The following is a 57,671-nucleotide window of genomic DNA, read 5'->3' on the forward strand; positions in this document are numbered from 1 at the left end:
GAATAAAAGAAGGGGAATTTATATAAAAATTAAATTTTCTAGTTCATCGAATCAATTTTATTAATATTTAATTTTAACATTTTAATATTTTTATTAATTTTTATAAATAATCTTAAATTGGTGTTTGAAAAAATGAATTTTTAGTGTATGATAAGATTAAATATAAGAAAGGAGAATAGTATGTCGTATCCTTTACTCACTAATTGTCCTGTATGCAGCAAGTCACTTAAAATTACTAAGCTTCATTGTAAGCATTGTCAGACAACGATTGAAAATGAATTTGAGGTATCAAAATTAGCGGCTTTAGGGCAAGAACAACTCCATTTTATTGAGATCTTTCTTAAATGCCGCGGAAATATCAAAGAGGTTGAAAAGGAACTAGGAATTTCTTATCCGACCGTCAGGGGAAAATTAGATGAAATAATCTCTACCCTAGGATATTCCACTCAGAAGAAACCAGAAATAGATAAATCGAAAATTGTTACTTTATTGGAAAAAGGCGAAATTACAGCCGAAAAAGCCATTCAATTATTAAAAGAGGGGGACTTTTAATGAAAGACGAGATTTCAAGAATCTTAACGCTTATGGAAGAAGGAAAGATTGATAAGGATAAAGCAAGTGAATTAATTAATATTTTACAAGATAAAAATCAGCCAGAACGCATAACACTAAAAAAAGAACCATATGGAAATAAAATATTAAAGATTCGTGTCAACTCTGAAGTAGGAGATAATGTTAATGTTAATTTGCCAATTAATCTCGTGAAGGCAGTTTTAAAAGTAGGTACAAATATTGCTGAAAAAATACCAGAAGCTGAAAAATATATAAAAGATATTAACGTTGATCTGTTAATTGAGGCAATCGAAAACGAAATGGTCGGACAAATCGTTGACATCACTTCATCAAACGGCGATAAAGTTTTTGTTGTGATTGAGTAGATTATGTTAAAGGTCAAAGTGAAAATAGAAGGAAAACGATTTTCCATTCCTGTACCTTATGCCGTTTTAAATTTAGCTAGTTTGATCATCTCATCTAAATGGCTTAATCGTTTAATTAATAAAGCCATTAACAAAAATGGCAACAAATTCAATTTCCCTGAAATAAATCGAAAAGATTTGAAGCCTTTACTTCACGGTCTTTCTAATAACAAGGGACTAATTCTTGTTGATACGAAATTAAAAGATGGAACAGAGGTAGTAGTAAAGCTATAAAATTCATTCTATTAAACATTTAATTATATTTCACAAATTGTTTAAATAAGTAGTTTATAATAATATTATGTAAACTACTTGTAAAAAACCCCATTTAAAAAAGTGGGGTTTTTTCCGATTAATAATCTTCATCATCCCAAACATTACTTGCATTTTGCGTTCGATTCATCATTTTTGCTAAATAAAGTTCAGTCGTTTGAATACTTTCATGCCCTAAACTTCTACTAACTTGATAAATGCTTGCACCTTTTTCAATTGAACGACAAGCATAATGATGTCGGAAGAAGTGAGGACTAATATTGTTCGTTCGATTATGATCTATTACAAAAGGTAACTCAGAATCTTTTATCATTTTAATGACAAAATTTGATAAATATTTAAACGAATAATGTTTATTCAGTTTATTTGGAAAAAATGGAGTTGAATCGGTTTTAGAAATTTGATTTGATAAACCACGTCGACTCCTTAGTTTACATAAATCTACAAATACATGATTTAATAATTTAACTTCTCGTTTTTTATTTCCTTTTCCAACAATTTCAAGCCAATAACCGTTTGAATCCTTAGTAACTTTACCCCAATTTGCCTCAGCAAGTTCTCGAATACGCATACCAGTTGTAGCTAATAACTTAATTAATGTTGTCTTTAAAATATTTCCACTATAAAAATTCAATAATGCTTTAACTTCATTTTCTTCTAAATCGCGATTTGGTAAATCATCTTTTGTAATTTTCGCATTTAATATTCGAGTATATAAAGGTATTTGTACATAATGACTATCAAATAAAAACTTAAAAAAGCTTTTTAGTATGACAAGTTTTCTTGAAAGAGTTGTAACACGATATTGTTGCTTGTTTGACCCGTACTCATAAGTAGTCAGCCATTGTTGATATGAATCGATATGTCTTTGTTTTAAATTTTTGAAAAAAGAAGTTTCTATATAAGATTCTACATCCTGACGCAAAAATTCCTCACTCTTCATCAAGTATCGAAAAAACTGCATTAATTCCCTTATGTATTCCATCTTTGTACTATCTTTTCGTTGTTTCGATTTTTGAATATCTTTTCTTTGATGGACAAAATAATAAATCATATCTAAATCAGAAAACCCTTCATAGATCATCCGGTGATTTTTTTCATTTTCAAACTTTGTTTGTAGAAGGATCGGAAAATATGTTTCATCTATTAAATACTCAATAATATTGGATTCATGAAGATTTTTAGTTGGTAAATGGATTGAATTTGCAATAATTAGATTTGGTTTTACTAACATATTACTCACCTCATAAACTATTATACATAAATCAAAGTATTTATAGTATAAATGCGTATACTTTTTTCAGTTAAATAATATCTATCTGTTTTTTATAAATTCTAATTTATAAAAATTGAATTAGGTAGAAAAATACATCATTATTCTATCTTAAACAAATGTCGTAAAATTGATTATTTATAAATAAATGAATTTATTTTTATGTAGTTAATTACTTTCTAATAATTTGTTGGAAATATTTATGATATAATAAGTCTACAAAACAATGAAAAAGGAAGAATTTAAATGTTAGAACAAGATCAAAAAACGAAAGAGATTGTGACAACAAATGAGGCTGTAGAACTGTTAGGTGTATCAAAACAAACGATTTACAATTATGTTAAGACTGGGAAACTTAATCTTGTTTATGAGGATTGGCAAATCGATGGAACAATGAGGTTTTACCTAGATGATCTTAATCAGTTAAAATCTCAAACTGTAAAACCAGTCGGACTAACTGTACTTGAAACAGCTAAATTATTAGGAGTATCAAAAGCAACAATCCATCAATATATAAAAAAAGGAAAAATCCGCGCAAGTAAAGTAAATTTTAAAGGTAGACTAACTGTATTTATTCCAGAAGAAGAAATTGAAAATCTAAAATTCTCAAATTCATCAAGAAAAAAATCTTTTTTTACAAAAGACTTAGAATTTTACTTATTTGGACTTTATGAAATAGTAAACTCGAATGAAAAAGCTCGAATTATCGAGCTTAATGAAACCAATGAAATCGTAGCAAAAACAAATATGGGTGAACTTTTAAATAAAGAAGAACTTACAAGCCGTGGTTTTAGAAAAGCTTATGAAATGAAAAAAGCCAGTCATAGTACGAAAAGAGGTATGATTTCTTTTCAATTTCCAATACCTCAGTCAATTAATGCTCCGATTTTTGGTATTATCGATTCATTTTATAAACACATTGGACATCAAAATATGAATCTTTATATAAAGGGCAACTCAATTAAGGTAGAAATAAAACCAATTAAACTACCATATCCTGATGCCCAAATTGAACAAGATTTTGAAATTTTACAAAACTGTTTAACTGATGGTAAGCTTTCTACTAGACCAGGTTTTATAGTGTTTACGAGTAATCAAGAACAACTAACTATTTTTGTGAAAGATTCAATAAAAGAAAAGATTAAACAAATTGCACTAAATCATCATACCGGAATTGAGGATATTACTGAGAAGCTTTTGCTTATTGGATTAAAAGAATTTGAAAAAAACAACTCTTTTAATGACTAAAATTATCCTACAATTTCCGACAATGAGATGGGTACTTGTCTTAGAATTCAAATCTCGATGCGTCTATTAAACTAGTTTTGATAATTCTGAAAATAGTAAAAAGGGGAATGAAAATGAAGTTTATCGATTTAAGAAGTGACACTGTAACAAATCCAACAGATGAAATGAGACAAGCCATGTTTTTAGCCGAAGTCGGTGATGATGTTTATGGGGATGATCCAACTGTACAAAAATTAGAATTTCTAGCTGCTTCCATGATTGGGAAAGAAGCTGCTTTATTTGTACCAAGTGGAACATTTGGTAACCAACTTGCATTGTTTACACATTGTAATCGTGGTAGTGAAGTTATTCTTGGGGAGGATTGTCATATATTCGAACATGAAGTTGGAGCTGCTTCAGTGATTGCCGGAGTTCACTTAAGAACATTACAGACAACTCACGGCAAGATGGATCTTAATCGAATTAGACATTCGATCCGACCTGATGATATCCATTATCCTGAAACTTCATTGATTTGTTTAGAAAATGCCTATTCAAATGGATCTGTCGTTCATATCGATTATATGAAACAAGTATATAGTATAGCAAAGGATGCAAATATACCTGTACATTTAGATGGTGCAAGAATATTTAACGCGGCTACTTATTTAAAAACGGATGTTAAAGAATTATCTCAATATAGTGACAGCGTGATGTTTTGTTTATCAAAAGGACTTTGTGCACCAGTAGGTTCAATACTTGCGGGTAGTAAAGAATTTATTGAAAAAGCGAAAAAGAAACGTAAATTATTAGGTGGAGGGTGGAGACAATCTGGATTTTTAGCAGCCGCTGGTATAATTGCATTAGAAAAAATGACAAAACGATTACATGAAGATCATGAAAATGCTCAATATTTAGCTAATAGATTAAGGGAAATCCCAGGAATTCATGTTAATACGTCTCAACTTCATATCAATTTAGTATTCTTCCATATAACAGATATGAGAAGAAGTCCTGAAGAAATTGAACAAATTTTTAAAGAGAACGGAATTATCATTTTTGCGCCTGATGAAGATGGCATGATGCGATTTGCTACACATTACTGGATTACGAAAAATGATATTGATAAAGTAATTGATGTGATGAAAACAATATAAATTTTGGGTAAGATTAAAAAAAAGAGGAATTTTCCTCTTTTTTTTGGGGTCTATTTGCGTTAATGGTCAAATTTGTCCTCCATATAAACTGAGGTTCACAAAAATGGTTTGAAAAAGAAGCAACCTTGGGATTGTTCCTAAAGAATTACATAAATAATATTACATCTCTTTAAAATACTTTAAACGGTAATAACTGTTATATCCAAGGAAAAACATATATGCAATTACTAATAGTAACAACATTATTATATCTACACCCATCAAGGAAAATGCAAAAATTAAGGCTCCAAATAAAATAACCATCATGTCATATGCTTTTGCCTTTGCTTGATTAGCGATTGCCAAATTACGCTCATCTTTTTTGTCAATCTCTAGTTGCTTTGCTGCGACAGGATTTTTCTTCATGACTAAACGGTTCAATATTTCTCCCATACTATGACCAAAAATACTACAGCCAAGCCCAACACAAATATAAGGCAACACTCGTAACAAACCTTGTGGATTTCCAATTGTTTTGATGAAGTATATACCGCTTATTAGTAGTACTAAGGCTACTACGGCCAGATAATAAATCGAATTATTTTTTTTCATATACTTTCATCCTCCTCATAAATAAAAATTTCTTCGATACTCATACCAAAAAAACGAGCAATCTTGAATGCTAAGAGAATAGATGGGTTATAACGCCCGTTTTCTAGTGAACCGATCGTTTGTCTTGACACTTCAAGAGCTGATGCTAATTCCTCTTGCTTGATTCCACGAAATTTACTGTTCAACTAAAACTATTCATAAATTTTATATGTAGTAGAAAATAATTTTAGGAGTCTGCTATGGAAATTTCTTTAATAAAACATTATTTTCACTAAATGCTAAATAGATTTTTTCTAAAGTAAGTAAAGTGCATTCGTTTTATAGAATAATCGCATTTATTAGTTTTAAATTTTAGAGGAGTTTTTACATATTTCAGAGAAAAAGTTAGTAATGGGAATACATACTAAAATTTATTATGGAGGATGAAAAAATGGAAGAAGTAATTGAAAAAGCAATACAAGATATCTATCCCGATGATTTCGCTTGGTGTTATGGGTGTGGTCGATTAAATAAAGACGGTCATCATCTTCGAACTGGTTGGCAAGGTGATAAAACTGTTACGATCTTTACACCGGAATCAAAGTACATGGGAATTCCGGGTTTTATTTATGGTGGACTAATCGCTTCGTTAATTGATTGTCATGGGACAGGTTCTGCATCACTTGCTTTACACCGTAAAAATGGAAACGAAATAGGAGATGGCTCAGTACCCCCTAGATTTGTAACCGCTGCCCTAAATGTGGAATATCTTAAACCTACTCCACAAGATGTTCCACTAAAAGCGGTTGGTACTGTTGAAGAAATCCATCCTAAAAAATGGAAGGTTCATACAGAATTATACGCAAATGATCTTCTTTGTGCACGTGGAGAGGTAGTTCTTGTTGTCATGCCTAGTACATTTTTAAAATAAAACACTTAAACAAGTTCTTAGTAATAATCACATGCTTTATTAATGATAGTATCAAAACCAATCGGGTTACTGTTATTGGTACTACAGTATATGAAGTATACCGAACTATATCAAGTATAGGAACGAAAAGAACCTTAATCATTAAGGTTCTTTTATTAGTTTAGTGATAATTTCTCTATTAACATAGGAATCTGTTTACTTTTCCCCAAAACACTTTATTTGAAATTCATATAGCATATTCATTTGCCACTATTCTTTCAAACAACAAGAAGTTTGTTTTCACTTCCATAACAAATCCTGTATCGTGTTTTGTATCATCAAGTATGACATAAGATAAGAGGTGGAAATATCGGTGTATATCTACCCAGTTCATTCCGTGACTTTCTTTAATTGCTTCATATAGATTGGATGGACCATATAGATGGCCTTCTTTTGTTTCAAATTGATCATAATGGTTTTTTCTACGTTCAAAATCATAGACAATTTCATACGTTTCAACAGATAATTCCTCATCTTTGAATAGAACGTAATTGTTTAAACCTTCAGTTAAATAATTACTGAAAAAGGTACTTAGTTGAAGCAAATACCTTTCAAGAGATTTATATTCTTTATGTAAGGTGAACTCAACATCAATCATGTCCCCTTGGTCTTCGAATGTAAATGACAACGAACAAAACTCCTCATTAATAGAAATCATGTTCTCTTCATTTAAACGACGAGCAATTGTTGATGCAAATGAATTTTCTACGCTACAGAAACGGATATAATGTGTTAATTGTCGATTGATAAATTCGAATATTGGTCCTAACTCTTTATATTGAGGAGAAAGGTGAAAAACGGTATCAAAAGCGACTTCAGGAGATACAAGTGCTTTCGTAGCCCTTATATCAAAAGTTACAACTTTTTCTTTTGAACCCTCATTTTTTTCTATTAGAGAATCAAAAAATATGGAAGTATCTTGTATTAATTTATTCATCACATCATGACTCCTTAAATTCTAGAATTTGTTTTAATAAGATTTGCATTTGCTCTAAATCATCAATTTCAGGATACCGTTTAATACGGTGTATTGTTTTAATGATATTAAGCATTTGAAACTGTTCTAATTTTGTTAGTTTTTTCCCATCTATTGAAATTAGTGGTGCGGTAAATAAATCGTCGATGGATATATTTCCTTCAAAAAGTTGAATGCTAGACTCACTTGGAAGTTCGATAACATCTGATAATTGAAATTCAAGGATATCTGTTAATTTCTTTAGAAGTTCGGAAGAAGGTTTTGAAGAACCGTTTTCTATTTTCGATAAATATCCTGGAGTTATGTCTAGATAACCTGAAAGTGTTCTCAACTTAATGTCCTTCTTCAATCTATTTTCTTTAATGAATGCTCCGATATTGTTCACTTTATATTTCATTGCATCACCTCATTTTTGTATAACCAATGTATCACATTCGTTTCCTTTAGTAAACATTTGTTGTTTACCATAGGAAACGAATTCTATAAATTACTGATATGGACGTAAAATTGTAAGGTTAAATGTTGAAAAAGAAGAGTTTCCATATGCGGCATTAACGAAGCTTTCTCCTTTGATCCTTAAATTGAAGATGTTTAGTATTCATTTATGAACAAAGAAAAATCCGTATGTGAAGTTGGTGAAATGAAGGAATTCACTGATGCAGACCATTTGAAAAAAAGTAATCAAATGGATTGATTGATCATCTAAATCTTTTTAAGTAAGGTTACTCTGATGTGTTAACCATTTGTAGTACACACTTTTCTTTTAGTAGAAATTTGTATATTCATTTTTTATAGGCTATAATACGTTAAACCATTTCTTTACCCGAGCTCCACGTTTGCACTTCCCCCTATTCTTAAATGAATAGGGGTTTTTATTTTGTAAAATAAAAAAAGTCAGCTTCTAGAAATAGAATCCGACTTTTTTTATATTATGCTTTTTGAACGTTAGTTGCTTGTGGTCCGCGTTGTCCTTGTTCTACATCAAAAGTAACTGCTTGACCTTCGTCTAATGATTTAAATCCTTCAGACTGAATTGCTGAAAAGTGAACAAATACATCATCACCATTTTCACGCTCGATGAATCCAAAACCTTTTTCTGCATTGAACCATTTTACTTTACCATGTTCCATATTTTATTGCCTCCTTATGTGTTTAAACACATTTAATGTTATTACTATAACAATTTAAAGGAAGATAATCAAATTGTCATACGAAAAAAATAGGACTTTCCACTTATTTAATTGGAAATTAAAGGATTTTCTTCAAATTTTATCGTTTTCCTTAGAAAATAGATGCGATCAACAATGAGTAATAAATGATTAGATAGACACCAGCCCTATATTTTCTTCATATGATACTGAGTAAAATTAAAAAGTATGAAGAGAGTGATCAATATGTCAACTTGTCAAAAACTTGCCGATATGATTGGAGGAGTAGTTGTTCAAGCTACACCTGTATGTGTAATTATGCGTCTTCGTGATATTAATGCAACTATTTTAGGTCGTAGGACTCGTTCTCCATTAGCACTTCCATTTATGCTATCTTTTGAGGATAATGGTTTAAACCTTGGTGAATCAGTTGTCCGCCAGAAAGAAATTAACCCACTAATGACTGCTTTACGTAAAAGGGGAATTACAGTGACTGCAGTTCATAACCATTGGCTGTTTGATAAACCAAGATTGATGTATATGCATTGGGAAAATGTTAATTTAGATCCAGCTGAATTTACAAAAGTTAGTTTTGAAGCGGCAAAGGAAGCAGGTTTATTTTAAAGATACTTACTTGAAACAAAAGTGATTAAAATTATATAAAGTAAAAAAACAAATTATTGCAATCGAAAGAGCAATTGGACAAACCACTGTTCCGATTGCTTTTTTTAATTAGTTTTCTTTTTTCAAAAACTACTTTATGAAGTATGTTTAGGTAGTACTGCAAGCATTGGATGATATTCCGTAGTCATGATTCCAGCGATCTTTGCTGGATCTTCTTCGATCAGTTTTGGGAATTTTTCCTCATTTTCAACTTCAATTATTGAATCCAATGAGGTAAAGAAGGATTTCGAACTGGCCCAAATACTAGATTATTATCCGCCATTCTAAATTTACCTCCAGTTATTCTAACGATTTAAACACCTAAATATTTCACAAATTAGGTTCGAATACACTTCAAAATTTAAGAAATGCAGTAGGATATACTCTTTTGTCTTTTTTATTAATAATTTTTAATTGTACAATTCAACAAAAAAGTTTTATTATTAGTTTACAATGTAAACAGTTTATAAAATAAACTAATGTAAGGAGTGAGATGATGCCAGATTTTCAAAATGCAATCGATTTAACAAATTCGTTTGTTTCTATTGCGCGTCAGCTTAAAAGAATAAACTTACAAACCGCAACAAAACTTGGGATAACCTTCCAGCAGTTAATAATTCTAAATTCAATTCGAAATAATGAAGGTCTATCACAAAAAGAATTAACTGAACGAATTAGTACTGCTAAAAGCAGAGTAAGTCTTAGTATTGATGAGTTGGAGAAGAAAAATTATGTAAAAAGAGAAACATCAACTATTGATCGCCGAGAAACACAATTATTTTTAACACCTGATGGGGAAGCTTTATGTCAACGGTATCGTGAAGAATCAGAAGCATATAAAAGTTTAGCAAATTCACTGGAACAATTTTCACAGGATGAGCTTACTATACTTATAGACATGCAAAAAAAAATTTTAACTGATTTATTAAATGAACAAACGAATTGTTCGAAATAAGGAGGACGTATCATTATGTCAGGATGGGGTGGTGGACCTCCAATGGGTCCCCATGGTTTTGGGCGGATGAAATTTGATGAAAACGCACAAAAACCAAATATTACAAAGGCAATATTACTTAGAATTGGAAAATATTTTATTCCGTATTGGAAACAAACTTTACTTGTCGTGCTTATATTATTAATTACTTCAGTACTAGGCATTTTACCGCCGATCATCATTCAACATATTGTTGATACTGCATTACCAAACAAAGATTTAAGTCTTTTAATCTATCTCGTACTTGCCTCACTTAGTACGACGATTATTTCAGGGTTATTAGGTGTGTATCAAAATTATTTAAATGCATATGTTTCTCAAAAAATTATTTACGATATGAGAAACCAAATGTATCTTCATTTACAACAAATGCCACTCCAATTTTTTTCTAATGTAAAGCAAGGTGAAGTAATTACTCGAATGACGAGTGATATTTCAGGTGTTAAAGCTGTATTTGATAATACAATAGTGAATTTCGCTAATAATCTATTCATCTTAATTTCAACTGCTACCACACTGTTAATAGTGAATTGGAGGCTTGGGATATTAGGGTTAATCATTGTACCATTATTTATTCTACCGACGCGTAAAATGGGTAATGTTCGTTGGAGTATTTCAAAACAAACACAGGAAAAGACAAGTGAGCAAAATCATATTATACAAGAAACATTAAATATTAGTGGTTATTTATTAATGAAGCTTTTTACAAAGGAACAAAGGGAATTTAAAAATTTTGATGACATTAATGTACAGGCTACTAATCTTAAAATAAAGGAATCGATGGCAGGGCGCTGGTTTATGATGATTCTATCAACCTTTACTAGCATCGGCCCAATGCTCATTTATTTATATGGTGGATATTTATATATTCACGATCAGATTACAATTGGAGCGATTATTAGCTTTGTTGCATTACTTGGTCGTTTATACGGACCAGTTGGACAATTAACCAATCTTTATGTAAATATTACAAGTTCAATCGCTTTATTTGAACGTATTTTTGAATATTTCGATATGAAATTAACGATTAAAGATCGTGATGATGCTACCGAAATGAATGTTACTCATTTAGATATTGAATTTAGCGATGTATCATTTTCATACCAGAAGGATAAAACAGCATTGCGAAATATTTCTTTTATTGCTCCATCTGGTACGATGACTGCATTAGTTGGTCCGAGTGGTGCTGGTAAAACAACAATCACTAATTTAATTCCTCGTTTGTATGATTTGACATCAGGCTCAATCAAAATTGGCGGTCGTGATATTAGAGAATTCACGCTAGAATCATTACGGTCTCATATTGGACTTGTTACACAGGATAGCTATTTATTTAATGGAACGATTAAAGAAAACTTATTATATGCAAGCCCGGATGCATCAGATGAAGAAATTATGAATGCTTGTAAGGCAGCATATATTCACGATTTCATAATGGGCTTACCAAAAGGTTATGAAACAATTGTTGGAAATCGAGGAATCAAGCTTTCAGGAGGCGAAAAACAAAGAATTTCAATCGCTCGTGTATTATTGAAAAACCCTGAAATTATTATTCTTGATGAAGCAACTTCCTCGTTAGATACCTTATCTGAATTTTATATTCAAAGTGCAATACAAGGATTATTAAAAAATAAAACGTCCATAGTGATCGCACACCGACTTTCAACGATTATGGCTGCCGATCATATCATTGTGTTAAAGGATGGGCAAATCGTTGAAGAAGGCAAAAATGAAGAGTTGTTAATGAAAAATGGATTATATAAAGAATTATACAATAAACAATTTGGTAGAAAAGCAATCGCATCAATTGAATAAAGAAAAAGCACAGAATTTAATCTGTGCTTTTTTTCATTATGTATGTGTAAATTCATTAACCAATTTTTGACGTACTCTTCCTACTTTAATTATACCATAAAAAAATGGTCATTGTAGACTTTATCTTCTTATTTTGTACTGATAAAATCAATAGACAATAAAGGTAAGGAGAGATGTGGAATGAATTCTTTAGTTCTCGATTTCCAGGAGATTGATAAAACACAACTTTTACTTGTTGGAGGAAAAGGATTAAATTTAGGTGAATTATCAAAAATTCCAACGATAAAAGTACCAGAAGGATTTTGTATTACAACAGTGGGGTTCCAAAAAGCTATTGAACAAAACGAATCTTACCAAACTTTGTTGGGTCAATTAGCAAAGCTAAATGTAAAAGACCGAAATCAAATTAGTGAGATTAGTAGGAAGATTCGAGACATTATTTTGGAAGTACCAATCCCTACCGATGTTGTGAATGTCGTTTCAAATTATCTCTCCAAATTCGGCGAAGAATATGCATACGCTGTGCGTTCTAGTGCAACCGCTGAAGATTTGCCACATGCCTCTTTTGCTGGCCAACAAGACACTTATTTAAATATTATTGGGAAGGAAAATATCCTACAACATATTAGTAAATGTTGGGCTTCGTTATTTACAGATCGTGCAGTTATTTATCGAATGCAAAATAATTTTGACCATAGTCAAGTTTATTTATCCGTTATCATTCAAAAAATGGTTTTTCCGCAGGCTTCAGGGATATTATTTACTGCTGATCCTATTACTTCCAATCGAAAAGTGCTATCAATCGATGCAAGTTTTGGACTTGGAGAAGCGTTAGTTTCTGGTTTAGTATCGGCCGATTGTTATAAGGTACAAGATAATGAAATCATTGATAAGAGAATCGCTACAAAAAAAATGGCAATTTATGGTCGGAAAGAAGGCGGAACAGCGTCACAACAGATTGATCCTCAAAAACAAAACACTCAAACACTTACAGAACAACAAATTTTACAACTAGCACAAATTGGTAGACAAATAGAAAATTATTTCCATTGTCCACAAGATATTGAGTGGTGTTTAATAGACGATACATTTTATATTGTCCAAAGTCGTCCAATCACAACTTTATATCCAATTCCTAAAGTGGATGACCAAGAAAAACACGTCTATCTATCTGTAGGACATCAACAAATGATGACTGATCCTATTAAACCATTGGGATTATCGTTTTGGATGCTAACGACTAGGGCACCGATGCGTGAAGCAGGTGGTAGATTATTTGTCGATATCTCACAAAATCTTGCTTCACCTGATCGAAGAAAAATGTTTATAGAAGCTATAGGAAAATCTGATCCGCTCTTAAAAGACGCTTTATTAAAGGTTGTAGCACGAGAAGATTTTATCGAATCATCCGTTGAGAATAAGGAAACAACTCCTAATCGAAATGTTCAAGAACAATCTTCGTCGAGTTTTAAAGCACTCATCGAAAACGATCCAAAAATTGTTACTGATTTAATTAAGAAAAACGAAACATCAATCGAAGTGTTAAAACAAAACATACAAACAAAATCAGGAACGGATTTAATGGATTTTATTTTAGAAGATTTACAGAAATTACGAGAGTTACTATTTGACCCACGAAGTTCGGCAGTTTTTATGTCTGCTATGAACGCGACAGAATGGATCAATGAAAAAATAAACGACTGGTTAGATGAAAAGAATGTAGGAGATACTCTTACACAATCTGTCCCAAATAATATTACTTCAGAAATGGGTTTGGCACTAATGGATGTAGCGGATGTAATTCGTCCTTATCCAGAAGTAATCGATTATTTACAGCATGTACAAGATGATGACTTTATAGATGAATTGCTTACATTTGAAGGCGGACAGGAAACGAAAGACGCAATCGATGATTATTTAAGAAAATATGGCATGCGATGTACTGGAGAAATTGATCTTACTAGAACAAGATGGAGCGAAAAACCGTCTATACTCGTCCCTATGATTCTTAGTAATATTAAAAACTTTGAGCCGCATGCAAGTAAACAGAAATTTGAGCAAGGGCTACAAAAAGCGATGCAAAAAGAACAAGAACTTGTAGAACGCTTGTTGCAATTACCGGATGGCAAACAAAAAGCAGAAGAAATAAAGGAAGTAATTAGTCTAATCAGAAATTTCATTGGATATCGTGAATATCCGAAATATGGAATGGTTAGTCGCTATTTTGTGTATAAGCTAGCTTTAATGAAAGAAGCTGAACAACTAGTTAAATCGAATGTCATTTCTGAAGTTGAAGATATTTTTTATCTTACTTTTGAGGAATTACACGAAGTCATTCGTACAAAAAAACTAGATGACCAAATCATTAAGAAAAGAAAAGAAGAGTACGAATTATTTACGAAACTAACACCTCCACGAGTGATCACATCCGATGGTGAAATCATTGTAGGTGAATACAAACGGGAAAATCTTCCTCATGAAGCTATTGTAGGTTTAGCTGTTTCTTCGGGTGTAATCGAAGGAAGAGCGCGTGTTATTATAAATATGGAAGATGCAAACTTAGAAGAGGGTGACATTTTAGTCACCTCATTTACCGACCCAAGTTGGACACCATTATTTGTAGCAATAAAAGGACTGGTCACTGAAGTTGGTGGACTGATGACACACGGCGCGGTCATCGCAAGAGAATATGGTTTACCAGCAGTTGTTGGAGTAGAGAATGCGACTAAACTGATAAAAGACGGGCAAAAAATACGTGTTCATGGAACAGAAGGGTATATTGAAATACTATAATTGTTGAAATGCAAATGCCGTTTTCCTAATTTGGAAAGCGGCTTATTTTTATTGAAATAAATGACAATTTTAGCCAATTAATGTTGTATAATATTCTAAAAAATAACAGATAGAGAGGAGACCATCATCATGCTTTCATTTATATTAGTCGTATTAACATTATTTTTAATACCAGGACCCGCAGTACTTTTAACTTTATCCCAAACAATGAAAGGTGGGAAATGGAATGGCATCTTAACAGGCGTTGGGATTGCTGTCGGTGATTTAATTCATACATGCGCATCTGTATTTGGATTATCGGCAATTTTAATGACTTCTTCTTTAGCATTTGAAATCGTTAAATATTTAGGAGCAGCTTATTTATTTTATTTAGGAATCACTGCCATCATAAAAAAATCGAAAAACAGTAAAAAATCAACTGAACAAAAAGAAGTAAATAGTAAACTCTCCTTTCGTCAAGCAGTTCTGATCGAGGTATTAAACCCTAAAACTGCATTATTTTTCTTAGCACTTTTACCACAATTTGTACAACATAATGGGAACTCAGTAATCGTCCAACTTTTAATGCTTGGTCTGACATTTGTATTACTTAGTATTTTGTATACAACTTTACTAGTGCTTTTATCAAGTGTAATCAAGAAAAAAATCTTTAGCAAAAAAACAAAAGGACCAAAATGGATGGGAAAAGCGATTGGCATCGTGTATATTGGGTTAGGTTTAAGAGTTGCTTTTCAAACACAATCATAATCGTTTAATACGATTTAATAATAAAAAACAGGATGTCCCGAAATTATAAACAGGGGATCCTGTTTTTTATTTACGATCGTTAAAGAGGAAACGACTATAAAAACTATTTACTCAAAATACAAATGATAATGATTTTTGCATCCTGGATTAAAATCAGATTCACATTTAGGACATTTGTAGTTACAAGTCTGATATTCTTGAATTGTTAATTCCTCATGACAGTTGCCACAAAGAATTGCATTTGTTTGCCATTCATCCTTGCTCCAGACTTTTGGTTCATGATTCGTACTTTCCTCATGGCAATAATAACATCCATAATACGTATCACAGCATTTAAATTTAATGGCAATGATATCTCTTTCTGTATGGTAATGTTTACAACGTGTATGTAGATCAATTGAACCAATTACTTTCATATGTACACCTCTCGTTATACTACTTACTACTTTCTGACTTTTTAACCTTATTTTACGACTTCGAATAAGACAGCTAATCCGATTCCACCACCACTTCCAATAGCAGCGACTACATAATTTGATTGTAAGTTTTTTCTTCTTTGTACTTCATAAAAAAGTCTCGTCACCATGATGCTCCCAGAAGCCCCATATGGATGACCAATCGTTAGTGCACCACCACAACTGTTTAACTTAGAGGTAGGGATAGAAAGTTCCTTCGAACAGGCTAGTACTTTAGAAGAAAAAGCTTCGTTTATTTCATATAGTTCAATATCTGCTACTGTTAATTTGTTTCTACTTAATAAATCTTGAATTGCAGGGATCGGAGCCGCACCTGGATAATTAGGATGAACACCCGAAACCTGACTGTCTACAAAGCGTAAAACCGGTTTTAAACCGTTTTTTATCGCTTCATTTTCCTCCATGATTAAAACAGCGGAGGCCCCGTCATGAATTCCACAACTATTTGCAGCAGTGACTGTACCGTTCTTTTTAAATACAGGTTTTGCTCTTTTTAAAAGTTCTTCCATTTTCCTTTTTTTGAAAAACACTTCATCTTGATCGACATCACCGACTGGAATAATTTCTTCATTGAAATATCCATTTTGATGAGATTCAAAGCTTCGTGTATAACTTAATAATGCATACTGATCTTGCGCTTCTTTTGTGATATCGTATTTTTTTGCTACATTTTCTGCAGCAATTCCCATATCTGGATCACCAATTTTGTCCGGTGCAAATCTCGCTCTAGCAGGAAATGGGGAGGTACTAGTACTTTCAACTCCTCCAGCAAGATAGCAATTTCCAGCACCGCCTTGAATGAAGTAACAAGCCATTCGGATCGCTTCTAATCCTGCACTACATTGACGATCAATTGTAATCCCTGGAACTGAAAGGGGAAGATCCGCTTCTAATGCAGAAACTCGAGCGATATTTCCACCTGGTCCTACAACATTGCCTAAAATGATGTCTTGAATTTTGTCTTCTAACCCACTTGCCAAAGCTTTTAGCAATGGGGCAGCAAGCTCATGTGGTTGAAAATCTCGTAATATTCCACCTTTTTTTCCAATAGGTGTTCGTTTCGCATTAACAATGACAGCTCTTTTAATTGTTCGTCACCTGCATTTCGATTTGTTTAATTAACTCTGCGCGTGCTATTTTTCCACTAGTCGTATACGGCATTTCATTTTGAAAAAACCATTTACGAGGTATTTTATAAGCTGATAAATGTGTTTTACAAAATCTTTTTAACTCAAACGAATTCGATTTTCCTTTGATCACTGCCGCAACAATTTGACCCCAATACGGATTTGAAAGACCTACGACTGCAACTTCTTCTACATCAGGATGAAGAGCGATCACCTTTTCGATTTCTTCGGGAAAAATACTAATACCTCCGTATAGAATCATGTTTTTTTCTCGTCCGTTAATTGTTAAAAAACCGGCTTCATCAATAAAGCCCATATCATGAACAGTAGCCCAACCATCATCATCATGAATTGGGTGAATGGTTCTTTCATTTTCTTCAAAATACCCATTTATTAAATAGTTGCTTTTTACATATATTTTTCCAGTTTCATTCGGCTTAGCTAACTCTTGATCTGGTCGACGAATTTGTAACTCCACACCATAACATGGTTTTCCGACCGTTTTTGCCTTATGTACACCATCTTGATCAGACAAAACAGTAATGAAACTAAGTTCACTAGCTCCAAAAAATTCGTAGATCGTCATTGCAGGAAACAAATGACGAAATTCAATTTTGGATTTTTCAGTCCACTTTGCACCGGACGAAAGTATTTTTATCGCATGATGAACTTGAATACCTTCTTTTAATAATGCTTCAATCATTGTCGGAACAACATAAACTGTCGTAATAGGCAAAGTATTGATTCGTGATAGTAAGTTTAAAGGAGAAAACTTTTCTAAAAGGATAACGGTTCCTCCTAAATATAATGTACTAATCGCACCATATAGAAAATGAGAATGGATTAAAGCTCCAGGTATAAGGATTTGATCCGTTTCATCTAAACCAAAGTCATAGCGATTGCAATCAAAGCTAGCAACCCATGAATTTTGAGAACGAATAAATGCTTTCGGGCTCCCGGTTGTACCAGAAGTAAATCCGACATAGAAAGGTAGGTTCTCAGTAATTTCTAATGAAGATAAAGAATCGAATTTATCAATTTCTAGTAAAATATCATCTAATACCTTTACATATGGATGAATCTTATGAATCTTTTTATACATTTCTTTTGTTGTAACAATGATAGAAGGATTCGAGAGTTTAATCCTTTTTTCCAAATCCGCTAGATTCCATTTCATATCATAAGGTACAGCGATCCATCCTGCTTTTGAAGCTCCTGCAAACATCTGCAAAAACGATATACCATTCGGTAAAAGAATACCAATTGTTTTCGAATTTGATTGATAAGATTGTAGCCAATTAGCCGTTTGATTAATTAACTCATTCCATTTTTTGTAACTGATTTGTTGATTACTCGTATGGATCGCAATTTTATCAGGTGTCAATCTAGCGTTTTTCTGATAAGTTTCTGTAATATTTGCCATTTACAATCACCTCTATAAAAAAGAGACACAACAAGAGTGTCTCATCAGATTTTACATATTTTCTGTTGATTGATTTGAATAATTTTTTGCCAAAGTACTTGAAAACACAGTTTGCTGTCTTAGTTTGAAAACTAAAATTGAAGCAAGAATCGCTTTTAATACATCTCCTGGAATATACACTAAACTTAATTTAACCGCTGTTAGAACTGGAATTTGCATCATAAAAGCTTGAATTGGGATACCGATTAAATAGATTAATAGAATTCCAACAGTCAAGTTAATCCATAAGACATGTTTTAATTTTAATGTTTTAAAGCGTGATAATAAATACCCAATTACAAAAGCCGTAATAGGCCATGAAATTAAATAACCAACACTCGGTCCAGCAAATACACTAAAACCACCACGTCCACCAGATAAAAGTGGCATGCCAACTGCAACTAATAATAAAAAGATCGTTTGGCTTAATGCACCTAATCTAGCACCTAAAACACCACCAGTAAGAAGAACGCCAAGAGTTTGTAATGTAATAGGAACCGGTGTAAAGGATAACATAATCGGAGGGACTTGTCCAAGAACAGCCATAACTGCTGCAAACATTGCTACAAATGTAATTTCTTTGATTTTCATTCTAATTCTCCTAATAACAATTTTCTGATAACTATACTCATATTAATGAAACTTGAATTATATGTCAACTAATTATTTTTTTTAGTTAACATATACTATATTAAAATAGAAAACTAAAAGAAATGATCGAAATTAGGAGTAATTCGTAATAATCGTCGACAAGTTTTAATTTAATAAACGTCTTGAGGAGAGGAAAATAGACTGATTTCAAATTTAAAAGAATTATTATGCCTTGGAAGAAAAGCGAAGAGAGATTTTATCTAAAATTTTTCAAATTGAAAAGACAAAAAGACAGTAAGCTAGAAATAGCAAACTGTCTTATATTTTTTTTAATTTTGAGTTTTTCGATTGTTTAATATCCTGGCTTATTACCTTTCTGACCAATTCGCTCAATGACATCATCCAACTCATCTGGTTTCAAAAACTCTATTGGAGAAAATCCTTTCTCAAATTGCAATGTATCTGCTTCTAAAATAACGACATATCGACCGTTTACTTTCGCAATATGGAGATTATCGCCAAAATCTGCTAGTAATCCTTTTACAGAAAAGTGGTCCGCTTTAAATGATAATTCAATTTCTGGTGTATGTTCCACGATTTGTGCGGCTGCTTCGATTACTTCAGTAGGGGTAAAATGTTCTTGAATCTCACGCTTAGGACTAGCTGCCCAAACTTCCATTGCTGCATCGAATTGTTGTCTTTCAACACTTTCTTCTTCAAAAACATCTTCAATCTTGTCATAAACCATTTCCATGACTTGAGATTTTACAATTTCCGGCATTGATTCAGAATAGGAAACAAATTTTAAGAAATCTTCAAAATATCTTGCATGAGAAGCTTGATGGATTTTTAATTCACTCTCTGAGATCATCCCTAATTCTTCCATATAAGGGTATTGAATCGATTTCATATTTTTCGTTGTAATCGCCATTTCAACCGTTTTTATGAGAGTAGATTCATCTGAAATGGAAGCAACTTTTGGTTCAAAATCACACTTTAGGACAAATAAGAATGGATCATCAAAATATTTTCTTAGTTTCGCTTGAATAACTAGAAATGCTCCTCCGCGAACTGCACTTGTATCAATGTAATTAATGACTAACGTTTCATTTTCCGCTTTAAAATCTTCAATTGATTTAGCATTTCTTATTCGCTGGAATAAGTTATAATTTGGATTTGAGTCTAACGAGTGGCCTTCTTCGACGATAAAGTGACCTAATTTCGTAGGTACAGAATCAGATTTTGGATGTTTTTCAACTTTTCGATTTACAATTCTTTCAAGTTCACCTTCTAAAAACCCTTTTAATGCGCTTTCTTCAAACATTGATTCATCTAATGTTTGAAAATGTTTATACCGTTTATCTGATTGTTCACCTTTACCTTCCACAGTAACAACATAAAACGATAAATATGTAATTTCAAAATCCATCCAATCACCTTTCTCTATGTTACTGTATTTAAGTATATGGATGAGGAATCGCTAAAGTCAATCATGAACTCAATAGATTTTGGACAAAATTTCCATAAAAACTATCATAAGATAGAGAAATTTTACAGTTATAAGACAAATTCATTACACACTATGATAAAATGAAGATATAATTAATTGTGGAACCAATAAAATTAAAGTGCTTGGATGTGGTAAATTCACATCTTTTTTTACGTTAATTGGGAGTAAGTTGGCAATAATGAAGTGATTACAACATAGTCGCCAATTAAACTTGTCAATCAACGAGTTTTCTTACATGCGTTTTATAGGGGCCAATTATGTGGAGGGGGATGAAAGACCTGAGAATAGATAGAATAGCTACCATCTCATTAATTATCGTAACATTACTTTGGGGCACAACATTTGTAGTAGTCCAAAATGCGATTGCATACGTTGAACCGTTTGCTTTTAACGCATTTCGATTTATCCTCGCAACTTTAGTCCTTTTGCCATTTTTAGTGAAAAGAAAACAAAAAACTAAATTAACGGTAAAACAAATCGTTATTACTAGTGGTATTGGATTCATGTTGTTTTTAGGGTATTTACTTCAAACATTTGGATTAAAGTATACAGCTACATCAAAATCAGGTTTTATAACTGGTCTTTGTGTTGTATTAGTACCTGTTCTTTTATATTTAGTCTATAAAGAACGGTCAAGCTGGTCTACAGTAATCGCCTGTTTAATTGCATTACTTGGACTAAGTTTCTTAACGTTAGGGGACTCATTTTCTGTCAATATTGGAGATGTCCTTACACTTTTTGGAGCGTTTGCATTTGCATTCCATATTATTTTATCCGGAAAGTTTACGAAACAAATGGATCCACTCACCTTTACAACGATTCAACTAGCAACAGTTGGCATTAGTAGTTCGGTTTTCTCTTTCATTTTTGAAGATACATCCGTTTCATTTTCAAAAGAACTCTGGGTCAACCCGACATTCATTTTTGCGGTGATCGTAACTGCGGTATTCTGTACGAGTATTGCGTTTTGGGTTCAAATGTTTGCGCAACAACATATTTCTTCAACGAAAGCAGCATTAATTTTTATTTTTGAACCTGTTTTTGCTGCATTTACCGCAGTCATTTTTGCAAATGAAACATTATCGATCCAAACAATAATCGGTGGGACTTTTATTGTTGGTGGTATGCTGTTATCTGAAATACCTTTACCAAAGAAACGAACAAAAGAATTAAAAAATGAGGCTATATAGTAAGAAATGTAAGAAATTTTTAAAAAATGGGTATACTACTTATTGACAGTTAGAATTTGTTCACGTATTATAACTTTAAATTAATAGATGACTTAGAAAAGGAATAGTAAGTTTATTAGCTTTTAAGAGAGGGAATGGGTGGTGCAAATTCCTAAAGTGAATAAACTGAACCAGCCTTGGAGTCTCTGTACCGAAATAATAGTAGGCTACAGCGGTTTTCCCGTTAAAGATGTTAAGAGATTATGTAGAGTTTTTACATAATAAGTAGGGTGGTAACGCCATGAATGGTCCCTTTTGATTATTCATGGCGTTTTTTGTTTATCATTTTTGCTTATTTCGTATTTTCTATATAGTAATTAGGGTGGTAACGCCGAGAATGGTCCCTTTGTTGATTATTCTCGTGCGTTTTTTATTTTCTAAAAAATGAATAGGAGTAGAGAAAATGACGACAAAAAAATTTGTTGAAGCAATTACAGATATGGATGTTGATTTTGCACAATGGTACACAGATATCGTAAAAAAAGCAGAATTAGTCGATTACTCAAGTGTTAAAGGTTGTATGATTTTAAGACCTTATGGTTATGCATTATGGGAAAATATCCAGAAAGAATTAGATTTTCAATTTAAGCAAACAGATCATGAAAATGTATATATGCCATTATTTATCCCTAAATCTTTATTACAAAAAGAAGCGGATCATGTTGAAGGATTTGCACCAGAAGTTGCTTGGGTAACACATGGTGGTCATGATGAATTAGCTGAACCATTAGCAGTTCGTCCTACATCCGAAACACTATTTTGTGAACATTTTTCAAAAACAGTTGAAAGCTATAATGACCTACCAAAATTATATAATCAATGGTGCTCAGTTGTTCGTTGGGAAAAAACAACTAGACCGTTTTTAAGAACGACTGAATTCTTATGGCAAGAAGGACACACAGCACATGCAACCGCTGAAGAAGCACAAAAAGAAACAATTCAAATGCTAAATGTTTATGCTAATTTCTTAGAAGATTTCTTAGCAATACCTGTTATTAAAGGTCAAAAAACAGAAAAAGAAAAATTCGCAGGTGCGAAAGCTACTTATACAATTGAAAGCTTAATGCACGATGGGAAAGCATTACAAAGTGGTACTTCTCATAACTTTGGAGATGGATTTGCGAAAGCATTTGATATTCAATACACAGATAGAAACTCGAAAAGACAATATGTACACCAAACTTCTTGGGGTATGACAACAAGGGTAATCGGTGCATTAATTATGGTTCACGGTGATAATAGCGGATTAGTCTTACCTCCAAAAGTTGCACCAACCCAAGTAATGGTTATTCCAATTGCTCAACATAAAGAAGGCGTGATTGAAAAGGCAACTGAATTAAAAACTCGTATTTCAAAAATTGCTCGAGTAAAAATTGATACGTCTGATAAAATGCCAGGCTGGAAGTTTAACGAATATGAAATGAAAGGAATTCCAGTTCGTGTGGAAATTGGGCCAAAAGATATCGAAAAGAATCAAGCGGTTTTAGTAAGACGTGACACAAGAGAAAAAACAATCGTTTCTTTAGATGCTTTAGAAGAAAATATTACAAAATTACTTGAAGAAATCCAACAATCACTTTACGAAAAAGCATTAAACAATCGAACAGAAAAAACATTTAAAGCGACATCGATGGACGAGTTAAAACAAATCAGTGAAGAAAAACAAGGTTTTATTAAGGCAATGTGGTGTCAAGATCTAGCTTGTGAAGAACAAATTAAAGAAGAAGCCGGTTTAACATCAAGATGCATTCCATTTGAACAAGAACAAATTGCTGATACATGTGTATGCTGTGGAAAGAAAACGGATGTAATGGTTTATTGGGGTAAAGCTTACTAATTTAAAATCAGTCTAAATAAAACGAAGAAGGTGAACGAATGATGGCAGGTTCAAATTTTTTAGCATCTTTATATGTTAGAAGAAAAATTACGTAAACCAGAAATTCGCACCTCACAAACTGAACAAAAAAAAATTACTAGCAGATGAATTTTTTGAATTAGGGAGTTCAGTCAAGGTTTTATATAAGGATGATCAATTAGAAAATGGCATCGGAATTGTGAAAGTGACATTAAGTGATTTTGAAATACATCCATTATCAGACGAAATTAAATTAGTGACCTATCGAATCGTTCATGAAGTAAAAAACAACAATCCTTGCGTAGTTCAATATGGCAGTTTAAAGATGGTCAATGGAAAATATATTTTCACCAGGGCACACCAACATCTTAGGTAATAAGCAAAATGATCAAAAGGGCACGAATCCCTCGATTTGTGTTCTTTTGTTTTATAAATCATGTAATTTTCAATATCAAATCATTCACAAACTTATGGTAAGATAATGTAAGAATAGTTACTAAGGAGAACAGAATGTATTTAACAATTAAAGAAACAGCGGAATACTTAGATCTTGAAGAATCCTATATTAACCAATTGATTCAAGAACGAAAAATAAGAGCGGTCCATGATGGGGAACAATATTTAATTTATAAAGAACAATTTAATAATCATTTAGAACAAATGGAAAAAGTAAAAAAAATGATTGCTGATTATTATAACGAACCAATTCCTGAAGACCCAGATGTAAAAGATGAAGATTAACATAAAATCAGATTGTAAGAGGTTGCTAAAGAAAGTTACTTCTTACAATCTGATTTTTTTAATTAGTTTACTAACACGAATAACTTAAGACAATAATGTGAGAAATTTATTCTGATACCATTACCGTTTATTCAAATTCTCCTGCGCCATTCTAACTAATTCTTTCACCATATTTCCACCAATACGGCCACCAACTTTACCATTTTCATGAGACGTTAAATTGCCATTATATCCTTTTTTCAAAGGAACGCCAACTTCCTCGGCAGCTTCGAACTTAGCATCTTCAGGATTAGATGTATGCATTACTTTCGCTTTTAAAGCATCAAGAGCTTTTCTAGATTCAGGAACTAAGATTTTATTTTTTCTACTCAATCGAACCCACTCCTTTTAGTTTTACGTTTCCCTTTTACTGATTTTTTTAATGATGGAAATAATTGCTATAAAATAGGGAATGTTACATAATGTAGACATGCGTTGATTAATCGATCTAAAAGGAGAATTGATGATGAAATCTTTTAATGTAACTTTTCACAAAGAAGATAATGTAGATAATATGTTAGTCCAAAAATTGAATGATGAGGAATACCATAAGTCTACTGAAGGTGGTACTAGACATTTATTTGAAATCGATACGAATATAGGCTTTTTTGTATTTTTAGATTCAGAGGATAATGACGGAAATGTATCTCATTTAGTTCTTCAGTATAATGAAGAAGATGAAGAACCAGTTGCTTGCTATTCATTTGCGATGAAGGATTTTTATGAATTCATGGCTTTATATTTAAATGATCTAGAATTCGTTGATGAAACTTCTGAAGAAGAGGAAGTTGAGCTGGATGCTTCTAGTTCAATTCATCATTTAGTTCATTTATTATTCCATGTAATTGAAGAAGGCGAAGATTTAGAAGTATAAATTACCAATTAAATGTATATTCTTCCAATAAATACCGAGTTTATATATTTATAATTGGATATTTATGCAAAAAAATGGGAATCTCACTAATTTCTTTCGTTCTTAATTTAAGACAAATCATTTCAAAAAAACTCTTGATATTTTTATCGAGAGTTTTTTTATTTTGAGATTCTACTCGATCAATCATAATTAACTTTTGATAGAGTAGAATTAATACAAGGATATTATCAGATGAGCTTGTTTTTAAAAAAAAGTAGAATAGGAGTCGATCATATTGAACTTGCCACAGTCAGTATTCATAAAAGAAATTGGACCTCGTATTATTTTTCAATATGGATCACGATTATCTATTGACCAAAAATTACAATGGATTAACTACTTAATAGAAAGTGGATTAACTCACATCGAAGTATCTACTTTAATGAATTATCCAAATAGACAACAGTTTAATGAAGCGACCGAGTTAGTATTGAAGCTAAAAAGAGATCATCACTTAACATATGGCGTATTAGTTGCGAATAAGAGAAGTTTAATGAGAGCATTTGTCGTTGATGCCGATGAAATTAACTTTTTTATCTCAACAAGTGAGTCATATAATGCGAAAGTTAAAAATTGCTCCATTACTCAATCATTGAAAGATATAAAGGAAATGATAAGCGTAACGAAGGATTATGAAAAGAGAACCCGTGCATATATTACAACAGTATTTGGTTGTCACGATGAAAATGTAAATCATCAAAAAGCAATCGACTTGGCATCGCAATTATTAGATGATGGAGTGGATGAGATCTCATTTGTTGATACATTAGGCAATGTAATGCCACTTCAAGTTAAGTTGTTTTTAGAAGATTTATTAATCAAAATACCTAAAGAGAATTGTTCGATGCAATTTTATAATACTTTTGGAAATGGCATTTCTAACATTTATACATCACTTTCATATGGGATTTGTCGGTTTGAATCAGCAAACGGAGGGTTCGGAGGTTGTTTCCCATCTAATGAAAAACATAGCATGATTGAAACGGAAGATTTAATATCATTTTTACATCGACTTGATATTCCAACTAATATTGATGAAGAAAAACTAGTAGAAGCTACAAACTATATTTCAAACGAATTAAATGAAGAACCTACTAGTAAGTTATTTACAATATTATCATCCAAAAAGCATCTATTATGATGCTTTTTTATTTTGATTTAATAATTAGGACAAGAATTGAATTTTTGTTGCATATAATTTACTAATTTGAATGAAAGGAGAATTGATTATGTCTAACATTGAAGCAATTATATTAGGCATCATTCAAGGGTTAACTGAATTTCTCCCAATCAGTAGTACCGGTCACTTATATATTGGTAGACATTTATTCGGGTTAGATGAGGCAGGTCTATTACTAGATACGTTAATGCATATCGGTACTTTATTAGCGGTGTTTGTTTTTTACAGTAAAGAATGGAAAAGTTTAATAAAAAAACCTTTTTCAAAATTAACTTTATTATTATTTGTAGGAACATTACCCGCTGTAGTTGTAGGTTTATTATTTAAAGATTTTTTTGATGAAATATCTGTTTCAGGTAAAACGATCGGGTGGGAGTTTATTTTTACTGGTATTATTTTATTTATTGCAGATAAAAGGAGAAAAGGCAAAAAGACGATGGAGGACTTGACATGGGTTGATGCATTATTTATCGGCTCATTTCAAGCACTTGCTATATTTCCAGCGGTCTCTCGTTCAGGATTAACGATCGCTGCAGCCTTATTTAAAGGAATGGAACGAAAAAGCGCTGCTTATTTTTCATTCTTATTATCTACTCCGGCAATTTTAGGTGGAATCGTATTCCAAGGAAAAGATCTTCTTGGTGGAAACGCGGAGCAAATTGCTTTTTTCCCGCTATTTCTTGGAACATTAGCCGCAAGTCTATTCGGTTATTTAGCCATTAGTTGGATGATCAATTTATTAAAAAAACAATCGCTGAATATTTTTGGTTATTATGTCATTTTTTTAGGGGTTAGTATTGTACTTCTTCAGTATTTGAAGATATTTTAATGTGAATCGAGAATATTAACACACAAAAAAGCACAGGTAGTAATAAACCTGCGCTTTTTGACTTTCTTTAAAGTTTTTTAACTTTTTCTTCATCACCAGTCATTGCATTAATATAGACATCATATGTATCGTGATTATATGTGCCTAAAAATTCATAAGTGAGAACTTCTTTATTAAAATCATTTAAGATGACAGCTAATCGTTCTTCTTCAACTTTAACATTTTTATTAAGCTTTCCTCTTGCTTGCTCAAGTGTCAGCTTAGGAGTAGGGACTTTACGTACATGGTTAGCTGTAATATAGTTTTTAGCATTAAATCCGATGATTTCCCCGTTATCTAATGCAACCTTTAATTGAATGGCTTCAGGATAGATACGCACGTTATCAATTGATTTAACCATTTGAAGTACGCCAATTGTATCGTATTGTGAACTATCATAGACTTCCATGTTCTTATAGTTTTTTGAATTTAAATATTTTAAACCTTTTTTCACTGCATCGTCTAAACTGATTTGCTGTTTTGCGATTGGTCTATTTGTCATAAAGAAGATAGGTAAGCCTGCAGTCTCAGTGATTTCCATATACGTATCAGCTGTTGGGTTTTTATGAGCCATTGAAACTGAGTAAAAAGGTTCAAATCGATCATTACCGCTTTTACTTCTAGTAACTTGAATTTTCGTAACGTTTTTAAGCGGTACAATGTCTTGAGCAATTTTTTTAGCTTCATTTTGATTAATTTTTTTACCAGTTAGTTTCTTTAAGCCTTTAGATTCTTCTTGACCATTCGTAAACGTAGGACCAAAATCATTGTCTGTCGTTGCTTTTACTTGCTCAATATGTTTAAAACCATTCACGATACTATTGTCTCGAGGTGCTTTTCGTTCTTCGGCCATTTGACCAACATCCATCCAAGTTAAATTTTTATTCATGATGTTTGTTTGCACATTCCGTAGGCCATTTTGAATTTTTTCTGCTGTTGAATACATATTTCGTAATGAACTAAATTCCTTTGAAGTTAAAGGCTGTTTATCTAAATCTCGAACTGCTGTTTTGTAGCTAAAGTTTCCTACTCCAGTTAAAAAGGCCTGTGTTTTATCAAAAGGCACAAATTTTAGTGGAAGTTGTGCAATGTCAGATTTAGCTTGAATCGAAAGTCGCCATACATCTGCTAAAGCAGGGGAGAGAGACGTTCTAGAATTCATTGCTAAAGTCGTACCAATTTTATCGTGTAACAAATCAATATCATATGTTAATTCATTAAAAGCTCTCTGATAACTATTTTCCGCTTTTAAGTTCATTTCTTTCAGCTCACGTTGTTGCGAATATCCCCAATAACCAGTTCCGATTAGAGCGGCTGCTAAAGCACCTGCAACAATCCAACTACCTTTCATAATTACACCTCACTACAATTATTTGCAAAAAATATGTTCACCAATTGTAAGAATAATAGGGCGGCCACGAATCCATTTATTTGTTGCTGTTTTAGGATTGTAATAATAAATACATCCTGTAGTTGGATCCCAGCCATTTATCGCATCAATTACTGCTTTTTTAGCCTGTTCATTAGGTGTTAAATTAATTTGACCGTCAGCCACAGCCGTAAAAGCACCTGGTTGATAAATAACACCAGCTATCGAATTCGGAAAAGATGCATTTGTTAAACGGTTTAAAATAACTGCAGCAACTGCAACTTGCCCAATATATGGTTCACCACGTGATTCTCCATAGACAGCATTAGCCATTAATTTAATATCGTTATCTGTATAACCGTTAGGTGCGTTTACAATCGGTTTATTATTTGGTTTTGCATTCGAATTATTAGGTTTATTTGTATCCGGTTTAGCCGGCTTGTTGTTGGAACCGTTATTATTTGAATTATTATTTGCTGTATTATTAGATGATTTACCTTTATAATTCTTAGTTGCTTTTGTTAACATTTCTTTTAATTTTGTTCCTGCGATCCCATCAACCTTCATACCAAATTCCTTTTGAAAATTACGAAGAGCCCAGTATGTATTCCAACCAAAAACCCCATCAGCTTTATCATCGAGAAATCCTATAAAGATAAGGCGTTCTTGAAGCTCTCTAACATCTTCGCCTGTGGACCCTCGACTAAGTACTTGACTACTAAAAGCATTAACTTCTTTTTTAGGTAAGTAACTATTTAAAGTAATCAGTGAAATACATAGTATGCATAAGATAATAAATGCAGTTTTAATGTGGAAATTTTTTTGCAAAATAAATCCTCCTTAATCAAATACATATAGGATTACTATTTGTAAAAAATTTCTTTTTATTAGTAAAAAGCGTAAAAATTGATATTAATTGCAAAAACAAGAAACGGATAGTTCGAGTTGAGCGGTCGAATAGTAAGGATAGAAGCAAAAAGGAGGTATTATGAAAAAAACATACAGAGCCATTTTCATTTTCTCATTCTTATTTTGTATTTTTAGCAATTTAAACCAAGCGACTGCAGAACCAGTTTATGAGCCTCCATATGCTAAATGGGGGAAAATCGCAGTTGAAAAAACAATCCAAAGATACCCGCAGTCGGATGTAATCGATTATTTACACATAGGAAGAGAACAAAAATCACCAACCGTCTCAATCGAAAAATTCAAGTTATGGTTAAGAAGGAAAGATGGAAGTAGGGAATTTGGGGTATTTGTAAATGTAGAATTTGAAACAAGAACAGAGAGATACTTAGGAATTAGCTACACAGAGACGGATCGTTAATAGACAAACGATAAAAAACATCGCTTAAATGGTGATGTTTTTTTATCGGATAACATTGTGAGAAGGATCACATGGGTTATTAAAGGAGTGTATTAGTTGAATAAAAGATGTATGAATTTATAGAAAAATTAAGAGGTTAAACCAATTGAATGAAATTGATATGCAATAAATAAAACAGGATCAGTGAGTGCATATAAACAAAAATGATTGAATCCTTATTAGAACTATAAACACAATTTTTAATAAAGAATAATTATAATATATAAATTTAATGCTTAAATTACTAAATAAAACAATTTATAGTAAAGAAATTTTAGTTTTATTAAATATGATTTTAAAGCGAATTAATTTTTTGATTAAATTGATGTTTTTTTTTATTTCATCTCAAAATATCAAGAATACTTATTAATTGAGATGAGATTCGTTGATTTTACTTCAACTTCCTATAATATATATTATGTAAACTAGAAAAAATCAATAATAGTAGGATGGCAATTTTTTACCCCCCCTCTATATACCGTTCCTTTACCAAATTCCTCGGATATGTATTTGATATTGCTATCGTTTTCCTTAAAGAAAAACTGATTGTATTTTTCAAGCAAACTACTTGGCGTTAGCTGTTCATCAATCGATGCAATTTATTGATTCGAAGTTAAAATGTTGTTCCTCGATAAACGAATGCTAAATCCGATCCAGGATATTTTCCAGTATAGATTAATTGTGATCGATCTAAAACGCGTACCCCAGCATCTGTAATTGCAATAGCACCAATTTCTCCTATATTACATTCTAGTGCTTTAATACGATTTATTTCATTTCTAATTTCTTGAATCATCAACTTGGCAAATCGTTTTCGATACTTGTGGCTTTGGTTTACGATAATATTTGCCAAATAGATGTATACAGTTTCCCCTTTTTTATATGGGATAATATAGTCACATAATTTGTTTTCATCTAACTCATGAACTAACAGCGCTTCGAATGTTGATTTTTCTAACGGAAAAAAAGCAATAAATCCTTGAATTTCTTCATTACTTTCAAGCACGCGGTATATCTCCTGATTTCGTTCCCATGCGGCAGTCGCAAACTCGTTAGTTACTAACCAATCAGTTGTATACTCACTAGCATCAAGTTCGATCAGTCTGTCGAAATCATGTTTAGTTGCAAATCGTATTTGCTCCATCTACTTCATCCTTTGTTTATAGAAAAAATTTTGGTCTATTCTTATTATACGATAAACCCCATTCACAAATCTTTCCCAAATCAAAAACAGCCTAGCTTAAATTAGGCTGTTTTTATAGTTTGTCCTAGAAAGATGCTTAAAAGTTAATATATTTTGCAGGATTAACGGCGTTTGATTTTGACTCATTCCATTGTCCTTTATGCAATTCAAAGTGAAGATGCTTACCAAAAGAATGTCCCGTATTTCCCATCGTTCCAATTTTTTGTCCTTTTGAAACAGTTTGTCCCGCTGAAACTTGATAATTTTGCATATGAGCATAAACAGATGTAAATACTTTTCCACTAATATTATGTGTAATAAAAACAACATTACCATAACTAGATGAATGGTAAGCTCGAATGACAACCCCATTTGCTACTGAGACAATCGGTGTACTTCCACTTTTAGCAATATCTATTCCAAAATGCGTTTCATGATCAAATGATCGATAACCAAATCCTGAAGATACATACCCTTGTGCTGGTCGAGTAAAATTACCACTTGAAATTGAAGCGAGTTTTATTGCTTTTTCTTGTTCTTTTAATAGATCTTCCTGTTCTTCTAAACTCAAAATATCCTGTTCCTTTTCATCTAAATCATCTTTCAGCTTACTTAAAATAGCATTCATTTGAGTTTCTTGACTAATAAGTGAGCGTTCTACGTTTTGAAGTTCTTTTTTATCTTTTTCCAATTTAGTTTGAGTTAACAGAAGTTCATTCTTTTTTACTTCAACTTTTTCAATATCGTTTTGTTGTTCTTTAACGATGTCTTGATCAGCATTCATAAATTTACTAATAGCGTTTAATCGTTGAATTAGATCACCAATACCTTTTGCATCAAAAATAACGTCTAAATATGAGTTATTTCCACCCGATTTTTGTATTGTAACCAAGCGATTATTGATGATTACTTGACGTTGATTTAAACGTTTTTGATATTCTTCTATTTCAGCTTGTAATTCTTCTATTTCTTTTTGACCATTTATTAATTCTGCAACTTTTTGGCTTTTCTTGATTTTTGTATTCTCGATTGATGTGTTAATTATATCTAAAGAATTTAATAATAATTCTTTCTGATCATTTAATTGATCCATCTCATTTTTTGCTTTTTGTGCTTCTTCTCGAACTTTTACTCGTTTATCTTGAATACTCTTAATCTTAGAATTTGCTGTATTCTCTGCATGTACACCATTTGGAAGTATTGTAATTGATAAACCTGCAGCAACTAATATTAATTTATTTATAATTTGTTTCATTATTATCTCCTTAAGCTTGACATATACCTATCTATGTTAACTTAGCAATGTAACAGTTATATGCAAATTAGACTACACTCTTTTTACAAGTTTTTTACAGGCTCTTTGCAACACAATAAAAAATCTACACCATATTTTAAAAGAAAGTACAAAAAAGGATAGAAATAGCAGATATCTTATCTGTTTTTCTATCCTTCATTTTTTGTCATTTATTGTTTTAATTATTGAAAGTTCCAATAACCATCAAACATTTCAAAAAAGAGATTTTGATTTGTATCAGTAAGGTTCACTAAAAAAGGTGTCTCCCCTTTTTCTTTTAAAACCTTAGCAGCTGGACCATCTCCAATTGGTGTACAAAATAATAAATTAGTTCCATTCAAATTTAATAGTCTACAACGAGCATTGATTTCATGATCTGTGTATTCATCACCTTTTTGAAGGCCAAATAATTCCTCCCAAATTTCTACTGTCTTATCCAAATTATTGACGACAAAACCAATACTATCCAGTTTTGGTAGACCTAATAAGCGAGAACCGATAATTCCTTGGTCTTTTAACTCCGAATACCTTTCTTCATCTGATTTTTCCCATTCTATAAAAAATGGTAACTTTACATTTTTCTCAGGGTATTCAGGGAATAATAATGACCATCTGATTATCTGTCCATCAGCACGAACTCTCTCGCCGTTCAGCGGTCCAAATACTGTGAGTCCTTCTTTTTTAAGTTTAGTTGCTAGTTCTTCAATATGATTTGTTCGGATTGCTACTGTCGCTGGACCTTCCCGACTTTCATTTGCAAGCTGTTCTACGATTTGCGTAACTAATCGATTTTCCTCATGATTTTTTGCTATTGATAAATTTTCAATTCCTAAAAATTCAATATAACTTAAACCAAAATAAGTTAGCGTATTATATGTACCCCAAGATTCATGACGTCCACCCTTCACAACATGAATCCCTCTTTGTTTTAAAGGTAAAATTGTTTTCTCTGGTTTCTTAAAAAACCAAACAAGGTGATCGAAGAATAAATCCATTATCGTACTCCTTTCCCTTTATTTTCTAGTTTCATTAGTAGATTTCTGCCTGCATGATCCTCGTTTTCGTCAAATTTTTAATATGTTAATAATACTTCCGCTTATCTATTAATGTTATTAGATAAATAAATAAGAGTAAACATTTAAGTAAGTACTCCTATTCATCGTTGACTCAATCATTCTCATCTGTCTTCATTTTTAAAATTTTAGGGAAATTTATATACAAAAATGACCAACATAAAAAACTCCTCAACAAGGCAAGGAGTTTTTTCTTCATTTATTTCGTTCTAGGAAATCTTTAACCCCTTCGAAATGATTTTTCATTTTTCCATCGATTTTCTCAAGGAGATAATGTCGGTCTTTTGGAAGTGGACTATCGATTGTATGCTGTGGATCAATCGTGGCCAAAAAATGTCCGGAACTGATCTTGATTGATGATAAGTTATGAATGTGTTGCCCATATTCATAATGCACCCAATCGATTGCATGGTAGAAGGCATTCCCAATGATCATGCCTGCTTGGTATAAGAAAAGTTTACTTGTTGGAACTAGTAGTCCTACTAAGCCTACACCTAGCCCTATAAGTATCACATTCTTTCCTATTTCTTTAACCGATTTATCGAACAGCAATCTTGAATTAGTAAACGATTGTACAGTTTTCATTTCGCTTTGAAAGTGTTTGTGATGATTCTCAATCACCAATTTTTGATCATATGGATAATACGTTGCAAATCGCTTCATCATCTGACATCCTCTCTTCCATATAACACTCTTCTTTCATCACATGTCCGTCTATTAAACGATATGAGACAACTGATAAAAGATGTACATTTTAGTATAAAAAGAACAATAAAAATTCTTCGCATACTAGATACTAACCTTTTAACCAGTTTGATGTAGTCTTCTTGTTCCATTGAAAATCTAATTTTGAAGAAATTTTCACCGTAACTGATAAAAGGAGCTGAGTAGTTTCAGCTCCGAAATATGTAACAATGAGTAAAGCATAAATTTTAAAAAATTATTGAATCCGAAATTCATTTAATAAAATTTCTTCTGTTTGTGGAACGGTTATGCCTAAGTGCCAGCATCCTAATCCAGCTATATTATATTCTTTTACTAAATGAAATTTTGCAAGTAAACTTCGAGGGTCTTCAAACCATACTTCATGCTGTATTCCTTTTTTATCTAGATAACGAAACGCTGGTGCTGATGCCTCTTGATCATAGTAGACTTGACTTTCATATTTCTTATAAGTATTTATTGCGTTTTGTGTAGAATAGGCTTTCCCTGTTTGGATTGCACCATTTATTGGCCAATCATATGCATATTGAGGTATTCCAAGTAATATTTTTGACCTTGGAACAACACTTACTGCATATTCTAAAGATTTTCTCACATTTCGGATTGGGGCTATAGGTCCAGATGTACTCCCTGCCCAATGCCAGTTATACGCCATGATAAACATCTTATCGACATATTTTCCAATTGTTTTATAATCATAAGCATTATAGTAACTTGGAATATTATCCCCATCTTTTGGAGGCATAGCGATTATTAGTTCCATTTTAGAACGATGCAACTTTACAGATAATTCTTTAATAAATTGATTAAGATCTACTCTATCCCCAGGTTTAACCATTTCTAAATCCAAATTGATTCCTTTAAGGTGATTTTGATCTAATAATGAATAAATATTTGAGATTAGTTTTTTACGTAAGGTTTTATGATGAATCAAATTATGAATAAGATTTGGATCAAAACCTTTATCGCTAATATTAGTAAAGGTGGCATAAGGTGTTATCCCTTTATTCCAAGCATGTTTAATCGCACCATTATCTTTTACTTTTATCAAATGCCCTTGTTTAGTTGGATGATATTCAAAAATAAAAATACTTGTTAACGTTTTTTTATAATGATCTAGCATCCAATTATTCGTTTTTTTATTTTGAGGAATAAAATAAGTGCCCGTCCAAATTTTCTTTGATGAAATTGTCGGAATGAACAATTTTTGCCCAGGAATGATATTGTCATTTGATAGCTTATTTTTGGATTTCAATAACTTAACACTAATTGAATGTCTGTAAGCAATATCCCATAAAGCTTCATTATTTCTCACATAATATGTTGACCCTGGAATGATCATTGCTTGACCGATTACTAATTTGTCATTTTTTTCAAGTCCATTTAATTGAGCAAAGGTTTTAACATTTAATTTGTACTGATTGGAAATTTTATTTAAACTATCTCCGGGTTTAACCTCGTATATGACAATTGCAAAAGATGTACTGGCTGGAAGTAAGAATAAAAATAAACACGTAAATACTATCATAAATAATCTCTTATGCATGTTTACCCACCTTGTTATTAGACTATTGGATACGTAGTAACTACTGTTTTTATCATTTGCTTAATATGAAAATTTTACTTAAATGTATAAAAAATAGTAAAAGAATCTAAAAAGACGTCATTTCTACGTTAATAACTCCCATATAAACTTTTTCTCCTTTAGGTACACTTTTACTTTACAAGTTTCTAAATAAATCCATGGACAAATTCTAATACTTATCCTAAGAGGTGATCTGAATGAGTAAATGGAATGAACAAGCTGCTGCTAATAATAATTTGCCATCTAGCACAATCCGTACATCTGAAGAACTGTTAGGTAAAAAGAGAGAGCATGAATTTTCAGAAGATCTTTCTGATGGCGGAGAAAGAAACCAAATGATTGAAATGCTAAACAAAAATCCTAAGTAAAAATAAGTAAGTAAAAAGAGCTAATCGAATACTTTAACGATTAGCTCTTTAAATTGTTTAAAATTTGATTTTTAAAATCAGATTTAATGCTTAAAACCGTTGCACGAATATGAAAAAAATAAAGGTTACCGCTGAATCTACTAGTTAAATGAATTAATTCGATTATTAGCAATCTGTAAATGAATTTAAAGTACTTTTTTATTAAGTTAATAATCTAGTTCCTACTTTTCTCTCATTAAAAGATACAATAAATAATGAATTGTCTTTACAATTTAGTTTCTTATGATATACTCTTTTTTGTTTAACTAGATTAGTTTTCAAAGGAGTAACTTCATGAGTATTCAAAACGTTTATCTTTCTATAAAGCAAGGAGAAACAGCCACAAACCAAAATAGAATTCCGATTTCCTATAATAAAACATTACTAGGCCGTACGTGGGGTAATGAATGCCCAGATATTCCTTTTACAAGTCAGTATATTTCAAGAAAACATGCATTAATTAGTTTCGATAAAGAGAAAAATTACACAATCGTTGATCTCATGAGTAAACATGGAACACAAGTAAACCATATTTCGATAGAGAAAAATAAACCTTATTTCCTTCGTGATGGTGATTGTATAAGTCTTGCAAGTGGTGCCGCTATTCTTATTTTTCATAATCTATCAGAGCAAAACCTTGGAGACACACTTGATATGCCATTAGTTTTCGATAAACAAATAAACGAATTTAATGGTTTAACGGTGAACGTAGTTAAGCGAGAAATTCTAATTGATGGCGTAAGAATCCATCTAACAAGTAAAGATACAGAGTTATTTTTGTTGTTATATCAAAGAGCCAATAGCGCAGTAAGCTATAACGAAATTAAAATAGGTGTTTGGCCTGAACGGATGACGAAAGATATTGAGCAGCCTGATGTGGGACGAGAAGAAATTAATACTCTTATCTATCGATTACGTAAGAAATTAGGAAAATACGGTCATAAAATTGTTTCCGTTCCACGGTATGGATATCTGTTTGATTTAGAGGATTTGTAATGGAAAAAGAGTGTAGAATAGTTTAAAAACATTCCACACTCTTCTTTAGCAAATAATTGTATTTCTTTTTTGGATAATAACAAACCAAATATACTTATTTTTCGATAAATGTCAGCTTATAATAAATTAGCTCTTACTTTTTTCTCTAAAATTGTTAATTCAATATAAATTGCAATAAAAGAACACAGTGATCCTACAAAAAGAAATATTGCGCATACATATACAGGTAAAATTAATAGAATATACCATACTATTGTTCCAATAATCATTAATAAATAAAACATTAAATTCACCCTTTTTACAGTAATCAAATGAAATCAAAATCGTCTAAAACGAAATTATGTACTTATGTAAAGGTATTACTTCCCGCTTTTTTACTCAATATCATATTGATAACAAAACACTAACATTTTAAATTATTATCTCTTTCTCTAATGATTCGTTTCGTTATCTATGCAAAACAACACTTTTTTAGTAAAATAAAAAACCTGCTCCGCTTCAGGAACAGGTTTTTAGTTGTTAGCTTTTTTCCGAATAGATATTAGTTAAAAAATCAGATTTAATAGAAAAGACGCAACAAACAGCTTTGATTCCTTTCTAACGTTTTAAATTCTAAACTAATTACTCCCTAAATAATTAGTTTTTTTAAACGCTTGAAACACAAGAACCACCAAAAATAAAAATGGTATATAAAAATAAAGAAAACTAGAAGTGACGTATGTCATAAAAATCGCGATACTCTCCGCACCCGTTTTACTGCTAACACTAATTACCATTAAATGAACAATTAGAATTGAAAACCATAAAGACTTCTTAGTTTTAAATTTAAACGATTCTTTTAAAATTCGGAAAGCTCCCCACAATGCCATACAGCAAGGAGGAAGAATAACTAATAACCATAAAAATATAAATACATATTCAAATCTTTCGATAAATGGATAGCGAATAATTTTTGAAATCATAAGTGTTGGCCAAGTTATATGTTTAAGCTGTCCGGCACTAAAATAAGCAAATGAAATGAATGTGATAAATAAGTATAAAATGATTGTACACGCTTGTGAAAGATGTGCCCATTTTTGGGATTTTACATTATTTTTAATAAACGGAAAGTAAATAAGCAAAAATTCAGGTCCAGAGTACATCAGAATACAATTCTTTGCGGAAGCATAATAATCGCTTATACTATGATTAAATAGTGGTAATAAATTCGTCCAATATGTATATTTCAATGGGAAATAAAATGTAAGCAATAAAAGAGATGGAATTAGTACTCCCCAAAAACAGATGCCTGTAATGACTCTAAATCCTCCAATAACCAAATAGGTGATGACAAGAAGCATAATAAATGATAAGAGCCATATTGGAAAATATGGAAAAACCCAAGTAATAAGAACTGCTATATAGGAGCGAATGATTGTAGCTCCGACTAAAAGCATGTAAATATAAAAAAATATATTTAATACATTACCAATCCATTTCCCAAATAATTGTTGATGTAAAGACATAATATCTCCGTTATTAGATTTATTTAATAAGTAATACATTAACCAAATAATGATATGTATAGAGATACCAACTACTAAAACCGATAACCATGCATCTTGTTCGGCTCCTTTTATTATTTTACTTTGAAAACTCAACAAGCCTACACCTGTTTGGGTACTATTAAAAATAAATAATAAGAAAAAGGGAGATACTGTCAGACTTTCTTTTAATTGTTTACTCATAGACGATCTCCTTTACTTTTTATTGGCCAATTCCAGATTGGAATAATACTACTTTGACATTCACATCATATTCAATTGCTGGATACACCTTTTCATAAAACTCCTTTTCGTTCCATTTTCTTGAATGGACTCTTGCTAAATCACCTATACCTATAGGATCGACTTGACGTTCTTGGAAATGTAATAATAGTTTTTCAAAATCTTCTTCCATTTGTTTTTCCAATTGATTGTTTAAAAGTATATTATTTTTTCGTTTCATTAAATCTAACCAATCTGGATAATCCTTTACCATCCCTTTTAAAGTAATATCAAATTTCACTTTTGTTTTTCCTTTTTTTGTATTTATATATTTTTTTTCGTTCCCATTTAAAATCGATAATATTCCGGTATCAATTTTTTTCCCCTTCTGTATATTAAATTCGGTTTGTCCTCTAATTACTCTACCTCTTAATATTTTATAGAGTAAGCTTTCTTTTGGATCTAAAATAAAGTCAAGTTTGTCCTTCTTAAAAACAGCTAGACCATTTACTTCAATATTTCCCTTTTCATTTGTCTTAATAAAAGGTAAAGAAGCATCTCTACCCTCTCCGTAGTAATCAAATAAAAAACTATGTATAGTTGGAACCGGTACAAATTGAGTTTTAAAATTTTGTTCAATTAATTTATAGATATAGTTACTGTCTTTGTGGAGGTTTTTCTTTAATAATTCTTCTACTGGTTCTTCTGAAACAGCTAATATTGCATTGCTTCCAATCAATGGATCCCTACAAACCGCTTTTATAAAATACGAAACCCCATTTTCAGCTAATTCTTTTCCAAAAATAAAAAGGTTCACCTTACCCATTTCAAGCGGTTTTGGGGATTGTTTATTTAATGCTTGTTTAATTAATAGAGATTTCTTACCACTCCCCTGTAGCATAGAACTCCCTTTATTGTCTACTTCTGTAAAATCAGAGTAAAGTGCCGTTCCAACAAAATGATCTTCAACTTTGTCAAAACCGTATACTGATATAATTTGCACTTCATTAATAATTTTTTGTGGAAGAGAGCAACCAGATAGCAATAACAAAAGTAGAAAAAATCCACTAAAAATATAAATATGTTTTCGGTTTTTCCTATTCTTCATGACGATCATCCTTATTTTTTTTAGGATTATATCTTTTTAGTGAAAGAGGTCTTAAAAAGCTACTGCGAGTCGTTGTAAATTGATAGGGTGACCGAATAAAAGTATCGCTAAAGCTTTTTATTCTAAATGGATACAAAGGTACCATATATGGATTTCCTAACGATTTAAGTTTTAATAAATGCCCTAAAATAAGTACAAATCCTATTATGATGCCAAAACCACCCATAAATGCTGCAAGTAAAATGAGTGGAAACCGCAAAAGTCGAATGGCATTTGACATTTTAAATATAGGTGTAGTGAAAGAAGCAAGTGCAGATAGTGATACGATAATCAGTAAGATATTACTTGTTAATGCTGCTTGGACTGATGCCTGTCCGATTACAATACCACCTACAATACCAAGTGTTTGTCCAATTTTTGTCGGTAATCGAGCTCCAGCTTCTCTTAATAATTCAATTGTAGTCTCTAAAAAAATAGCTTCCCACATTGGGGGAAATGGAACATGTGCCCTAGAACTAATTAATGGCTGCAATAAATCGTCAGGTAAAACTTCGTAATGAAATGTTAAAATTGCTACATAGATTGGTGTCGCAAACAAAGAGAAAATAACACTCATTATACGAATAATGCGAAAAAACGATCCTAATACCCAATTTAGAAAATAATCCTCTGGAGAAATGAAAAAATCCAATATAGTGGTCGGTCCTGTAATAATGTATGGGGAACCATTCGATAAGATCGCAACTTGCCCGTTAATCATTGCATAGACAACCCGATCAGTCCGTTCAGTAGATAAAAAAATAGGAAAAGGCGAATTTGAGTTATCTGAAATAAGTTGATCAATGATTGAATTATCAAAAATAACATCGAAGTCGACGTTTTCCAAACGTTGACGAGCAGTTTCGATATATTCTGGATTCGTAATGCCATCTATATAGGCTATAACGACTTCTGTTTTAGACATTGAACCTACTTTGATTTCCTCAAAAACTAACTCAGGTATAGGTAATTTTTTTCGAATTAGATGAAGATTAGTACTCAGGTCTTCAACAAATCCTACTTTTGGACCAATCACACTAAATTCATTTTCTGTATCATTATTTTCGCGGTAACCAAGATTTGAATTTTCTACGTTTATCGCCAAAAAGCGCTTGAAATAGCTGAATTCAAGAATAACATATCCTTTTATTAATTTTTTTTCGAGATCTACTGGATCAGTTGTTACTTCAACATCCTCAAAAGGAATCAACTTTTTCACATCATTAATCGTACTAATTTTTTTATAATGCTCTTGTAATGCTGGGAGTAAAAGATTATTTATTTTATCTGAATCGACCATGCTTTTATAGTAACTAATGGTTAGATCCTGTTCTTCAGATAATGAAAATTGATGAAAATCACTCGATTTAGCAGCTTGTTGAAATATGGATGTTATTGACTTTGTTTCTTTTTTTGTCTCCCCGCTATTCCGTTCATTAGATTGTAAACGCATTTAGACCACCCAATAGATTGAATTATTTTGACTTTACGTTTGAGATCGTTATATAACTGAGGTTAATTATGTTTTTAAAGATATAAATAGAGTCTACCTAGAATTTCCATTTTATTCCCTACTTTATTTTTTCGTTCTTTCCAATTTATATTCAATAAAATGTATGCGATTTAGGTCATTTCTCCGATACTTTAAACGATTGAATTTGGATTGATCAGATCTAAAAGTCAAATTTTAGGATTTTTAGAAAATATCAGATGGCAAATACAAAAAAATACAAGTCTAGCTCATAAAACTGACTTGTACTAAAAAAAATTATCGTTTTAAAATAATTTCTTCTAAATCTGTTGTTACTTTAAATCCATCCTTCGTTTTAACATCTGTAGAAATTAATTTCTTTTAACGCTACTGCTCCTGCTTGCTCGAGTGAAGACCCTTTTCTTGTGATGATAACCGGGGTATTAATGGCATTTTGAATTTGCATTAAACCAGATCCTTGAATTCTTGGAGAATAAGGTATTGTATTTTTCGTGTTAGGGTCCATAAATGGTTTTGATAGATATGTTAACTTAGAAATGTAACAATTCTATGCAAATTAGACTACGCTCTTTTTACAAGTTTTTTACAAGCTCTTTGCAACACGATAAAAAATAATACAAAAAATTAAATAATACTGACTGAAAAAAGATAAAAGAATGTTTATAGAAATAGTATTTTGTTAGGAATTACTTTAATATAAAAAACCTTGCTTTAATAAAAGCAAGGCTCATTTGTAGTCGGTGTCTTAAAAATATAGTAAATATTTATATTTTCAAACTCAGCTGACCGAAAATTGCGATATTTTTCTACAATTATAATTATTAGTTTACAAAAACGATACTATTAGTAACTATCTTAACTAATAGATAACACTCTTCTCTAACAAAGAAATTTCTTTAGTGTCTAATAAGCTAGATGCTTCTTTATCCAGAAGAACCATGATATTTGGATGCAATTGAAGAAAAGATCCAGGACACCAAGTTGAGATATTTCCTTGGAATGCTTCTTTGACAATTTCAGCTTTATCCTTCCCTAGCGCAATAAACAGTATTTTCTTTGAACGCATTATATCCCTCACACCCATTGTAATAGCATAAGATGGGACATCTTCTACTTTTTCAAAGTCTTTAGAATTAGCCTGTTTGGTTTCATTCGTTAATTCCACCACATGAGTGCCACCAATAAGATGCTGATCCGGTTCGTTAAAACCAATATGTCCATTCGTTCCGATTCCGAGTATCTGCAGATCTAATTGTCCTACTTGATTTAATAACTGATCATATCTACTAACTTCATCGTCCATATTAACCGCATTTCCATTAGGGATATGCAGATTATTTTCCTTTACATCAATAGAGTTATATAGGTTTTTTTGCATAAATGAATAAAAGCTTTGATTGTGCTCTTTTGGAAGCCCAATATACTCATCCAAATTATACATGCTCACTTGCTTAAACGAAACAACCCCTGATTGATGTTGCTTAATCAACTCTTCATAAAGTCCAATAGGTGTCCGTCCCGTTGCCATCCCCATTTTTAAATTAGGCTTTATGTTAATTTGTTGTAAAACGAAATATGCTGCATACTGATTTAATTGTTCAGCTGTTTCAAAAATTTTTATTTTCATAGTTTAATCAATTCTTTCTTTGCTTCTTGTACTTTTTGCACGAATTGTCTAGAGAGATCAGTTATAGTTTGAAAATCGTTCACTTTAGAACTTGAAGTTAATGATCCACCGATTCCAACAGCAACTGCCCCTGAATTAATCCAATCAGATATATTTTCAAGACTGACACCACCAGTTGGCATGATTTTAGCCTGCGGAATTGGTCCTTTTATAGCTTTAATCATATCAGTTCCTTGCACCTCACCCGGAAATAGTTTCATAATATCGACACCAAGTTCCATTGCTTGAACTACTTCTTTAATTGACATAACACCTGGTAATGATGCTATTTGATAGCGATTACAAAGCTTGATTGTACTTTCATTTAAATAAGGAGATACAATAAAGGATGCGCCAGAAAGAATAGCTATGCGGGCAGTTTCTGAATCCATCACTGTACCTGCTCCTATAGCAATATCTTCATTTATATATCTATCAGCCAAATACTCTAATACTTTATGAGCTTTTGGGACGGTAAATGTGATTTCTAAAGAATTGATTCCACCTTCTAAACATGCTTCTGAAATCCTAATAGCTTGCTCTTTACTATCAGCTCGAATAACAGGTACTACTCCGTTATCACAGATGATTTTTGTTACTTGATCTTTATTCATTAGTATGCTCCTTCCAGTTCCAAAGATTTAAGGAGATTCTGACTCGCATAAATTCCCATATTATCAATGGCTTGAATCGTTGATGCTGCGCAATGAGAGCCAATCACGATATTATCTAATAATAATAGACCATGATTAATTGGTGGCTCCTGCTCAAATACATCGATTCCTGCTCCCCAAATCAACTTGTTTTTTAAAGCATTTTCAAGTGCATCTTCGTTAATTAGTCCACCTCTCGCCGTATTAATGATAACAGCAGTAGGTTTCATCATTTGAAACTCTTCGTAGCTGATGATGTGACGGGTTTCATTATTTAAAGGTAGGTGCAAACTAATGAAATCTGCTTCTTGAAGAATATCGTTGACACTTTCAACGTAGGTGATCCCATGTTCTTTAGCAAATTCCTCATCTCTTACAAGGTCATATGCTAATATTTTCATATCAAAACCTTTTGCTCTTTTAGCAACACCTTTTCCAATATTGCCAGTTCCAATTAACCCTAAAGTTTTGCCATAGGCATCAACCGTTGTTATTTTAGACCAATCTTTCTGTCGACACTTATAATCGATTGTTGCCACTCTTCTAGCTACCGATAACATAAGTGACATCGTATAATCTGCTACTGCATTACTATTAGCACCAGCTGTAATGGATACTGAAATTTGATGTTTATCAGCATAATCCAAATCAATGTTGTCTGTCCCGACACCGTATTTGGCAATTGCCTTTAGGTTTTTTGCTTCCATTAGAACCTCTTTATCTAACGGATCGACGCCAATTATAACACCATCTACGTCTTGGATAGCTTCTTTCATTTCAGCTTTCGTTAATATACGATTATATCGGTTTAACTGCACTTCATAACCTGCATTTTCAAGTAGTTGAATAGGTGTTGTACTGTGCTTTCCAAATGAACGAGGCGTTACTAAAACTTTTTTTTTCATACTTCTCCCCCTTTTTTTAAACTTAGTCTATTTTAATCATGGTTAATTAGCAGTCAATCGTAATTCCATGGCGATTTTCTCTAGATTTTCAAAATTCCCTTGAATATCTACATCGAATACTTCTGCAATAACTTGTGTCCAACCGTGTATAAAATAAATCCAGCCATCTTCAATATGTAAATTTTTATCTTCTTTTTGCTTTATCGCTTGATGCATAAAATCTAATGCCCCACGGTAATTCAATTCCCATACAAGACTATTTTGAGGGAAACTTGCTTTATCACTTAAAGGTGTACCAGGTCGATCTTTTCCTAATCCTGTTGCATTAATAATTAATGAATGGGGTGGCAAATTTTGTAACACATGATCATTATCTTCAGCTGTTGGGCATAAATGGTATTCAAATTGAACAGGTGTGTTAATTTGACTCAATAATTTTTCGGCAGACTTTAAACGCGCTTCACTACGATTACTAATAATGATCTTTTTCGTTAAATTCGAACCATGTTTAACATCAGTTAAATAAGAGCATATAGCGAGAGCACTACCGCCGGCACCCATAATAAATACCTCACCATTATGCTTCCAAAAATCTTTCGGTATGAAAGCTTCCATCGCTAATCCACTGGAAATGGGATCTTTAGCGTGTCCGATCAGACATTCATTTCGTTTTGATATAGAAGAAATCTCATGAAACATTGTTGCATAATGATCTAAATCATCGAAAGCAGCCGATGCGGCGTTATATAGATCAATCTTATGAGTAGTGACAAGAGCACCCATTGAAAGTGGGTCATTTTTGATAAAATCTATACATTTTTGATAGACACTATCTTCCGCGTGAATTTCTATATCAATTCCTTTGATAACAGCTTCATTAATCCCTAACTCTTGAGCCCACAAAGGAAAAAGATTCATTATAGAAGATTGAGTTGTAGTTACACCGATAAAATACATGGTTGGTTGTTGTGCGCTTTCTGGTAAAATCATCAATCACATCACCTTTTTATTATTTTTTTTTGAGAATGCTTCAGCCGGATTATTAACAGTTATTTGGCGAATACTTTCATTACTCAGTCCGGTTTTTCTTAACAAAGGAATAAAACTCTCTTGAATGTAATCAAGTCCAATCTGACCGCCGTAACTTTTCAAACGTGCTCTCGTTGTATCTAGCCCAATCAAAATTTGACTGATGAATCTTGACTCCTCCATCAATAATAGTAGCTCTGCTTCTTCTTCGTCATTATGATATTTAAAACGGCCAATCGTATCATATTCCAAATAGATACCCATTTCCGCCAGTTCTTTATGAAGATTTAACTCATCAAGCGTCCGATCCATGTGACAAATAATTAAGCAATGCGGAGGAACACCTTGTTTCATAAAAAATTGAGATATTTCCATCCCTTGCCTTGTACTTTCTACGTGACACATAATAGGAAATCCAGTTTCCAGGCAGGCACGAGCAGCAGCCATGAACCATTTTTTTTCGTGATCGGCTCTGCGTTCTTCATCATATGCTATTTTAATATTTCCAGCTTTCAGACTAATAGTTTCGGAGGGAATAGCATGATCTGTGTTCACAAACATTCCCACAGTTAACTCTCTTATAAAAATCTGGCTTAATTGATCCTCTGTATAATAATGAATCCAATGATTTTTATCATAAAAGCTCATTTTATGAAAACCTGTCGATGCTACGATATTTATTCCAGATTCTTTTGAAGCAGCTGCCAAGTAATTTTCCATTCTCCCGCATCCAAGTGGTTGTGCATCAATTAACGCCTGCCCGCCAACACTTTTAAAAAGTTTCAATTCACGAATTGATAGGTCATAATCATCAATGCGTAATACAGGATTAACGGTGGCAGGATGTCCATCAGCCAAAAATATATGTTCATGGCTGTGACAGAATCCGAATTCTTCTTTTGAAACCGGTCCTAAAATTGTCTGAATCACAAAAGTTCCTTCCTCCAATTCCTAGTTTTGGCACAGTATTATATTAATTGGATTCAATTTGCTTTATAGCTTCTTCGATTTCAGAAAATGTATATGCTTTATAATCAGCTTTTGACAATTCATTTCCTTGGTCCATTCCAAAAACGCATCCAATTGTTTGAATCTGATTATTTTTTCCAGCCTCCATATCCGAAGAGCGATCACCAATCATAATATATCTCTCAAATGGATGTTCATTTTTGATGATTTTAACTAAATCCACTTTAGAGTTTGTCCTCTGTTTACCAGCACAATAAATTTCTTTAAATAAGGGAGTTAAATTATAAAGTTCAATTGCATGAGTGACATAGGTTTCACTTCCATTGCTTGCAACAAATAAGTTATATCCTTTTCTTTTAAGATTGTTCAATGTTTCTTCAACTTTTGGAAAGAGCGAGCCAAATTCACTCATCATCTTAAGTTCATTTTGTTCTAGGATATCTGATGCAAGTTTTATAACATTACTCGAAGCTTCAGGAAGTAAGTTCTTAAATATATCTTTAACTGTACGCATCCCGATATTTTCTATTATTCTACTGTCAGGTATTTCTACAGTAGGATAAAGAGAATTAGCTATTAACGTTTGAATGGTTTTTTGAAAAGTTTTAATAGATAATGCTGCACTATTAAACAGTGTTCCATCTAAATCAAAAAGCAACGCAGAATTCTTCATACTTATCATGATCTCTTACTTAATCATTTTTCCATTTAGGATTGTCAATGATGACAGGTTTCCCATTTTCATCTATGATTAGCTTACGAAAGCCCTTTGTTTCAATTGTTCCATAGTCGTGACCTGCATCTGCTCGGAAAACAAAAAATGTAACCAATGGTTCGGTTCCTACATTGATACTACGATGAGCATAACGGCCTGGAACATATACTGCACGACCAGGTGTCAATTCTTCTGCAACACTTTCTCCTTCTGGATTTTCCATTAACATATAGCCATTTCCACTCAAGCAATAATAGACTTCTGCTGTATCAAGAATGGTATGAAAATGCCCTTTTGTCATATAGTATTCATTTCCTACTTTTCCAGGGTATACAATACTTGTTCCGAAAAGTAAATCACCCTCTTTTTCAGGTAAGCTTAATTCATAAAACTCATACGCCAATACATCTTCTTTTGCCAACATGTTCTCCAACTCATCATTGTCAGAAAACATTCCTTTCATATTAGACAAATATCGCTTCGTTGTACTCTTTTCGTCAGATATACCATTAATCAGATCAAAATACATAGAAAATGGTGTTGAATTCATTATAAAAACCCCTTCTCATTTATGATTAGTTAGTTTCGAATAATACTTTAGTAAATGGATATTTACGATTTATTAAATCTTTGAAAACAGTCGGTGCTTCTGATAAATTAAATACATGTGTAATCATAGGCTTCATTTTTAAGAGACCTGCTTTATAATAATCCACGGTTGCATTCCACTCCACACCAGGAAATGGAGCACTATATGAATTCCATGATCCATGAAGAGATAATTCATTACGAACAATACATTCAAAGCTTTTAGGTGGCAGTACAACATCATGATGAGCGGTACCCAGGAACAGTACACGTCCTTTTTTTCGGGCAATTCTTAAAGATTGTTCCTGTGTTTGAGCCACACCAGCCGTTTCAATTACAACGTGTGCTCCTTTTTCATCCGTAAGTCGTTTAATATTAGAAACAGTGTCATTTGACGCCAGCACGACTTGATCTGCACCAAGGGATTTCGCTAACTCTAATTTTTCTTCTGAAATATCTACAGCAATTACAGTAGTCGCCCCCATAATTCTTGCAAACTGTAAAGCAAATAATCCTAATGGCCCACAGCCTAATATAACAACGGTATCTCCAACGTTTATTCCGACAATTTTCATACCATGCAAAGTCACTGCTGCTGGCTCAATCATAGCTCCTTCATGAAAAGTCATCCCTTCTGAAAGAATAACCATATTTTGTTCAGGGACCTTCACATACTCTGCAAATCCTCCGTCTGTTCTTGAACCAAGAAAATTGTAGTCTTCACATAAACCATAGTCACCCTGTTCACAATATTCGCATTTCAGACACGGATGCATAGGTGAAACTGCGACACGATCTCCTGTTTTTACCTTCGTTACATCTGGTCCAACCGCTACCACTTCTCCAGAAAATTCATGTCCAGGAATTGTTGGGAAATGATAAGTCCCTGTTTTCATCACGCGCCCTAAATCTGATCCACAAACACCGGCAACTTTTACATTTACAAGTACTTCACTTCCATGAATTTCGGGAATTTCTGTTTGTTCATACCGAAGATCCGCTGGAGCATACAAGACTGCTGCATTCATACTTTTTTTCATCTCAAATCTCCTTATTATTTAAAAAATTAATAATATAGTTAGTTAAGAATTAACTATTACAGTTTTCATACCCTCACCACTTAAAGCATGATTAAATGCTACTAATGTCTGATCCAGAGAGTATGTTGCAGAAATAAGAGGCATTAAATTAATATGCCTATCCGATAGTAGTTTAATAGATTGATAGAAATCATCGATAGTTGAACCTGTTGTTCCTGTTACAATCATTTCTTTGTAATGTATTAGATTAGTATCCAATTGAACCATTTCTTTCCCTTTTGGTAATCCACCAAATAAAGAGATACGACCTCTATATCCAGATAATTCTAAAGCTTGTGTCTGTACTTCCGGTGAAGAGACTGCAGTAATGACTACGTCTACTCCATTTCCATTCGTAAGGTCCATAATAGCTTCTTTCAAGTCCACTTTTTTAGAATTAATAATGACATCTGCTCCATGTTTCTTTATCTCTTCTAATCTAGCATCTCGCGTTCCAGCTACAATGACACGAGCCCCTGCAAGTTTATTTAGCATAACGTGCATTGCTCCAATAGGACCTGGACCAATGACAAGAACTGTATCACCAGGTTTCGTATCGTGTGCTGAATAAGCTCGATATGCACAAGAAAAAGGTTCAATCAATGCAGCTTCTTCAAAACTGATGTGATCGGGGATTGATACGACGTTTCCAATTGCTTTTGCTGGTACCTTCATGTATTCAGCAAACCCACCATCCATGCTAATCCCGAATGCTTCATATTGAGGACATAGTTGGTTAAAACCTTGTAAACACATATGACATTGTCCGCACCCTACGTTAGGAGCTACTGTGACACGATCACCAACTTTTAATTTTGAAACGTTTTTTCCAACCGCATACACTTCACCGGAAAGTTCATGGCCTAATACTCGCTCTGTATTTGTAGGAATTTTAAAATGTCCATTTTTGAAAATACGTTTGTCTGTTCCACAAATTGAGCTTGCTTTAATTTTAATAAGAAGTTCATTATCATTGATTTCTGGTTTGGAAAGTTCTCTCAATTGTAGTTCTGCTACACCTTTAAAAAGTGCTGCTTTCATTACATATCATCCACTTTCTATAATTTTTATTAACTTTATTGTAAAATTTTATATTTTTATTGTCAATAAAAATAAAATTTTATTTTTTTTGAGAGTTAAGATAACCTTCCTTACTAGAAGGAAGGATAGAATCTTTTTAACTTTTATCTTATCTTTCACGGGATACTTTTAACATGTTATAAGTATCCTCATAGTGATTAAGTGTTTCATCAAAATGTTTTGCTGCAAAACAAGCGTACAATGTATCTACCACTATAATCTGTGCAGTTTTAGACGTAACTGCCTCCCAGTCTAAAGCTGACACTTCGTTTGATGACTTAGTTGAAGTAAATAAGACCTCGTCAGAATACTTATTAATAGGAGCATCTTCAAACGAAGTAATACCAATTGTAAAAGCACCTTTAGACTGCGCTAATTTTAACGATTCAATAACAGGTTTAGATCTACCTGAATTACTAATTCCTATAACGACAGTTTCGGGAGTAGCGATTGCAGAAGTCATCAATTGGATACTATAATCATTTAGTAGTGTGCTCGGTTTTCCTGCACGTGTGAACCGCATAACACCGTTTAACCCTGCTACACTTGAGGAGCCCATACAACTAAACATTAAAATTTTTGCATTTTCGATAGCTTTTACAGCACGATCTAAAGCTTCCGCATTTAATAACTTTCTTGTTTCAGACAAAGTCTGGGTATGTCTATAAATAACTTTATCTAAAATCCTATCGATAGAGTCATCCCTACTAATGTCTTCGTACACATATTTTTCTTCTTCTTTTTCATCTTTTTTATCACTATAAGTTAATGTTTCAGCAATTAAAATTTTCAGTTCTCTAAAACTATTTAATCCTAATTCTCGTACAAAACGTGTAATCGTTGATTCAGAGACATCACAAGCCATAGACATATCTTTAATCGTAGTATTTTTTGATACTTGTGGATTCTCTATAATATAATTAGCTACTCTACGCAAAGCTGGGTTTAAATAAGACATTTTTTGGTATATTAGCTTGAATACATCCTGATATTCAAACTCATTTGTAGATTTCATCTATTTCTCTCCTTACTCTTTCTCATAGTTATTTTTAATAAGATTATACCGAGATAAAAATGAGAAAGAAAGGAATATTAATGCTGGGTGAATTAAGGGAATAAAATTTTATTTTATAATGCGCCTTCATTTATTCAGTATCATGTCATTTTTTCGTTCTAGTGTTCTTCCCAAATTAAAGCTCTTTCAACAGCTTTCTTCCACCCTGCATATAATTTTGTTCTATTCTCTTCATCCATATCAGGATTGAATTGTTTATCTAATTTAAAGGAATGCACTAATTCTTCTTCATTTTTCCAATATCCAGTTGCTAAACCAGCTAAAAATGCAGCTCCTCTTGCTGTTGATTCTACGACTTGTGGTCTTAATACAGGAACATTTAACAAATCAGATTGGAATTTCATGAGAAAATTGTTTCTGCATGCTCCTCCATCCACTTTTAATTCTGTATTCACAATGCCTGAATCTTCTTCCATACACTCAATAACATCACGAATTTGATACGCAATGGATTCTAGCGTTGCACGAATAATGTGATTTCGATTAGCTCCCCTTGTGAGACCCAATATTGCTCCTCTTGCATATTGATCCCAATATGGAGCGGATAAGCCTACAAACGCCGGTACAACATACACTCCGTTTGTATTTTCTACTTTTTGAGCAAAATACTCTGTATCCTCACTATGTTGAATTAACTTCAGTTCGTCCCTCAGCCATTGAACAGATGCTCCTACTACATATAGAAGACCTTCTAAAGCGTATTCAACTTTCCCATTTAATCCCCAAGCAATAGTCGTCAAGAGCCCCTTATCTGATGAAATAACATTTTTTCCTGTATTCATTAATAATGAGCCACCGGTTCCATATGTAGCTTTAGTCATTCCTTCATTGAAACAAGTTTGCCCAAATAAAGCGGCTTGTTGGTCACCAATAGCTGCGGCAATAGGGATTGAGGCACCAAAAAATAAACTCTTATCTGTTTCCCCATAGATTTCACTTGATGGCGTTACAGAAGGTAAAATATGTTTAGGGATATCGAGTTCTTCAAGTAATTTATCATCCCACTTGAGACTACGAATATTAAATAACATTGTTCTAGAAGCATTGGAATAATCTGTAACATGCACTTTTCCACCACTTAAGTTCCAAATCAACCATGTATCTATTGTGCCAAAGAGAAGTTCACTATTTTCAGCTTTTTCTCTTGCACCTTCTACATTATCAAGAATCCATTTTATTTTTGTAGCAGAGAAATATGCATCGATAATTAAACCTGTATTTTCTTTTACATATGTACCCCAGCCTTTAGAAATCATTTCATCACAAATATTTGCCGTTCTATGATCTTGCCAAACAATTGCATTCATTATTGGCTTTCCTGTATTTTTATCCCATACCACAGTAGTCTCGCGCTGATTCGTTACGCCAATAGCTTGAATATCTTCGGGCCAGATTCCTGCCTTTTCTATCGCTTCGTTCGCTGTTTTGATTTGTGCATTCCATATATCCATTGGGTTATGTTCAACCCAACCTGGCTTTGGATAGATTTGTGGAAACTCTTGAAAAGCCGTAGTTACAACATTTCCTTCATGATCAAAGATAATTGTTCTAGCGCTGGTTGTCCCACAATCAAAAGACATAATATATTTGCTGGACATTAGAATTCTCCTCCCCTCCAAGTCAAAAACTAATTCAGAACTCTTTTTCAATTATAAACTAAAATTTTAAATATAAGTTGATAATGTACGCGTTTTCATATTAATAAATGATAAAGGAGACCAAAGTCTCCTCCTTTAATCATTAAACTTCCATTCCATATCGATGTGCTTTATGTGTTGGATAGAATGCCATATGTGGAATGGTTACATCTGGAGTTCTAGTTGCTACAAACAGACTAACTTCAGCTACATTTTCAACATCAATACAATGTGCATAAATTCCTTCCCTTTTTTCATTCTCATCTAGCCATCCTTCAGTATAGGCTGGAAGATTTCCATCATAAAGACCTTTATCAATAATTTCTGTCATTGGAGTTTTAACATGTGATGGATTAATAACTGTTACACCAATATTTTTATCTTTTCCTTCAAGTAGTATATTTTTACTAAATCCCATCATACCATGCTTTGAAGCTCGATATGGACTATGACCTGGTCCAGATGCTACACGTGCAGATGAAGAGCCCATATTAAGGATACGACCTCCACTTTCCTGCTTTTCCATATAACGAAACGCTTCTCTACAGCATAGAAATACACCAGTTAAATTTGGCCCGATCGTTTTATTCCATTCTTCTAATGTTACCTCACTTACTGGTGGAGCAAGTGAATCACGTCCTGCACTATTTACTAAAAGGTCAATTTTTCCCCATTTCTCGTAAGCTTGTTTAAAAAAGTTTATAACTTCTTGTTCCTGTGTTACATCTGCTTTAACTCCAATACACTCATTTATTTCATTTACTTCAGCAGTTATTCGTTCAAGCCGTTTCTCATCTACATCAACAAGCATTACTTTACATTCATTTGCAGCAAAAATTCTTGCAACTGCTTCTCCAATTCCAGAAGCTCCTCCCGTTATAATTGCTACTTTACCTTTTAACTGTGTGCCTTTAGGATACATAAATTTTAACCTCACTTTAATTTTATAAAATTTTATTTTATTACCTAATTATAGTATAAAATATTATTTTATTTAGTCAATATAAAATATTATTTTATTTTAATTTATCTATCTTTTCGAATACGCAAACAAAAATCTATATTTAGAACTCTTTCCCTCTCAATCGATCAAGTAGTACTGCAATAATAATCACTGTCCCTTTAACAATTAATTGCCAATAATAATCAACATTCATTAATGTTAATCCGTTTGTGATGATACCCATAATTAATACACCTACAATAGTCGATTGAATTCTACCTTTTCCTCCTGTGAAGCTTGTTCCGCCCAGAATTACTGCTGCAATTGCATCCAATTCATACATGTTACCTGCTGTAGGTTGTCCTGAATACACTCTTCCTGCTAAAACAACCCCTCCCAAACCAGCGAGCAAACCACTTATTGAATAAACATTAATCAGAGACTTTTCAACTTTTATTCCAGCTAAATGAGCTGCTTCTTCATTTCCACCAATCGCATAAATATGGCGCCCAAACATTGTATACTTTAAGATAAAAGCCATTATCAGATAAACTACTAGAGTAATATAAATGGGAGTAGGAATACCTAAGATTTTCCCTCCGCCAATAAACTTAAAATGTTCTGAAGCCAAAACAATAGGATATCCACCACTGATAACATATGCTAATCCTCGTACATAAGTCATACTCCCCAACGTGACAATAAAAGGGGGTAACTTTGTTTTTGCAATGAAAAAACCATTTATGAATCCAACAAGGTAACCAACTACTATACCTAAAATCATAGATAGAAATGGATTTATACCAGATGAAGAAGCCATCACTGATATGACACCCGACAAAGCAACTGTTGAACCAACTGACAAATCAATTCCACCTGTTAAAATAACGATCGTCATTCCAGCTGCTAGAATTGCAATAATAGAAACTTGTTTTAATACATTTAAAATATTTTCTGCTTCTAAAAAATTAGGAGCCGTAAAAGTAAGTAGTAGGCATAATATGAATAAAACAAAAACCATGCCTAATCGATTCCATAGGATAGATGAAGCTCTCTTTAAATTACCTGACTGCGAGCGTGTCTGTACATTTGCATTCATAATTTTGTTTCCCCCCCAGTAGCCAAATACATAATTTGTTCTTGTGTCATTTCTTTTCTTAACAATTCACCTTTTAATTTCCCTTCACTCATAACTAGAACCCTATCACACATTCCTATTACTTCAGGTAGTTCAGATGATATCATTAATACAGCCAATCCTCTCTCTGCTAATTCTGATATAATTTTATGAATTTCAGTTTTTGCACCAATATCTACACCTCTTGTAGGTTCATCTAGCAACAACACTTTAGGAGAAAGAGATAACCATCGGGCAATAATTGCTTTCTGCTGATTCCCCCCACTTAAGTTAACTACCTTTTGATCCGGAGATGAAGTTTTAATATTAAATTCGTCGATGAACCTTTTTGCACTTGCATCAATTTGTTTCCAATTCAGTACACTTAGACGACGATGTTTACTGAGTTCTGTTATTGTGATATTTTCTTTTACAGACATTGACAAAAACAAAGCTTGATCTTTTCGACTCTCAGGTACATGTGCAATGCAATTTTTAATCGCATCGATTGGAGAAGCAATGTCAACATTTTGACCATTCGTATAAATTTCTCCATTCGTTATCTTCGAAGCTCCAAAAATTAGTTTCATTAATTCAGTTCTTCCTGAACCAACTAATCCGGCCAATCCTACAATTTCCCCTGGATAAATTTTAAAAGAGACATCCTTTACAATTGTGTTATCTGAGACATTTTTTAATTCAAGAGCAGGCAGTGTTTCATTAGAAAAACAATTAATAGAATCCGAAGATATGATTCTATTAAATAAGTTTTTCATTTCTCTTCCAACCATGTTTTTGACAAGTTCATGAGGAGTCGTTTTTTCAATGAGATCACTTATGATCGATTCACCATCTCGTAATACTGTAAATCTATCACAAATCTCAAAAATTTCTTCCATTCTATGTGATATATAAACGATTGCTACCCCTTGCTTTTTCAGATTATGAATGATCTGGAATAAGGAGAAAATTTCTTTATCTGTTAATGAAGCAGTTGGTTCATCTAAGATAAGAACTTTTGCTTTAAATGCTAAAGCTCTGGCAATTTCAACCATTTGCTGTTGTGCAATACTTAAACTAGATACTAAAGCTTTAGCATGGAGGTTAAATCCTAACTTATTCAATAATTCTTGGGCATGTTGATGTACCTTATCCCATTTGACGAATCCAAATCGATTTTTAGGGTAATTAGTGCCCATTAAAATATTTTCACTAATCGTTAAGTTTGGAGAAACTGTTAATTCTTGATGTACAACACTGATTCCATTTTCTCTTGCATCTATTGGATCCATCCAACATACCTTTTTCCCATTTAAATAAATATGTCCTTTGTCTTTATCAGGGATATGAATACCTGCTAGTATTTTTATTAAGGTAGACTTTCCTGCACCATTTTCACCCATTAATGCGTGGACTTCTCCAGGATAAAGTTCTAAATTCACATTTTTTAATACCGTTGTACCTGAAAAGGTCTTACTTATATTGCTGATTTTTAAAACTGGTTCACTATTTAGAGTATTCAATCTATTTTTTTCTTTTACAAGCATTTCTTGTCTCACCCCTCTTATGTATTTTTGAGAAAGAATGGCTGAAACCTAAATTGGATTCACATTCACAATTAGCCTATTTAATATTGAATACAAACTAATTTTTTTAAATACTACCAACCTTTATAGGAAGGTGAATTTTCTTGAGTAACTATTTTCACAGGTACTTTTGCAACCTTTTCTACCTTTTCACCTTTGATTGCCTTCATTCCAATTTCTACAGCCTGTTTAGCCATATCTCTTGGTGATTGAGCAACTGTAGCATTAATCGAACTTCCTTCTTTTTTCATTGCCTTGATTGCTTCAGGAGCCCCGTCTACAGATACGATAAAGAAATCATCTAAACGATTAGCTTGTGATTGAGCAATTTCCACACCAATTGCTTCTGGATCATTAATAGTAAAAACAGCATTGATAGATCCTTTAGGATTAGCTTGTAGGATACTTTCCATTACTGATAATGATTTTTCGCGATTCGCTTCACCATTTTGTTTTGCAATTACTTTAATATTAGAATTTTTAAGTGCAGCTTCAAAACCTTTAATACGATCTGTCACTGCTTGAATAGGAGGTCCATCAACAATGACAATATTACCTTTTCCGCCTAGTTCTTTAACAATATATTCTCCTGCTATTTTACCTGCTTGGTAATTGTCGGATGTGATAGTGGAAGTAACTCCACCTTCAGCATCAGTATCAATTGCTACTATTGGT

Annotated in this window: 59 protein-coding genes, 1 pseudogene and 1 other annotated feature (1 of these 61 running past the window's edge); of the genes and pseudogenes, 21 read left to right on the top strand and 39 right to left on the bottom strand. The window is 32.5% G+C overall.

Going from position 1 to position 57,671, the window contains the following annotated elements:
- Positions 1 to 180 precede the first annotated feature (180 nt).
- Genes CN925_RS08825 through CN925_RS08835 form a run of 3 tightly spaced genes read left to right on the top strand, consistent with a single transcriptional unit; the run spans position 181 to position 1,211 of the window.
- Positions 181 to 552 carry a DUF2089 domain-containing protein gene (locus CN925_RS08825; RefSeq protein ID WP_098845886.1) on the top strand — a complete coding sequence of 124 codons (372 nt, stop codon included), beginning with the start codon at positions 181 to 183 and terminating at the stop codon, positions 550 to 552.
- Positions 552 to 938: a hypothetical protein gene (locus CN925_RS08830; RefSeq protein ID WP_098845887.1), complete on the top strand. Its 387-nt coding sequence runs from the start codon at positions 552 to 554 to the stop codon at positions 936 to 938. The genes CN925_RS08825 and CN925_RS08830 overlap by 1 nt, the downstream gene beginning before the upstream one ends.
- Before the next feature lie 3 nt (positions 939 to 941).
- A complete protein-coding gene (locus CN925_RS08835; RefSeq protein ID WP_098845888.1) occupies positions 942 to 1,211 on the top strand; it encodes a hypothetical protein in 270 nt (89 codons plus the stop codon).
- Positions 1,212 to 1,329: 118 nt separating this feature from the next.
- On the opposite strand, the gene CN925_RS08840 is transcribed toward CN925_RS08835, so the two are convergent.
- Positions 1,330 to 2,484: a tyrosine-type recombinase/integrase gene (locus CN925_RS08840; RefSeq protein ID WP_098845889.1), complete on the bottom strand. Its 1,155-nt coding sequence runs from the start codon at positions 2,482 to 2,484 to the stop codon at positions 1,330 to 1,332.
- Positions 2,485 to 2,769: 285 nt separating this feature from the next.
- Between CN925_RS08840 and CN925_RS08845 the strand changes: the two genes are divergently transcribed.
- Both CN925_RS08845 and ltaE read left to right on the top strand, forming a co-directional pair.
- Entirely contained in the window at positions 2,770 to 3,771 is a 1,002-nt protein-coding gene (locus tag CN925_RS08845; RefSeq protein WP_098846116.1) for a helix-turn-helix domain-containing protein, read from the top strand.
- 113 nt (positions 3,772 to 3,884) lie between these two features.
- Positions 3,885 to 4,907, top strand: coding sequence for a low-specificity L-threonine aldolase (ltaE, locus tag CN925_RS08850; RefSeq protein ID WP_098845890.1), 1,023 nt, complete (start codon positions 3,885 to 3,887; stop codon positions 4,905 to 4,907).
- Between the two features lie 159 nt (positions 4,908 to 5,066).
- On the opposite strand, the gene CN925_RS08855 is transcribed toward ltaE, so the two are convergent.
- Entirely contained in the window at positions 5,067 to 5,498 is a 432-nt protein-coding gene (locus CN925_RS08855; protein ID WP_098845891.1) for a hypothetical protein, read from the bottom strand.
- Positions 5,495 to 5,683, bottom strand: a complete 189-nt coding sequence (locus CN925_RS08860) for a helix-turn-helix transcriptional regulator (RefSeq protein ID WP_098845892.1) — start codon at positions 5,681 to 5,683, stop codon at positions 5,495 to 5,497. The genes CN925_RS08855 and CN925_RS08860 overlap by 4 nt, the downstream gene beginning before the upstream one ends.
- A gap of 245 nt (positions 5,684 to 5,928) precedes the next feature.
- Between CN925_RS08860 and CN925_RS08865 the strand changes: the two genes are divergently transcribed.
- Positions 5,929 to 6,408 (top strand): PaaI family thioesterase, encoded by a 480-nt coding sequence (locus tag CN925_RS08865; protein ID WP_098845893.1) that lies wholly within the window; start codon positions 5,929 to 5,931, stop codon positions 6,406 to 6,408.
- 226 nt (positions 6,409 to 6,634) lie between these two features.
- Here the strand turns inward: CN925_RS08865 and CN925_RS08870 are convergent, their stop codons facing one another.
- The 3 genes from CN925_RS08870 to CN925_RS08880 all read right to left on the bottom strand — a co-directional run bounded on the left by CN925_RS08870 (position 6,635) and on the right by CN925_RS08880 (position 8,553).
- Positions 6,635 to 7,384 (bottom strand): hypothetical protein, encoded by a 750-nt coding sequence (locus tag CN925_RS08870; protein WP_098845894.1) that lies wholly within the window; start codon positions 7,382 to 7,384, stop codon positions 6,635 to 6,637.
- Between the two features lie 4 nt (positions 7,385 to 7,388).
- Entirely contained in the window at positions 7,389 to 7,820 is a 432-nt protein-coding gene (locus CN925_RS08875; protein WP_098845895.1) for a helix-turn-helix domain-containing protein, read from the bottom strand.
- 532 nt (positions 7,821 to 8,352) lie between these two features.
- Entirely contained in the window at positions 8,353 to 8,553 is a 201-nt protein-coding gene (locus tag CN925_RS08880; RefSeq protein ID WP_098845896.1) for a cold-shock protein, read from the bottom strand.
- A 264-nt stretch (positions 8,554 to 8,817) separates the two neighbouring features.
- Between CN925_RS08880 and CN925_RS08885 the strand changes: the two genes are divergently transcribed.
- Positions 8,818 to 9,195, top strand: coding sequence for a DUF1259 domain-containing protein (locus CN925_RS08885; protein ID WP_098845897.1), 378 nt, complete (start codon positions 8,818 to 8,820; stop codon positions 9,193 to 9,195).
- A 134-nt stretch (positions 9,196 to 9,329) separates the two neighbouring features.
- Here the strand turns inward: CN925_RS08885 and CN925_RS21540 are convergent, their stop codons facing one another.
- On the bottom strand, positions 9,330 to 9,464 hold the full coding sequence (locus CN925_RS21540; protein ID WP_286138300.1) for a hypothetical protein: 135 nt from the start codon (positions 9,462 to 9,464) through the stop codon (positions 9,330 to 9,332).
- A gap of 266 nt (positions 9,465 to 9,730) precedes the next feature.
- On the opposite strand from CN925_RS21540, the gene CN925_RS08890 reads away from it, so the two are divergent.
- The 4 genes from CN925_RS08890 to CN925_RS08905 all read left to right on the top strand — a co-directional run bounded on the left by CN925_RS08890 (position 9,731) and on the right by CN925_RS08905 (position 15,583).
- On the top strand, positions 9,731 to 10,189 hold the full coding sequence (locus tag CN925_RS08890) for a MarR family winged helix-turn-helix transcriptional regulator (RefSeq protein WP_180232905.1): 459 nt from the start codon (positions 9,731 to 9,733) through the stop codon (positions 10,187 to 10,189).
- A 15-nt stretch (positions 10,190 to 10,204) separates the two neighbouring features.
- Positions 10,205 to 12,043 (top strand): ABC transporter ATP-binding protein, encoded by a 1,839-nt coding sequence (locus CN925_RS08895; protein WP_286138301.1) that lies wholly within the window; start codon positions 10,205 to 10,207, stop codon positions 12,041 to 12,043.
- A gap of 180 nt (positions 12,044 to 12,223) precedes the next feature.
- A complete protein-coding gene (gene ppsA / locus CN925_RS08900) occupies positions 12,224 to 14,836 on the top strand; it encodes a phosphoenolpyruvate synthase (RefSeq protein ID WP_098845899.1) in 2,613 nt (870 codons plus the stop codon).
- 129 nt (positions 14,837 to 14,965) lie between these two features.
- Positions 14,966 to 15,583: a LysE family translocator gene (locus CN925_RS08905; RefSeq protein ID WP_098845900.1), complete on the top strand. Its 618-nt coding sequence runs from the start codon at positions 14,966 to 14,968 to the stop codon at positions 15,581 to 15,583.
- 107 nt (positions 15,584 to 15,690) lie between these two features.
- Here CN925_RS08905 and CN925_RS08910 read toward each other — a convergent pair whose 3' ends face one another.
- The 5 genes from CN925_RS08910 to CN925_RS08930 form a co-directional block, all read right to left on the bottom strand.
- A complete protein-coding gene (locus CN925_RS08910) occupies positions 15,691 to 15,999 on the bottom strand; it encodes a CHY zinc finger protein (protein ID WP_098845901.1) in 309 nt (102 codons plus the stop codon).
- A gap of 47 nt (positions 16,000 to 16,046) precedes the next feature.
- The gene (locus CN925_RS08915) at positions 16,047 to 17,147 is read right to left on the bottom strand and encodes an acetyl-CoA C-acyltransferase (protein WP_098845902.1); all 1,101 of its coding nucleotides are present in this window, start codon (positions 17,145 to 17,147) and stop codon (positions 16,047 to 16,049) included.
- Positions 17,143 to 18,609 carry an AMP-binding protein gene (locus CN925_RS08920; protein ID WP_098845903.1) on the bottom strand — a complete coding sequence of 489 codons (1,467 nt, stop codon included), beginning with the start codon at positions 18,607 to 18,609 and terminating at the stop codon, positions 17,143 to 17,145. Before CN925_RS08920 ends, CN925_RS08915 begins: the two co-directional genes overlap by 5 nt.
- Positions 18,610 to 18,660: 51 nt before the next feature.
- Positions 18,661 to 19,239, bottom strand: coding sequence for a biotin transporter BioY (locus tag CN925_RS08925; RefSeq protein WP_098845904.1), 579 nt, complete (start codon positions 19,237 to 19,239; stop codon positions 18,661 to 18,663).
- Between the two features lie 352 nt (positions 19,240 to 19,591).
- Entirely contained in the window at positions 19,592 to 20,668 is a 1,077-nt protein-coding gene (locus CN925_RS08930) for a DUF3900 domain-containing protein (RefSeq protein WP_098845905.1), read from the bottom strand.
- A gap of 350 nt (positions 20,669 to 21,018) precedes the next feature.
- On the opposite strand from CN925_RS08930, the gene CN925_RS08935 reads away from it, so the two are divergent.
- The 4 genes and pseudogenes from CN925_RS08935 (at position 21,019) to CN925_RS08950 (ending at position 24,574) form a co-directional block, all read left to right on the top strand.
- On the top strand, positions 21,019 to 21,939 hold the full coding sequence (locus tag CN925_RS08935; protein WP_180232906.1) for a DMT family transporter: 921 nt from the start codon (positions 21,019 to 21,021) through the stop codon (positions 21,937 to 21,939).
- 84 nt (positions 21,940 to 22,023) lie between these two features.
- Positions 22,024 to 22,235 (top strand) — a binding site (T-box leader).
- A 146-nt stretch (positions 22,236 to 22,381) separates the two neighbouring features.
- Positions 22,382 to 23,815, top strand: coding sequence for a proline--tRNA ligase (gene proS / locus CN925_RS08940; protein WP_098845907.1), 1,434 nt, complete (start codon positions 22,382 to 22,384; stop codon positions 23,813 to 23,815).
- Positions 23,816 to 23,887: 72 nt separating this feature from the next.
- Positions 23,888 to 24,205, top strand: a pseudogene (locus CN925_RS21545) (nuclear transport factor 2 family protein).
- 138 nt (positions 24,206 to 24,343) lie between these two features.
- On the top strand, positions 24,344 to 24,574 hold the full coding sequence (locus CN925_RS08950; protein WP_098845908.1) for an excisionase family DNA-binding protein: 231 nt from the start codon (positions 24,344 to 24,346) through the stop codon (positions 24,572 to 24,574).
- 120 nt (positions 24,575 to 24,694) lie between these two features.
- Here CN925_RS08950 and CN925_RS08955 read toward each other — a convergent pair whose 3' ends face one another.
- Positions 24,695 to 24,946 (bottom strand): alpha/beta-type small acid-soluble spore protein, encoded by a 252-nt coding sequence (locus CN925_RS08955; RefSeq protein ID WP_098845909.1) that lies wholly within the window; start codon positions 24,944 to 24,946, stop codon positions 24,695 to 24,697.
- A 133-nt stretch (positions 24,947 to 25,079) separates the two neighbouring features.
- Between CN925_RS08955 and CN925_RS08960 the strand changes: the two genes are divergently transcribed.
- From CN925_RS08960 to CN925_RS08970, 3 genes are all read left to right on the top strand, one after another.
- Entirely contained in the window at positions 25,080 to 25,487 is a 408-nt protein-coding gene (locus CN925_RS08960; protein ID WP_098845910.1) for a cytosolic protein, read from the top strand.
- Positions 25,488 to 25,761: 274 nt separating this feature from the next.
- Entirely contained in the window at positions 25,762 to 26,667 is a 906-nt protein-coding gene (locus CN925_RS08965; RefSeq protein ID WP_180232907.1) for a beta/alpha barrel domain-containing protein, read from the top strand.
- Positions 26,668 to 26,755: 88 nt separating this feature from the next.
- On the top strand, positions 26,756 to 27,535 hold the full coding sequence (locus CN925_RS08970; RefSeq protein ID WP_098845912.1) for an undecaprenyl-diphosphate phosphatase: 780 nt from the start codon (positions 26,756 to 26,758) through the stop codon (positions 27,533 to 27,535).
- 67 nt (positions 27,536 to 27,602) lie between these two features.
- Here CN925_RS08970 and ypeB read toward each other — a convergent pair whose 3' ends face one another.
- Positions 27,603 to 28,928: a germination protein YpeB gene (gene ypeB, locus CN925_RS08975; protein ID WP_483295183.1), complete on the bottom strand. Its 1,326-nt coding sequence runs from the start codon at positions 28,926 to 28,928 to the stop codon at positions 27,603 to 27,605.
- A gap of 15 nt (positions 28,929 to 28,943) precedes the next feature.
- Positions 28,944 to 29,738: a spore cortex-lytic enzyme gene (gene sleB / locus CN925_RS08980; protein ID WP_483295184.1), complete on the bottom strand. Its 795-nt coding sequence runs from the start codon at positions 29,736 to 29,738 to the stop codon at positions 28,944 to 28,946.
- Positions 29,739 to 29,931: 193 nt separating this feature from the next.
- Between sleB and CN925_RS08985 the strand changes: the two genes are divergently transcribed.
- On the top strand, positions 29,932 to 30,270 hold the full coding sequence (locus tag CN925_RS08985; protein ID WP_098845915.1) for a DUF3889 domain-containing protein: 339 nt from the start codon (positions 29,932 to 29,934) through the stop codon (positions 30,268 to 30,270).
- A 652-nt stretch (positions 30,271 to 30,922) separates the two neighbouring features.
- Here the strand turns inward: CN925_RS08985 and CN925_RS08990 are convergent.
- The 5 genes from CN925_RS08990 to CN925_RS09010 form a co-directional block, all read right to left on the bottom strand.
- Positions 30,923 to 31,453, bottom strand: a complete 531-nt coding sequence (locus tag CN925_RS08990) for a hypothetical protein (protein ID WP_098845916.1) — start codon at positions 31,451 to 31,453, stop codon at positions 30,923 to 30,925.
- A 136-nt stretch (positions 31,454 to 31,589) separates the two neighbouring features.
- Positions 31,590 to 32,747, bottom strand: a complete 1,158-nt coding sequence (locus CN925_RS08995; protein WP_098845917.1) for a murein hydrolase activator EnvC family protein — start codon at positions 32,745 to 32,747, stop codon at positions 31,590 to 31,592.
- A 221-nt stretch (positions 32,748 to 32,968) separates the two neighbouring features.
- Complete coding sequence (locus tag CN925_RS09000; RefSeq protein ID WP_098845918.1) at positions 32,969 to 33,781, bottom strand: VOC family protein; 813 nt, start codon at positions 33,779 to 33,781, stop codon at positions 32,969 to 32,971.
- A gap of 273 nt (positions 33,782 to 34,054) precedes the next feature.
- A complete protein-coding gene (locus tag CN925_RS09005) occupies positions 34,055 to 34,525 on the bottom strand; it encodes a hypothetical protein (protein ID WP_098845919.1) in 471 nt (156 codons plus the stop codon).
- A 274-nt stretch (positions 34,526 to 34,799) separates the two neighbouring features.
- Positions 34,800 to 36,128 carry a glycosyl hydrolase family 18 protein gene (locus tag CN925_RS09010; RefSeq protein ID WP_098845920.1) on the bottom strand — a complete coding sequence of 443 codons (1,329 nt, stop codon included), beginning with the start codon at positions 36,126 to 36,128 and terminating at the stop codon, positions 34,800 to 34,802.
- A gap of 236 nt (positions 36,129 to 36,364) precedes the next feature.
- Here CN925_RS09010 and CN925_RS21260 point away from each other — a divergent pair, with 236 nt between their 5' ends.
- Positions 36,365 to 36,535 carry a hypothetical protein gene (locus tag CN925_RS21260; RefSeq protein WP_180232908.1) on the top strand — a complete coding sequence of 57 codons (171 nt, stop codon included), beginning with the start codon at positions 36,365 to 36,367 and terminating at the stop codon, positions 36,533 to 36,535.
- Positions 36,536 to 36,868: 333 nt separating this feature from the next.
- A complete protein-coding gene (locus CN925_RS09015) occupies positions 36,869 to 37,570 on the top strand; it encodes an FHA domain-containing protein (protein WP_098845921.1) in 702 nt (233 codons plus the stop codon).
- Positions 37,571 to 37,686: 116 nt separating this feature from the next.
- Here CN925_RS09015 and CN925_RS21265 read toward each other — a convergent pair whose 3' ends face one another.
- The 19 genes from CN925_RS21265 to CN925_RS09105 all read right to left on the bottom strand — a co-directional run.
- A complete protein-coding gene (locus CN925_RS21265; protein ID WP_180232909.1) occupies positions 37,687 to 37,854 on the bottom strand; it encodes a hypothetical protein in 168 nt (55 codons plus the stop codon).
- A 333-nt stretch (positions 37,855 to 38,187) separates the two neighbouring features.
- Positions 38,188 to 39,297: a GerAB/ArcD/ProY family transporter gene (locus CN925_RS09020; RefSeq protein WP_098845922.1), complete on the bottom strand. Its 1,110-nt coding sequence runs from the start codon at positions 39,295 to 39,297 to the stop codon at positions 38,188 to 38,190.
- A 19-nt stretch (positions 39,298 to 39,316) separates the two neighbouring features.
- Positions 39,317 to 40,423: a Ger(x)C family spore germination protein gene (locus CN925_RS09025; protein WP_180232910.1), complete on the bottom strand. Its 1,107-nt coding sequence runs from the start codon at positions 40,421 to 40,423 to the stop codon at positions 39,317 to 39,319.
- Positions 40,413 to 41,915, bottom strand: a complete 1,503-nt coding sequence (locus CN925_RS09030; RefSeq protein WP_098845924.1) for a spore germination protein — start codon at positions 41,913 to 41,915, stop codon at positions 40,413 to 40,415. The genes CN925_RS09025 and CN925_RS09030 overlap by 11 nt, the downstream gene beginning before the upstream one ends.
- 898 nt (positions 41,916 to 42,813) lie before the next feature.
- On the bottom strand, positions 42,814 to 43,581 hold the full coding sequence (nagB, locus tag CN925_RS09035) for a glucosamine-6-phosphate deaminase (protein ID WP_098845925.1): 768 nt from the start codon (positions 43,579 to 43,581) through the stop codon (positions 42,814 to 42,816).
- Complete coding sequence (locus tag CN925_RS09040; protein ID WP_098845926.1) at positions 43,578 to 44,234, bottom strand: bifunctional 2-keto-4-hydroxyglutarate aldolase/2-keto-3-deoxy-6-phosphogluconate aldolase; 657 nt, start codon at positions 44,232 to 44,234, stop codon at positions 43,578 to 43,580. Before CN925_RS09040 ends, nagB begins: the two co-directional genes overlap by 4 nt.
- Positions 44,234 to 45,178: a phosphoglycerate dehydrogenase gene (locus CN925_RS09045; protein ID WP_098845927.1), complete on the bottom strand. Its 945-nt coding sequence runs from the start codon at positions 45,176 to 45,178 to the stop codon at positions 44,234 to 44,236. The genes CN925_RS09040 and CN925_RS09045 overlap by 1 nt, the downstream gene beginning before the upstream one ends.
- 42 nt (positions 45,179 to 45,220) lie before the next feature.
- Positions 45,221 to 46,168: a shikimate dehydrogenase family protein gene (locus CN925_RS09050; RefSeq protein ID WP_098845928.1), complete on the bottom strand. Its 948-nt coding sequence runs from the start codon at positions 46,166 to 46,168 to the stop codon at positions 45,221 to 45,223.
- 3 nt (positions 46,169 to 46,171) lie between these two features.
- Entirely contained in the window at positions 46,172 to 47,137 is a 966-nt protein-coding gene (locus CN925_RS09055) for a phosphotriesterase family protein (protein WP_180232911.1), read from the bottom strand.
- Between the two features lie 43 nt (positions 47,138 to 47,180).
- The gene (locus tag CN925_RS09060) at positions 47,181 to 47,849 is read right to left on the bottom strand and encodes an HAD family hydrolase (RefSeq protein ID WP_180232912.1); all 669 of its coding nucleotides are present in this window, start codon (positions 47,847 to 47,849) and stop codon (positions 47,181 to 47,183) included.
- Positions 47,850 to 47,868: 19 nt separating this feature from the next.
- The gene (locus CN925_RS09065; RefSeq protein ID WP_098845931.1) at positions 47,869 to 48,441 is read right to left on the bottom strand and encodes a glucose-6-phosphate isomerase; all 573 of its coding nucleotides are present in this window, start codon (positions 48,439 to 48,441) and stop codon (positions 47,869 to 47,871) included.
- Between the two features lie 25 nt (positions 48,442 to 48,466).
- Complete coding sequence (locus tag CN925_RS09070; protein WP_218937223.1) at positions 48,467 to 49,519, bottom strand: galactitol-1-phosphate 5-dehydrogenase; 1,053 nt, start codon at positions 49,517 to 49,519, stop codon at positions 48,467 to 48,469.
- A gap of 42 nt (positions 49,520 to 49,561) precedes the next feature.
- Positions 49,562 to 50,599: a zinc-dependent dehydrogenase gene (locus CN925_RS09075; protein ID WP_098845932.1), complete on the bottom strand. Its 1,038-nt coding sequence runs from the start codon at positions 50,597 to 50,599 to the stop codon at positions 49,562 to 49,564.
- Between the two features lie 148 nt (positions 50,600 to 50,747).
- Positions 50,748 to 51,653: a MurR/RpiR family transcriptional regulator gene (locus tag CN925_RS09080; RefSeq protein WP_098845933.1), complete on the bottom strand. Its 906-nt coding sequence runs from the start codon at positions 51,651 to 51,653 to the stop codon at positions 50,748 to 50,750.
- A 158-nt stretch (positions 51,654 to 51,811) separates the two neighbouring features.
- Positions 51,812 to 53,311: a glycerol kinase GlpK gene (glpK, locus tag CN925_RS09085; protein WP_098845934.1), complete on the bottom strand. Its 1,500-nt coding sequence runs from the start codon at positions 53,309 to 53,311 to the stop codon at positions 51,812 to 51,814.
- 142 nt (positions 53,312 to 53,453) lie between these two features.
- Complete coding sequence (locus tag CN925_RS09090) at positions 53,454 to 54,272, bottom strand: SDR family oxidoreductase (RefSeq protein ID WP_098845935.1); 819 nt, start codon at positions 54,270 to 54,272, stop codon at positions 53,454 to 53,456.
- A 142-nt stretch (positions 54,273 to 54,414) separates the two neighbouring features.
- Positions 54,415 to 55,392 (bottom strand): ABC transporter permease, encoded by a 978-nt coding sequence (locus CN925_RS09095; protein WP_098845936.1) that lies wholly within the window; start codon positions 55,390 to 55,392, stop codon positions 54,415 to 54,417.
- On the bottom strand, positions 55,389 to 56,957 hold the full coding sequence (locus CN925_RS09100; protein ID WP_098845937.1) for a sugar ABC transporter ATP-binding protein: 1,569 nt from the start codon (positions 56,955 to 56,957) through the stop codon (positions 55,389 to 55,391). Before CN925_RS09100 ends, CN925_RS09095 begins: the two co-directional genes overlap by 4 nt.
- 113 nt (positions 56,958 to 57,070) lie before the next feature.
- On the bottom strand, positions 57,071 to 57,671 hold the 3' portion of the coding sequence (locus CN925_RS09105) for a substrate-binding domain-containing protein (protein ID WP_286138302.1). Its footprint extends 350 nt past the window's final position; 601 of the gene's 951 nt are visible here — the last part of the coding sequence; its start codon lies beyond the right edge, outside the window; its stop codon occupies positions 57,071 to 57,073.

The sequence above is a fragment of the Bacillus sp. AFS055030 genome (assembly GCF_002574545.1).
In the GTDB taxonomy this organism is placed as follows: domain Bacteria; phylum Bacillota; class Bacilli; order Bacillales; family Bacillaceae_G; genus Gottfriedia.

Bases quoted from the DNA above. Each gene is read 5' to 3' on its own strand.
- CN925_RS08970 (WP_098845912.1), top strand. From the start codon at position 26,756: ATGTCTAACATTGAAGCAATTATATTAGGCATCATTCAAGGGTTAACT.
- CN925_RS09005 (WP_098845919.1), bottom strand. From the start codon at position 34,525: ATGATGAAGCGATTTGCAACGTATTATCCATATGATCAAAAATTGGTG.
- CN925_RS08835 (WP_098845888.1), top strand. From the start codon at position 942: ATGTTAAAGGTCAAAGTGAAAATAGAAGGAAAACGATTTTCCATTCCT.
- CN925_RS09015 (WP_098845921.1), top strand. From the start codon at position 36,869: ATGAGTATTCAAAACGTTTATCTTTCTATAAAGCAAGGAGAAACAGCC.
- CN925_RS09010 (WP_098845920.1), bottom strand. From the start codon at position 36,128: ATGCATAAGAGATTATTTATGATAGTATTTACGTGTTTATTTTTATTC.
- CN925_RS09030 (WP_098845924.1), bottom strand. From the start codon at position 41,915: ATGCGTTTACAATCTAATGAACGGAATAGCGGGGAGACAAAAAAAGAA.
- glpK (WP_098845934.1), bottom strand. From the start codon at position 53,311: ATGTCCAGCAAATATATTATGTCTTTTGATTGTGGGACAACCAGCGCT.
- CN925_RS08895 (WP_286138301.1), top strand. From the start codon at position 10,205: ATGTCAGGATGGGGTGGTGGACCTCCAATGGGTCCCCATGGTTTTGGG.
- CN925_RS08870 (WP_098845894.1), bottom strand. From the start codon at position 7,384: ATGAATAAATTAATACAAGATACTTCCATATTTTTTGATTCTCTAATA.
- CN925_RS21260 (WP_180232908.1), top strand. From the start codon at position 36,365: ATGAGTAAATGGAATGAACAAGCTGCTGCTAATAATAATTTGCCATCT.
- CN925_RS09050 (WP_098845928.1), bottom strand. From the start codon at position 46,168: ATGATTTTACCAGAAAGCGCACAACAACCAACCATGTATTTTATCGGT.
- CN925_RS08990 (WP_098845916.1), bottom strand. From the start codon at position 31,453: ATGGAGCAAATACGATTTGCAACTAAACATGATTTCGACAGACTGATC.
- CN925_RS09065 (WP_098845931.1), bottom strand. From the start codon at position 48,441: ATGAATTCAACACCATTTTCTATGTATTTTGATCTGATTAATGGTATA.
- CN925_RS08950 (WP_098845908.1), top strand. From the start codon at position 24,344: ATGTATTTAACAATTAAAGAAACAGCGGAATACTTAGATCTTGAAGAA.
- CN925_RS08885 (WP_098845897.1), top strand. From the start codon at position 8,818: ATGTCAACTTGTCAAAAACTTGCCGATATGATTGGAGGAGTAGTTGTT.
- CN925_RS09075 (WP_098845932.1), bottom strand. From the start codon at position 50,599: ATGAAAGCAGCACTTTTTAAAGGTGTAGCAGAACTACAATTGAGAGAA.
- CN925_RS08995 (WP_098845917.1), bottom strand. From the start codon at position 32,747: ATGAAACAAATTATAAATAAATTAATATTAGTTGCTGCAGGTTTATCA.
- CN925_RS09060 (WP_180232912.1), bottom strand. From the start codon at position 47,849: ATGAAGAATTCTGCGTTGCTTTTTGATTTAGATGGAACACTGTTTAAT.
- ppsA (WP_098845899.1), top strand. From the start codon at position 12,224: ATGAATTCTTTAGTTCTCGATTTCCAGGAGATTGATAAAACACAACTT.
- CN925_RS08920 (WP_098845903.1), bottom strand. From the start codon at position 18,609: ATGGCAAATATTACAGAAACTTATCAGAAAAACGCTAGATTGACACCT.
- CN925_RS09045 (WP_098845927.1), bottom strand. From the start codon at position 45,178: ATGAAAAAAAAAGTTTTAGTAACGCCTCGTTCATTTGGAAAGCACAGT.
- CN925_RS09025 (WP_180232910.1), bottom strand. From the start codon at position 40,423: ATGAAGAATAGGAAAAACCGAAAACATATTTATATTTTTAGTGGATTT.
- CN925_RS08985 (WP_098845915.1), top strand. From the start codon at position 29,932: ATGAAAAAAACATACAGAGCCATTTTCATTTTCTCATTCTTATTTTGT.
- CN925_RS09090 (WP_098845935.1), bottom strand. From the start codon at position 54,272: ATGTATCCTAAAGGCACACAGTTAAAAGGTAAAGTAGCAATTATAACG.
- CN925_RS08865 (WP_098845893.1), top strand. From the start codon at position 5,929: ATGGAAGAAGTAATTGAAAAAGCAATACAAGATATCTATCCCGATGAT.
- CN925_RS09095 (WP_098845936.1), bottom strand. From the start codon at position 55,392: ATGAATGCAAATGTACAGACACGCTCGCAGTCAGGTAATTTAAAGAGA.
- CN925_RS08905 (WP_098845900.1), top strand. From the start codon at position 14,966: ATGCTTTCATTTATATTAGTCGTATTAACATTATTTTTAATACCAGGA.
- CN925_RS08910 (WP_098845901.1), bottom strand. From the start codon at position 15,999: ATGAAAGTAATTGGTTCAATTGATCTACATACACGTTGTAAACATTAC.
- CN925_RS09020 (WP_098845922.1), bottom strand. From the start codon at position 39,297: ATGAGTAAACAATTAAAAGAAAGTCTGACAGTATCTCCCTTTTTCTTA.
- CN925_RS08875 (WP_098845895.1), bottom strand. From the start codon at position 7,820: ATGAAATATAAAGTGAACAATATCGGAGCATTCATTAAAGAAAATAGA.
- CN925_RS08925 (WP_098845904.1), bottom strand. From the start codon at position 19,239: ATGAAAATCAAAGAAATTACATTTGTAGCAATGTTTGCAGCAGTTATG.
- CN925_RS08840 (WP_098845889.1), bottom strand. From the start codon at position 2,484: ATGTTAGTAAAACCAAATCTAATTATTGCAAATTCAATCCATTTACCA.
- CN925_RS08825 (WP_098845886.1), top strand. From the start codon at position 181: ATGTCGTATCCTTTACTCACTAATTGTCCTGTATGCAGCAAGTCACTT.
- CN925_RS09100 (WP_098845937.1), bottom strand. From the start codon at position 56,957: ATGCTTGTAAAAGAAAAAAATAGATTGAATACTCTAAATAGTGAACCA.
- nagB (WP_098845925.1), bottom strand. From the start codon at position 43,581: ATGAAAATAAAAATTTTTGAAACAGCTGAACAATTAAATCAGTATGCA.
- CN925_RS08890 (WP_180232905.1), top strand. From the start codon at position 9,731: ATGCCAGATTTTCAAAATGCAATCGATTTAACAAATTCGTTTGTTTCT.
- CN925_RS09000 (WP_098845918.1), bottom strand. From the start codon at position 33,781: ATGGATTTATTCTTCGATCACCTTGTTTGGTTTTTTAAGAAACCAGAG.
- proS (WP_098845907.1), top strand. From the start codon at position 22,382: ATGACGACAAAAAAATTTGTTGAAGCAATTACAGATATGGATGTTGAT.
- CN925_RS08830 (WP_098845887.1), top strand. From the start codon at position 552: ATGAAAGACGAGATTTCAAGAATCTTAACGCTTATGGAAGAAGGAAAG.
- CN925_RS08855 (WP_098845891.1), bottom strand. From the start codon at position 5,498: ATGAAAAAAAATAATTCGATTTATTATCTGGCCGTAGTAGCCTTAGTA.
- CN925_RS21265 (WP_180232909.1), bottom strand. From the start codon at position 37,854: ATGTTTTATTTATTAATGATTATTGGAACAATAGTATGGTATATTCTA.
- CN925_RS09040 (WP_098845926.1), bottom strand. From the start codon at position 44,234: ATGAATAAAGATCAAGTAACAAAAATCATCTGTGATAACGGAGTAGTA.
- CN925_RS09080 (WP_098845933.1), bottom strand. From the start codon at position 51,653: ATGAAATCTACAAATGAGTTTGAATATCAGGATGTATTCAAGCTAATA.
- ltaE (WP_098845890.1), top strand. From the start codon at position 3,885: ATGAAGTTTATCGATTTAAGAAGTGACACTGTAACAAATCCAACAGAT.
- CN925_RS08930 (WP_098845905.1), bottom strand. From the start codon at position 20,668: ATGGATTTTGAAATTACATATTTATCGTTTTATGTTGTTACTGTGGAA.
- CN925_RS08845 (WP_098846116.1), top strand. From the start codon at position 2,770: ATGTTAGAACAAGATCAAAAAACGAAAGAGATTGTGACAACAAATGAG.
- CN925_RS09070 (WP_218937223.1), bottom strand. From the start codon at position 49,519: ATGAAAAAAAGTATGAATGCAGCAGTCTTGTATGCTCCAGCGGATCTT.
- CN925_RS08960 (WP_098845910.1), top strand. From the start codon at position 25,080: ATGAAATCTTTTAATGTAACTTTTCACAAAGAAGATAATGTAGATAAT.
- CN925_RS08935 (WP_180232906.1), top strand. From the start codon at position 21,019: ATGAAAGACCTGAGAATAGATAGAATAGCTACCATCTCATTAATTATC.
- CN925_RS08880 (WP_098845896.1), bottom strand. From the start codon at position 8,553: ATGGAACATGGTAAAGTAAAATGGTTCAATGCAGAAAAAGGTTTTGGA.